The sequence below is a fragment of the Pseudomonadota bacterium genome, from assembly GCA_039193195.1.
Lineage (GTDB): Bacteria > Pseudomonadota > Gammaproteobacteria > Steroidobacterales > JBCBZW01 > JBCBZW01.
In genome coordinates this window covers 57,672-100,467 of the sequence record JBCCWS010000019.1, presented here as the reverse complement: position 1 = coordinate 100,467, position 42,796 = coordinate 57,672, and the positions used below count along the sequence as shown (strand labels likewise).

Genomic DNA, 42,796 nt, shown 5'->3' with positions numbered 1-42,796 from the left:
CTGTTCAGACACTGACGCACCTCGCGAGCTTCAGGTCTTCACACCATCGACGAACGCGGGCTACGGCCGGTGACGCCACGAGGGCGTAAGCACTCAGGTTACTGTCCACCAATCGCTTGGCTTAGCTCGCCTGCCTCGAGGGCGGTCCAACCAAAGCGCTAACCTGCGCAAGGGCGACAGGGCAAGCCTCAGCCACAGGCGATGCCGACGCTTGGTGAAGTCACGATTGAACGGGCACACGCGCATGCAGATGGCGCAGTCCGACGCGAGCTGGGTCCAGAACCCGAAGCACTTCTCGGCATCAGACGTCCACTTGCGAACGCCTTTGATCGCTGAGGGCTGCGTGGAGAGCGCCGGGGATCCGTAGGGTAGTGCCTTGACCGGGCAGGCATCGGCGCACTTTGTGCAGATATCACAGAACGCCGCGACGCCCAGCTTGCGCGGTGTGTCGTGCTGCAGCGGCAGAGATGTGTAGATCTTCGAGAAGCGCAGGCGCGGCCCAAACTCGCGCGTGATCACCAGCTGATTGCGCGCATACTCCCCGAGCCCTGCCTGAAGCGCGTAGGGAATGACCAGCCCCGTGTCGTTCATGGAGGCCACGGCCTCATAGCCGAGATTTCGAATGTACGCCGCCAGCTGCATGACGATGGACGCTTCGTGCGAGTACTCACGGCCGGTTGCTGCCCCCGCTAGCGCGGAGGGATACGTGCTCACCAAACGCTCGTCCATCTCGTGTCCTAGGACGATTACGTGGGTAACACCACAGGGCAAAGCGTTCTCTTCGCCACTCATGTCGCGAGTGTCCACCCGTGAGGCGTATTGCCAACGTGAATCGAGGCGGGTGATGCCGCAAAGGTCCGCCCCGAAGAACCCTGCGATGCGCTTGATCTCGCGGCTCATGGCTGCCGGGTCATCCACTTCGACCGTCTCGGTAGCGACGGGCGTATCGTTCTCGATCGGTGCCTGAAAACCCTCCCGCTTGCCTTGCTCGGCGCGTCGGTTCGAGATCAGGTCCGACATCAACCAACTTGCGTTGCGCAAGGCGAAATCGCGCTGCGTGAAGCCATCGCCACGGCGCGGGATCGCTTCCATGCGGTATGAGGCGAAAAAGGCATCGGACCTGGCGCTGCGGACCGTGGAGTCCCAGAACGCGCGGGAGAAGATATCGTCGCGCTGGTGGAAGGGCGCGAAGTCGTCCGTGACCTCGATCCCCGCTGTGGCATCGTCTGGTGCAGCGCATTTGCTTGCCATGCGCTCCATTGGAGCAGATGGCGGGGCGGGGATGCCAGGGGTCAGCGCCTGCCCAGAGGCGCTACCACGGTCGACTGAGGAGTGCGCAGAGGTTGCTGGCGTCGTGCTCGGCCACTTGGATCTCGCCTTCGCAGTCGATCGTCGCGTCGTTGCGACCGCTCGAATCGTCGCCCCAGTAGCAGGTGTCGGTCTCCTGGCCACCGTCTAGCACATCGCTGACCTCGTCGTCCTGGAAGCACTCGCCGCCATCGAGGACATCGTTGCCCCGTTGGCCGTAGAGCTCATCGTCCGCGCCGCCGCCACACAACGTGTCGTTGTCGGCCTGCCCCTTGAGGATGTCGTGGTCATCGCCGCCGCATAGCAGGTCGTTGTCGTCGCCGCCCCAGAGCTTGTCCTGTCCATCGCGACCGTACAGATCGTCGTGGCCGTCTTCGCCGTGGAGGTTGTCGCGGTCGAGATCGCCCCAGAGCACGTCGTCGCCGTCGCCGCCCCAGATCTCATCATCACCCCAGCCGCCGTCGATGTAGTCATCGCCACCATTGCCGTAGATGGTGTCGTTGTCGCCGTTGCCGTAGAGGTAGTCGGTGTGGCTGCCGCCGCGGATGACGTCGTTGCCTTCGCCGCCCTTGATCTCATCGCCGCCGCCACCGCCGCAGATCACATCGTTGCCGCCCTTGCCTTTGATGATGTCATCGCCGCCACCGCCGTGGATGATGTCGCGCCCTGACGTACCGTTGATCACATCGGCGTTGTCAGTGCCGGAAATAGTCACCGCGTGGCCGTCACAGGTGGTGGGCACGGAAGCGCTAGCAACGATACCCCAGGTGCTGAGGAGGGTGGCCAACACCGCTACGGTCGCGTGCTTCACTCGAGTGGTCATCGGGAACTCCTAGTGGTTCAACGTTGGGTTGCGATACTGGAGTTCGCCGTTTGCGCGCGGCATCTGACACGGGGCGACAACGATGTGAGTGCGATCCGCGGCGGAGGAGTGTCACCGCCCGCCTGTGGTTGACCATACGGTGCGCACTCACAAATGCCCAACGCCTCTCCATCGGTTGTGACAACACCACCCGCGCGGGCACAGTAGTCGACTCATGAACAATCCAGGCTTGGCCCGTACGTTCCGGGCTGACATCCAGAGCCACTGGCTCGCTTGATGATGCCGCTAACCTATGTTGGAGCCCGCTATGGTGCGCCTGCTTCTGCTCGCCCTGCTTGTGACCGGCTCAGCCATCGCCCAACCCAGGCTTGTCGAACTCGTGGACGGTACGGATCTGACGGCGCCACTCGCCGGCCTCCAAGTGAGCCTGATGGAGAACGGGCGTGCCGCTGAGGGCTGGGCCTTAGGCTTCGCATCGCTCGGCCCGATGGGCACCGATCCCATGCGCCGCGATCACAAGATCCGCGTGGCATCGATTTCCAAACTGGTCGTGGCGATCGGCCTGATGAAGTTGGTGGAAGCTGGCAAGCTGGATCTCGACGCCGACGTCAGCGAGTACCTGGGCTGGCGCCTGCGAAATCCTGCCTTTGCGGATGCGCCGATCACGACCCGCCAGCTGCTCACGCACACCTCGTCCCTGCGCGACGGGACGGCCTATTCCATTCCCGCCGGCCAGGGCGCACTACGCGATTTCTTCACTGAAGGCTCCGCACATTGGGAAGAAGGCGCCCACTTCGCGGCGGGCGCAGGACGCGAACCCGGCGCCTACTTCACCTACTCGAACCTGGCCTTTGGCGTGCTCGGCTCGGTCATCGAACGACAAAGCGCCGAGCGATTCGATCGGTACATGGCCCGCGCGGTGCTCGATCCCCTCGGCATAAGTGCGCGCTTCAACGCCTGCGCCATCGCGCCCGGGCAGCGCGCGGCAGGCTTTCGCAAGCGCCCTCAGGAGGGCGATTGGAACCCGGCAGGTCCCTGGGTCGCCCAGGTGGACGATGGCCCGCCGCATTGCTTTTACGGGGGCAGCGATCCGACGTTCGTCAAGTCCTTCCTGCAGGACTACGAACTCGGCAGCAACGGCACGCTATTCTCCCCCCAAGGCGGCTTGCGAGCGAGCGCAGACGACCTGCTCGTGGTCCTGCGCATGCTCGCCGGTCGCGGCATGATCGACGGTCGCCGCATCCTCTCCGCCGGCACCGTCGAGACGATGCTCGCGCCGAGCTGGACGCTGAACGAGACAGGTAGCAACGGGCTCTCGGCAGGCGAAGTCGCCCCCGGCGGCCCGACCGATGGCCTCATGACCAGCTACGGCCTGTCTGTGCATCGTGTCGACATGCGCAGATGGGGCTTTGAGGCCGGCCCGCGCCTGCTCGTCGGCCACCTCGGTGAAGCTTACGGTGTCCTTAGCCACGCGCTGTTTGACCCGCAAAGCGGCGACGGCATCGTCACCATCATCTCCGGCACGGCGGATGACCCCGCGGCAGCGACGCCCGGCACGAGTCCGCTGTACCGCGTGGAGGAGGAGGTGTTGCGGTGGTGGCTGAGGAGGTAAGCCCGTGGCGGCGCCGAGGGCGCGTCAACTTGTCGCGCCCCACTACCCGGTGAGCGCTTTGATTTGGGCCGCAGTCCCAACGGATGACCCATGGACCGATCTACTCGCGGGCGCGCACGCCCCCTTCGAGCTCGACTTGATGGGTAGCACCGTCAGCGATGCCTTGCGCCGCTGGTTCTGCGCCATCAAGGTGCGCGTCCCCTTGCCGAGCACGCTCTCCCTGAGCAGCGAGACCGTCACGTGCTTCAGCGCGCCCCAACCAGCCGCCGGAGGCTTGTAGCCGTGGATCTTCTCTCTTTGCATCGCGGGGACACCGATGCGTCGGGGGTAGGAGGTTCCTGACTTTCAGGACGGCCGAGAGCCTGAGTCACACACGACGCGCGGTCCAACGGATTACCTCGATCGCCTAATTGGTACGCTCTATTGCGCCGCGGCTGACGTGAACTGACTCACAGGCACAATTGCCACCAGGGCCCCCATAGTGTGCTGCCCCGGGGGCGTGCTCATCGCGCCAACAGCGATATGGCCAGAAGCAGCGCGCCAAGTCCGCTGGCCACCGTGCGCAAGGTATTCAGTCGAGTCCAACGGTTCAGATAGTGCTCCCACACGGGCAGCGCCTGCGGGGACGAGGCATCAACCGCAGCGAGTGCGTTATTCAGCGGCACATTCCCCGCGCCTGTGACCAGGAAACAACCGAGCAGGTAGAGCAGGCCGCCAGTCGCCGCCCACGAGACGCCGGGACTACCCCAGGTCATGGCGGCCCGCACCGCCACGATCAGCGAACACACCGCCGTTCCCATGAAAATCCCTAAGAACACGGGATTGAGAATCAACGCGTTGATCGACTGCATGGCGGCGATGCCAGCTGGAGCCTGGAGACGCGCCAGCACCTCCATTACCGTGTTGGAGAAGATGAAGAACAGGCCCGCCATCATCGCCGAACCAATCAGCGCAGCGATCACGAAGGCATTGGTCAGTGCGCTCATTCACTGGCGCTCCACACGCCAGTGGCAGCCATCTCGCGCGCGTAGGCAGCAAAGTCCTTGGGCGGGCGGCCAAGGGCACGCTGGATGCCGTCGGTAAGGTAGGCGTTACGCCCGTCCAACACCGTGGCGAAGAGATAGTCGAGCATCCACACGACGTCCTGGGGAGCGCCCGACTCCCTCACGCCGTTGACGAAGGCCTCGTGGGGCACGGGCACATAGTCGATGATGCGGCCGGTTGCTTCGGACAAAGCCTGCGCAACCTCATTCAGCGTGAGCATACGAGGACCCGTCACCTCGTGGACCTCGCCGCGGTGACCGGGCTGGGTCAAGGCAGTGACCACCACCTCGGCGATGTCATCCACGTCGACGAAGGGTTCGGGCGTGTCGACATCGGGCAGCGTAACCCTCCCGGCCCGGACCATGTCGAGGAAGGCTCCCTCGGAGAAGTTCTGGTTGAACCAGCTAGCGCGGACGATGGTCCAGTCGATGCCACATGCCTGAACGATGGCTTCGCAGGCCTGGGCTTCCTCCTCGCCGCGACCGGAAAGCAGCACTAGGTGCTCAACACCGTGGTGCGTGGCTCTGGCCACCAGAGCGGTGATAGCGTCGGTGGCGCCCGGCATGGCCAAGTCTGGCGCGTAGTTGATGTAGACCGCCCGAGCGCCCTGCAGACAGGTCTCCCAGGTCGACTCCTGACCCCAATCGAAGCTCGGTACGGCCGAACGCGAACCTAGGCGCACGGGGATGTCGGCAGCGCGCAGCCCTTCGGCGATGCGGCGGCCGGTCTTACCGGTGGCGCCTAGGACCAGTACCGGGCGGCGATCGGTTGCGTCGGAGGGTGCTTGGGTGTTCATGGCGGGCTCCATTGCTGAGGTGACTGTGCTGCCAAATGATCGCCAGACGGTCGCGGGGACTCTTGACCGCACACGCCTCGGCATTGACCGCGGGCGCCAACCAGATGCCAGACGCGCCTCACACCCTTCGTGCTACCGTGGACAGCCAGGGCCAAGCCCCACGGCCCGCGTGAGGCAAGCGCCGTGAGCGGTGACGGGGCGCATGCACCCACGGACCGGCGACATGCTGACTGACCAAGAGATCGAAGCGTTCTACACCGTCGGCTGGTTGCTCAAGCCCGAGCTCTTCAACGCTGCAGAAGTCGACGCCATGCGCGCCTGCTTCTCAAACCTGGAGCGACTGGCCAGCGATATGCCACGTGCCGGGTTACGCGAGGGTTCGCAGTTCGTGCTCGGCGAGCGCGGCGGGGCGCAGGTCATTGAGCGAGTCGTCTGGGCTGGCAGCTCTCAGCCGTACCTCCTCGAGATCGGCAGCGATGCGCGCCTAACGGTGCCGGCCGCGCAGCTGCTCGGCAGCCTCGCCGTCGACCAGTTGCTCAGCCAAGCGCACTTCAAGCGACCCCACGACGGCGTCGTATTCGGCTGGCATCAGGACATTCGACACCGGGACAAGGGTGGCGACACCTGGCGCGACGCCAACGGCCGCGGCAGCTTCGTACAGGCCATCATAGTCCTCGACGCCATGACGCCCGACAGCGGCCCCTTGCAGTTCATCGCCGGAAGTTCGCGCTGGGGTCAGGTGGATTTCACCGAGCACGACTACAACGATCCAAACTGCACCCTGCGGCGAGGACTTTCGATGGTCGTCTCGTGGCGCGCGCCGGGGCGATTGACACCAACGCCCTCGACACCGCCCCCCAGCCCCTCACAGGCCCGCCGCCGCCTGAGCTGCACGGTGTTGTGCTCACACCCATCGGCCCCTGGCCGGCTGCAGCTCTTCCAGCGACGCACGCTCCTTCTCCCCGCGGCTGACGGCCTTGGCCCGAGCGCAAGCCGCCGGCGCCAGTGCTGGCAGACTTGCCCCCTATCCACTGGCCCGGGAACGAACCCGGTGGACCCAGCGCAGTGAACTCTCTAGACCATATGGTGGTGGTCGCCTATCTCGGCGCCTTGCTCTTCCTCGGTTACCGCTTGCGGGAACAGAAGGTGGAGCAGGACTACTACCTCGGCGGTCGGCGCATCGGCTGGTTCCCACTCACCCTCTCCACCATGGCCACCCAGCTCTCGGCCATCAGCTTCATCTCCGCCCCGGCCTTCGTCGGCCTGCGCGAGGGTGGTGGGCTCAAGTGGCTCACCTATGAACTAGGTTTGCCGATCGCCATGGCCCTGATCATGTTCGTCATCGCCCCGGCCTTGTACCACTCGGGCGTGGTGAGCATCTACGACTACCTAGAGAAGCGCTTCGCTCGCTCCACACGTGTAATGATCAGCATCGCCTTTCAGGTCGTGCGCGCTTTCTCCACAGGCATCATGGTGTACGCCATGAGCATCATCCTGCAGGCGGTGTTGGGCATGCCTCAGTGGCAGTCGATCCTCGCTGTAGGCGTGATCACGATGGTCTACTCCGCCAGCGGCGGCATGCGTGCGGTGGTGTACGGCGACGCCCTGCAGATGGGGCTGATCGTGGTCGGCCTGATCGCCGTCGGTCTCTACGCGCTGCTCGCCCTGGGGGATTCAGGCGTCGACTCGTTCTGGTCAAGCGTCGAACCCGCTCGCCTGGTCACGGCGGATTTCAGCGCCTTCGGCTTCGAGGGCGATCAGTTCGGCTTCTGGCCCATGCTGCTTGGCGGCATCGTGCTGTACGCGTCCTACTACGGCTGCGATCAAACCGAAGCTCAACGGCTGCTTTCGGCGCGCAGCCTCGCCGACACGCGGCGGGTACTCTTAATGAACAGCTTGCTGCGCTTCCCGCTGGTGGTGCTGTACTGCCTCGTAGGGCTCGCCGTGGGCCTAGTGATACAGAGCGATCCAAACCTCCTCGCCCAGGTGCCTGCCGACAGGCCGGACTTCATGATGCCGATCTTCATCCTCGAGTTTCTGCCCCACGGCATGATCGGCATGCTGCTTGTGGCCGTGCTGGCGGCAGCCATGTCATCGCTGAGCTCCGCAGTCAATTCGCTGTCGGCCGTCAGCCTGAAGGATCTGGACGCCCTGGGCATTCGCCCCCGCGACGAGCAGCACACGGTGCGATGGGCGCGGACTGTCTCTGTGGTCTGGGGTTTGATGATCTTGGCGTTATCGCTGTTCGCAGGCGCCATCGCCCCGACGGTCATCGAGGCGATCAACAAGGTCGGGTCCGCCTTATTCGGGCCTATCCTCGCGGTGTTTCTGCTAGCCATCCTGAGGCGTCAGCGAAGCCCGATCGGCGCCAACGTGGGACTGCTGGTAGGTGTTGGGGTCAACCTCTATCTGTGGCGGGGCCATCCAGAGATATTCTGGATGTGGTGGAACGTGATCGGCTTCACCGTCACGCTCACGGTGGCAGCGAGCATTCGCGCGCTGACATCGCCTGCGTTTCTCAACACGGAAAAGGCCGTGGGTTCCCTGTACCGCCCCCCCCTGGTGTGGCGTGCCTACGCGAGCGCACTCGTCGTTTGGTTTGCGCTGATCGTTGTATTCATCGTCGCCGTCGCGCCGAATCTGCGCGGCGCCGAGGCACCTGCTCCGGTGACTCACGTGCGTGCCCCTGAGGTACTTGCGGGGTAATCGTCTTTATCCGCCCGCCGCAGGGCCGACTCGAAACGAACAATCGCCAATGCCCAATACGCTCAGCCTAATGTTCGTCTGCACCCACAACCGCTGCCGGAGCATTCTGTGCGAGGCGCTGGCGCGGAGCCTGAGCGAGGGTCGCATCACGGCGACTAGCGCGGGCAGCAGTCCGAGCGGCGAGGTACATCCGGATACGCTCGCCACGCTGCAAGCACTCGGCATCGACACCACCGGCTTGCGCAGCAAGTCCTGGGACCACTGCGACGGCAAGCACCTGGACGCCGTAATCACCGTATGCGACAGCGCTGCAGGCGAATCCTGCCCCCTGTGGCTAAGCAACACGGTCATCGCCCACTGGGGCCTGCCAGACCCGTCGAAGGTGGAGGGTGCGTCTGCGCGGGCTGCTGCCTTCGACGCTGTGATCGGCGTCATCGAGCGTCGCGTACGGCGCCTGCTTGCACACGACTTTGCCGTACTAGAGGGCGAGCGCTTGCGCGATGCTCTCGAGGGGATCGCAAAGACGCCCACCTGAGCAGGACTCTGCGGCGCCGACAAAGCCACTCGCCCCTAGCGGTAACGCTCCCCTCGATGCTCCACCCAGCCGCCGGCGATGTCTCCATCCGGATCGTGGTGGGTCCAGTGCACCACCCCGCCCCGATCGGTCCACTCGTACTCGCCGTAGACGCGGATCGGATCGTCCTCGCGGATGTCCGCTACGCGCGGCGCCAGATCGATGTTGTGCGCTACCAAGACCGTGTGGCCTGAAGAGGTGCGCATGATGAAGCGCTGATGGCGAGACCCGTCATTATCGTCCGCGAGGATGCGATCGATGCGCCCGTCGACGGTTAGCCAGGTGTCGCTGCGCCGCGCGGCGAAGAGGGATTCAACCGTGGGCCCACCCGCGCTCTCGCTGTTACCCATTGATAAACCACCGTTTTCCAGGACAGCAAGCACTGCGCCGGCGATCAGCAGCAGGGTCCCGATGACAGTTTTTGGCATCCGCACCAATCAGCCTCCCGAACAAAACAGCTCATCTGCTGTTGTGGGTGAAACCTTTTCGCGGGAGCTGACAACTCCCCATCAAGGTCGGGCGGTTTGGCGCTGAAGTGCCACCCCTCCCATGACGGCGCCCCCCCCAATCGCCGCCGTGGCCCGGTGCTTCGAGCCGACCCGTCCAACCGCTTCCCTGTGTGAGCTTACGCCCCGGTCTTCGGACCGGGGCGCTTTTTTTTGGGTGGCCCGTTTTCGGCTCGCGTGTGCTGCGTGCGGAAGGGCTTGCCCGATCCTGCGGCGGCTTTGGTGGGCGCGGCACTGCGCTTGCGACGGCGTCCCTCCGGCACCGCCCCCGTGCCAGCCGGCTGATAGCGCGGAATCAGATGGCGCTTACCGTTACCGATGAGATCTGCCCGCCCCATGCGGCGCAGGGCGTCACGCAGGAGCGGCCAGTTCTCCGCGTCGTGGTAGCGCAGGAAGGCCTTGTGCAGGCGGCGCTGACGCAAGCCCTTCGGCACCACCACGCCCTCGCTCTGCTCAGTGACCTTACGCAGGGGGTTCTTGCCCGAGTGGTACATCGCCGTCGCCGTGGCCATAGGCCCCGGCAAGAAGGCCTGCACCTGGTCGGCCCGAAACCCGTTCGCCTTCAGCCATAGGGCGAGCTCCAGCATGTCCTCATCGGTGGTGCCTGGGTGTGCCGCGATGAAGTATGGGATTAGGTACTGCTCCTTACCCGCTGCCTTCGAGTAGCGGTCGAACAGTTCCTTGAAGCGATAGTAGGTGCCCACGCCCGGCTTCATCATCGCCTTCAGCGGACCCTCGCCGATCGCCTCGGGGGCGATCTTGAGGTAACCGCCCACGTGGTGGCTAGCGAGCTCCTTGACGTACTCGGGGGACTCGATCGCGAGATCGTAGCGCACGCCGGAAGCGATCAGTATCTTCTTGATACCGGGAATCGCGCGCGCCTTGCGGTATAGGCTGATCAGCGGTGCGTGATCCGTGTTTAGGTTCGGACAGATCCCCGGGTAAACGCACGATGGGCGACGGCATGCCGCCTCGATCTTCGGGTCCTTGCAAGCCAGGCGATACATGTTGGCCGTAGGACCACCGAGATCGGAGAGAACCCCAGTGAAGCCCGGCACCTCATCGCGGATCGCCTCCACCTCCTTCAGGATGGACCTCTCCGAGCGATTCTGAATAATGCGTCCCTCGTGCTCGGTGATCGAGCAGAAGGTGCAGCCGCCGAAGCACCCGCGCTGGATGGTCACGGAGAAGCGAATCATCTCGTAAGCCGGAATCCTCTCCTCGCCATACTTCGGGTGCGCCACGCGTGCATACGGCAGCTCGTACACCGCATCCATCTCATTCGTGTGCAGCGGCAGCGGTGGCGGGTTCAGCCAAACATCCTTGTCGCCGTGGCGCTGGACGAGAGCGCGAGCGTTGCCAGGGTTCGATTCGAGGTGCAGGATGCGCGACGCATGGGCGTAGAGCACGGCGTCATCGACCACCTGCTCGTAGGCGGGCAGGCGAATGTAGCTCTTCGCCCGGTCGGCACGCGGGACGCGGCGTTGAAAGCGCACGACGTGCTCCTTCGGCGCTGCCGTCGGTTCGACCGGCGTGGGCGCGCCGGTGTCGCAGCCGCTGCCCGTACCCGCATCGACGTTGCCCATCTTCATCTCGTAGGGATCGGGATGGGCATCGATGCGGCCAGGTGTGTCGAGGTGGGTTGAGTCGATCTCAGTCCAACCCTCGGGCAGCTGGGGTCTTAGATAGGCCGTGCCGCGCACGTCCTTCAGCTCGGCGATGTCCTCGCCCGCCCCGAGGCGGTGGGCGATCTCGACGATGGCGCGCTCGCCGTTGCCGTAGACAAGGAGGTCTGCGCGCGCGTCCAGCAAGACGGAGCGGCGGATCTTCTCCTGCCAGTAGTCGTAGTGTGCGATACGGCGGAGGCTCGCCTCGATGCCACCGATCACCAGAGGCACGCCAGCGAAGGCCTCGCGCAGGCGCTGGCTGTAGACGACGACGGCCCGATCGGGGCGGGCGCCGCCGGCACCGCCCGGCGTGTAGGCGTCGTCGGAGCGGCGCTTACGATCCGAGGTGTAGCGGTTCACCATCGAGTCCATGTTGCCCGCGGTGATGCCGAAAAAGAGGTTCGGCCGGCCTAAGGCCTGGAAATCCTTGGTCGACTGCCAGTCCGGCTGCGCGATGATGCCGACGCGGAAGCCCTGGGCTTCCAGCAGACGGCCGACGATGGCCATACCGAAGCTCGGATGATCAACATACGCATCGCCTGTCACGACGATGATATCGCAACTATCCCAACCTAAGACATCTATCTCCTCGCGGGACGTGGGCAGGAAGGGGGCGACGCCGAATCGGTGCGCCCAGTAGGGGCGATAGCCGAATAGCGGTGGCGCCTCGGGCATGGCGGTGGCGTGTTGCATCGCCGAATTGTAGCACTGAGGCATGGGCCGAACGGACGCCGTCGAACCGATACGGTGGCATCCGCGCCTCCCTCCCTCACGCAGGGACTCGCACGGTCCGCCGCGCCTAGGGCGATGTCAACCCCGCCGCGTCCGTATATGCGTTGGCAAAGGTACGGCGAACATCCGCGGGCAACAGCAGATCCCTCGCCGAACGCCAGCGCGCAACGACGTCCCCATAGCTCCTTTGGAGCGTGGCAGGCGTCATGCGGTTGATCTTTCCCCAGTGATGGGTGTGGGGAATGTCGCTAGCTTCCAGGGCACCCCAGGCAGCGCTTAAGAACTCCCTAGTACGCCTTGAATCAACCCCATCGAGCTCGATCACACAGGTGCGATCGTAACGGGTGAAAGCGAGATGTCCCAGGGAGCCTTGCACGAAGCGCAACGCGAAGATAAGGCCAGGTCTAACCTCCCGATGCACATCGAGCAATAGCTCGTAGGCGTCCCACAAGCGCTCTAGCGGCACAGCGATAGCGCTTGCGCTGGCACCAGCCCGTGGACGGGAGGTGCCAAAGGTCTCGCCCCAAGTGCCTAGTTGTCCTGAGTTAGAAGTTCGTTGATGAATTCGCACGCGAGTTGTTGTCCCTGAGCGCGGCGCGAGGACGAGCGTGGCAGGTCCCACGGGAGGAGGAGCAACGTGTTCAGGGGCGAAAACGTGCCGCGAATTCATCAACGAACTGCTAACTCAGGACACTAGCTCTGTTCGGTCGAACTCGGGCAGCTCCTGGTCGAAGAGCAATCCCACCAGCAGCTTCGCGCTAGGCGCGATGAGCTCTGTTAGCGCTGCGGCCTTGCTCAGCATGTCGTAGCCGATGCCGGTGCGGTCGCTGATCGTGTAGTCCGGCGTGTGGTCCGCGGGCATCGCTCGCTCGTGCATGAAGGTCAGCGAGACCTCCCGCGTGTCGTAGGGGTTGATGACGACCAGCGCGAAGTAGGGATCGCTGTCGAGGTTCGCCACCCCAACGGCCGGGAAGTCCAGCGCCTCGACGGCCACGCGAAACTGATCGTCGAAGGGCACATTTCGCCGCCGCGCTTCCAGCAGGAAGCTATCGCGAGCCTCCACTAGGGTTGCGTTGACCAAGCCACACGCACCCAAGTGCACGAGAGCCGCCTCGAATAGGCTGTCATCTTTGACGTGTTCGTCGATCCCGAGCATGCCAATGAAGCTGTCCGACACGACGGGCCGGGATGCCCGCTCGACCCACAGCGATCGGTCAGTCACCACCAGCAGTTGCAGGCCAACGACGTGTCCCTGGATGGCGCCATAGCCGATGGCGGAGCTGTAGGTGCCGGTGGCGATGGCACCTGGAATGGTCTGCCCATTGCTTGCCCCCGAGGTGGCAAGAGCACGGCCACTGCGTTCCAAGTGCCGATTGAGCTCTGAGATCGAGACCCCGATCTGACACAAGGTGAGCCGAGTCGGGTCGCCGTCGAAGTCGGCGCGGACCCGACCGGGCGATAGGTCGAAGATCCAGTTCATGGGTGCGCTGTTGAGCTGAAAACCATCGGTGACAGCCACCGGTGAGAAGGACCACTGGCCGCCGAGCGTGCGCAGTAAATGGCCCGCGTCGCGGGCTTCGCCGATGATGTCCTGAGCGACGCGGGTAGTCGCGAGGAGCCCGGAGACATTCGGCGGCCCTTGCGGGTTGGCTAAATCGATCTGTTCGGCAACACGCTGAGAAATATTTTCGTGCCAGTTCTTCTACACCTTCGATCCGTAGCGGAACTCGCGAGCGTTAGGCATCATCTTATCCTCCGCGGCTATCAGCACGCCCACCAAGGCTAGCGCTAAGTCGGTCTATGCCTCTAGAGCTCGCCTGACTGCGGCAGCTTGCGGCACTTCCACAGGCACCACGATGCCAAGGCAAATGACCGTGACGAGCGCATAGGCGGGGTTGGTGCGAACGCGCACCTCATCGAGGGCGTGATCGAGGCAGTTCCCGGCAACTTCTTCGCGCTCGACAATGCCCCAGAAATAGGCAGTGAGCGTCGCATTCTCGTAGCCAGTCGCGGGGTTCGGTTGGTCGACCACGAGGCGATGGCTGGCGCAACCCGCCATGCGGAACAAGAGGGGCACGAGCAAAGTCACTGGTACCAGGAATCGACCTGTTGGCGTCATCACGGATCTCCCGAACAGCCTTCCTCAAGATCAGCTCACGGATCGATTCTTTGCAACACCTATCTACAACGTTAGCTGTTCAGCCAAAAGCTCGTGCGCCGCACGGACGAACTCTCCTACTTCTGCTGGCCCCTAAAGGGCAAAGTACTCAGCACCCGTAGAGCCATCCAGCACCTTGCGGCGCGCTTATCGTGCTCAGCGGACGATCGTCACCTCAAGCACAGCGGAGTCGTCGTCGGTCTCCACCGCCATTACCACATCGCGAGGCACGCTCCAGTAGTCGCCCTCCTGGCGAAGGACGCGCTCATCACCAATCACGGTGATCAACTGCCCACCGCGCAGATGAATCACCAGGAACGCATCACCATCGATAGGCAAGCGATCGAGTGACAGGCCACCACCGAGCATCCAGCGCTCGATCGCGACGCCCACGGTGCGACCGCTAAGCAGCGCGAGCTGCCCGCTGCCAAGCTCGTCGCGCTTCACACGCTCGATGCGGTCCGCCCCCTCTTCTTGGCCAGTGCCTACAACGGGCAAGAGACCTAGGGTGATGATGATCATCGCCAGCGTCCATTCCGTGCGTCGTCGTATTCCAAGCGTACTCATGATTCCGGCTCCAGCATGTAGAGCGCTCCGCCGCTGTTACAGCTGCGGCCTGAGGCGACGAACACCCGACCGCCCGCGAGCGCTGGTTCGCCAAGGATGGCGACACTCCCCAGATCAATGGTCCGCAACACGTGCGGTCGGGGTACGACGTTAAAACCATTGGCCGCGCAGTCCGCGAGGGCGATCGCCGGGTTGCTGCACAGCGACGACGTCGAGGGCCAGGCGCTGGGGTCAGCAATCGCGACCAACCCACCCGATCCGGTGCCGACGTACACGATGCCGTGAGTGACCGATGGCGACCCGAGCTGGTATTGGTCACCTTGCACCGCTCCGGGGATATCAGCGATCCATCGCACTCGCCCGCCCGCACCGCCGCAGGCGTTGAAGGCGTGGAGCCGCCCAAAACCGGTGTCTGTAGTGTTCACGATATCCTCGCCGCCCGCCTCGCTGATGTAGGTGTCATCCCAGGCGGCGCCCGGGTAGAGGTAGCGGGAATCCCCGTGCGCTGTGCCCCACGCTGGATCGAATTCATAGCCGGGCGCACTGCCCGTAGGGGGGAATTGCCAGCGCGGTGAGTAGGCCGCGCCGGGATCGACTGCGTAGGTCCAACCGTCCTTCATACGCGACAGCACTAGATCGCCGCAGCTCGAGCGAAGCAAGCTCGGACCCGCCGACCAGTCCGGATCTCCATCCAACTCAAACGGCACGGGCTGCAGCTTCCAGTCGACGGCACCGCTAGAGGCGTTCAGGCGCAGCATGCTAAGACCGTGATTCGGTGAGGGCTCCGGCTGACAGCCACCGTTCCAGCACCTGCTGTTCCCGGTGGTGATGAAAATACCGTCCCGCCCGAAGCCGCCGGCGATAGGGCTCCACACGCCGCCACCGCGCGTAGAGGTCGCCTTAAAGTCAAACCCAGGGACGGGGTTGCCGGTGCTTAGTTCTACGGCGACCACGCGACCGTTCTGGATCGGGTTGTCTGCGTGGTTGGCGATCCCGATGTAGACACGATCGCCAAAGACCAGCGGTGGTGCGTACCCAGTCTGTTCGTGTAGTTCACCCTCGTCGCGTCGGGTCAGGCCGTTCAGCACCGCGATCTCGGGCGATTTCCAGACCTCGGCACCCGTCTGCACATCCAGAGCGAATAACCGTCCGCTGCCGAGGCCTGCACCAATGGACGGGTCGGGGGCAGCGAAGATCACGACATCCACCTCACCCTGCACGCGTCCGATCACGGCGCTCGCAGCGATGCCGCAGCTCGACGGATTGCTCTCGAACTGCGTACGCAGATCCGGCGACCCCGGCGGCGGGTATTCCCATTGGACTGCACCCGTGGCGGCGTCGAGGGCGTAGAAGCGGCCGTTGCCGTTGCCGATGAACACTCTGTCTTCGTGAACTACCGGCGAAGCGCGGAAGGCACGAGTCCCAGGCGGATCGAACTCCCAACCTACCTGGAGCCGCTTCACCTCGTACGGGTCGGCTAGCGCTGAGAGCTGGGTTTGGTTGGCGGAGCGCAGGGCGTTGTGGCGAAAGGCAGGCCAATCGCCAGAACAGGCACGATCATCACCCCCCAGATTCTCGCACTGGACATCGATCTCGTACACCCAAGCGCTCTCGCAGCTGCCGAGGCGTTGCACTACCGTGAGTGTCTGGCCATTGCCGAGCGGTGTGCTTAAGTTGATTACGTCCGGGCCGGAGTGACCGATCTCCGCACCATCGGCAAACACCAAAATCTCCGCACCCTCGACGTAGTCCGTGAGCACGACCTTGGAGTCCCCGGGCAGGGGCGGCTTGATGATCGGCGGGGGCAGGTCTTCACACGGGGTCGGGGTAACGGGCACCGACGGATCGCTGCTCGTGCAAAGCGATTGGGTCGCCGTGTAGCTAGCGGACGATACCTCGGGGTTGACGAGAATGATGTGTCCAGCCCCGCCCGGAGTGACCGTCGCCCCGACGCTCGTGCCAGCCTCGAAAACGTCGACAAACGCCCCGGTGGTTAGGGCGCCATGATCGGGTGCCGCCCCCCTTGCGATGACCCGATCATTACCCTCGTACACGTCGTGCACCGTCGGGACCTCGATCGTAGGCGGCTCCGCGCGCACAGTTTGCTCTGCGCTGGTTGCGGATTGCTCACAGAGCGAGGCGACTGCCCAGGTACGTGCATCTAGATTGAAAGCGGGAGTCACGCCGGTCCAGTTCAGGCCCCACTCGGGGGTGGCGTTGAAGGCACCGACGACATTGCCGCCCGCTGCGCCAGCATCGCGTGCGAGTACTTCCACGCGAGCCCCGGGCACGACATCGCTGACCCCGAGTGCCCGCCCACACTCCCACACGGGCGGCGCGTTGATGCGGGGCTGAGGGAGCCCTGCGGGATAGTCCTCCAGATGGGAAGTCACCGTCACCGCATTGGAGGGTGCACTAGTGAATCCGTTCACCGTCTGCGTCACCGTCAGTACCTGACCCACCTCGAACACCAGACCCGTATCGATGTTGACGCCCAGGGCGGGAAACTCGCCCGTGGCGGAGGCGATCGGCGTCGGATCTGCGTCGAGGTATACCTCGATCAAAGCACCTTTAATGAAGTGCTTTACCGCGACGTTCGTGGCGCAAGCGTAGATCGGGTGCAGCAGCGTCGGCGCGGAGATAAAGGCGCGGTCTTCGTCGTACTCGCCCTGGTTAGGTCTTACGTTCGGGTCGTCACTCGACGGGGGAGTGTCAGCGCTATCGCACCCTAGCAGCAGGAGCGAGGACAGCAGGAGCGCGGTCACCGAGCCCAGCGCCCGACCTGCGAGCCGTTCGGGCCTCGTGTTCTTGTCCCTACGTGAGGTGATCATCACTGCTGCCCATCCGTAACGATAACGGCATGCGCCGCCAGCGGCTTGTCCTTGGCGGGATTGGTAAGGGAGACTTCAACCCCCTCAGGCACGCTCAAGGACATGCCCATTCGCAACGCCTGCTCTTTACCATCCAGCGAAATTTCCCCATCACCTGAGCGAACGAAGATGAACGCTGCACCCTCAAGCACGGCGGGCGCACTGCGCATACCAGGACCTACCAAGAGATCCCATAGCTGCGTACTCACGCCTTCGTCGCCTGCAGAGCGATAACTGCGACGCACGAGCAGCCCAGGCACATACTCCCTAAACTCATTCCGCTTCGTGCCTGGTATCTGTTCCTCAACCCGAGCAGGAGCAACCTCGACCGGCCCGGGAGCCACTGCATCCTGCGCATTCACTGCGCCGACAGAGGACGCTATCACCGCCAGGGCGATCGCAGACTTTAGGGCTGCTGGCGTGCGCGAGGTCATTGCGGGTACTGAGCAATTCCGCCCATCATTAGATCGGCTCTCGGGAGAGTTCATAATCGTGTTGCGCCTTGGGTCGATCGTTGATAAGTCACTACTCTTGACCTGGATCGAAGAAGCAGCGAAGCCTGCAGCTGCGCGCAGTGGACTTAATCCAGAAGGCTACCCTTGTGCGTGGCTGCCTATAGACCTCAGCGACAGCTCGGCCGAAATCCTTGCATCGGCTGGAGGTAGCGATCGACTCACGCTAGCCGCTTACGGGGCGCCTACGCAGCCTTAGGTGCACTTATCGCCAGCGCCGGCACTAACCAGAGCAACGATGAACATCAAGACCATAACCGTCACTATCGAACGTGAAGGCAACCTGAGTGCTATCCCGATACCCTTTGACCCGAAAGCGGTGTTCGGCAAGGTGCGTGCGTCCGTGCGCGTCACGCTGAACGGCTACACTTATCGAAGCACCATCTCGCGAATGAGAGGCAAGACATTTATCCCGCTGCGAAAGAGTCATCGCGAAGCGGCGGACGTGGAGGGAGGAGACGAGGTGACCGTGCAGATCGCCGCGGACGAGGATGCCAGGGTGGTCGAGATTCCCACGCCGCTGGCCGATATGCTTGCGCAGGACGCTACCCTACGCAAGCGGTGGGACGGGTTGTCCTACACCAACCGCCGCGAATACGCGGAGGCGATAACCGACGCCAAACGACCCGAGACGCGTGAACGGCGGCTTGCCAAGACAACTGGAGTTACTTCGGCGCTAAGGCTGAGTGGCAAGGCGATGACCGGCGCCGCCCTGGCGCATAGTTCAGGCGCGAGAATGAGGGCACGGGCGACACTGCACCTTCGCGAGCGCGCTTCGATCGGGAAGCGCGTCTAGCGGCTACCGGCGTCAGCCAACGCCGGTAGCCGCGCGTAAGTTCCTTAGGCGGCAGACGTACGGCGACGACGCACCGAGAAACCGAGCAGTCCAAGCGCCCCGCCCATCAGCGGCAGTGCCGCCGGCACCGGCACCGCGGCCACCTCGAACGAGATCAGGTACACATCGCTGCTGGCCGTGAGCTGGCTGTCGAAGATGTAGCCTGCTCCAGTCTCCAGACCGTTGAACGCCGCCAGCTCGGCGAAGTTAAACGCCACGACGGAGTTTTGCGGTGTGCGCGCGTCGTTGTCACCACCCACCACGAAGGCAGCCGCACTGGGATCGAAGATCTCCGAGCCGGCATCCCAGATGTCGGCAGCGCCGACCAGGATCTCTGAGAGCAGCAGATTGCCGCTGCCATCGAACAGCTGGTACTGCGTGGGACTATCGTTGCCGATGAAGAAGTCGTTGCTCGGCACGACCATTGACGCGAAGGTGAAGTACTGGTTGACGTCCGTATCCACCGTGAAAGTGGCGACCGCAGTGGCGCCGGGCACCAGCGGGCCGGCTGGATCTGGCACGACGCTGCCGAGCGTGGCCGTGGGGTCCGCCGCCTCGAAGGCCGGGAACCAGGCATCGCCCGAGCCACCCTCGGCCACCGAGATGATGGCATCACCGGCCACTTCGCCGATGTTGAAGGCGTCGAAAGTGCCGTTGTGGAAGCCAACACGCAGGGGCGCGAAGGCCACGCTGTTCTCCGGCGTGAGGTTCTCGACCGTCACCGTGATCTGCACGGTGGCAGCGGACGCGCCGAAAGAGGCTAGGGCAATCGCCGTCGTGCCGATTGCCGCGAGGCTGAATTTCATTTGTTGGTATCTCCCTAATGAGCGGATGGGCTCGGCGCGCACAGCGCGCAAGCGACCATAACCACTACGCAGCCGCCGCCGAATTCGATACATCGGCAATCGTCTTTTTCTGTGGCAGAGACGTTAGGGTCGCGGAATGCCTCGTCGGCCGGGGGGTTGTAGCACCAAAAACCCGATCACTGCCCCGATCGGCCCCAACGCGAGGCCTGGCAAGAGGTGATGGGTCAGGATATGCCAGGGTTCGTGCATACAGGCGATCTGCATCAGCATCGCTGGTAGCGCGCCCGCCGCCAGCCCGAGCGCGGCGCCAGAGAAGGCGCCCCTCGGCCACCAGCGGCGCAGCACCATGGCGCCGGCCGCGAGCACGGGGATCCCGAAGGTAAACACCTGCCACTCGCAGTGCTCGCGTTTGCCGTGCATCGACGGGGCGAAGGTGGGGTCGATGAAGCCGTATAGGTGTAGCCCCACCCACAGGACTAGCAAGACAAGCGCGGGCAGAGCGCTGAGAACCAGGGAGTGGCTGCCGGGGAGGGCAGAGCGAAACGCTAGATGAGCGAACGCGATGGTAGTGCCAAGACCGAGCGCTAGCTCGGTCACCAGCCTCGGACTTGACGTCAACTGATCCATCACGCCGGGTCGTAGATCTCCGAGCAGGTGCGTCAGCGACACCACCCACACGGCCGACAGCACCACCCACAACATGCTCTCCAGATGCGTGCGCGCACCGTTGGGCACGGGACGCTCAGCATCGGCCACCAGATCGTTGATCAACGCTTCGCGAGTGGGACGGTTCATCTGCCGGCGCTCCCTTCTCGATTGAGTTCGGCAAACACTGCTTCGAGCCCTCGCCGCAGGCGCCCCTTGAGGGCGCTCTCGCGAATGCCGAGGCGCGACGCCGCTTCCTTGGCCGTAAGCCCCTCGTACTTAACGAGAATCACGGCCTTGCGTAGGTCCTCGGGGATTCTCGCCAGAGCGTGAGCCCCGTCGATGAGGCGATTGAGGGCCTCCGAAGTGGTGGATGCGCTCGGCAAGGGCTGTCGCTGCAGGCGATGCCAGCTACTGCCGCGGCGGAGCAGATCGATGGTCCGATGACGCACGAGGGTGAACAGCCAGGGTCGAAACGCGCGCGCCGGGTCGTAGGTGTGGCGCGCCTGATGCACGCTCACCAGACACTCCTGCACGCAATCCTCGAGCATCTCAATCTGGCCGAAGCGGTGGCGGACGAAGTCTTCGATGGTAATCGATATCTCCTCGAGCAGCTGCGCGTAGGCCGCCTGGTCGCCCGCCTGGGCCTGGGACATCAGACGAGCCCAGCGACGCTCATCCTCATCGTAGCGATTACTATCGATCTCCACTCTCGGCTGTTTCACCTTGTCAATACGTAGACGTGGACGATTTCGATACATCGGCGTGGGCGCGGCGGCAGAATACCGCAATGGAAGGGTGAGGCAAGAAGGCCGAAGGTCGACGGTCTGCTCAGCCAGAGTAGGATTATGTTTAAAATCTGCCTTGCCAGCCCGTGTCGCGACACGTGCTCGAGCCAACACCCACGTTCTCAACGCGACTCTCAGCTATCATAATCGATAGCTAAATGGGCTTCTCAGAGTGGGGCTAGGCAAAGGACAACAAGTCGACGCGGAAGGTGCGATCGAGCGCTATAGGGAGCCGCTAGTGAGATTCGGTGCCTGGGGTCAGCACCGCAAGTCGATCAGTAGGGCCTTTGGGGAAGTTGAATCAGCGAAGACTACGAGCGCGAATCACTCGCTAACGTAGAACGGCAGGTTATGAGCCACAGCGCCACCGCGACCGTCGTAGGCGCTCACGAATAGGCGATAGGCACCCGGTCGATCTGGGGTCGTGAACTCGATACGGTGCGTTCCCTGGCCTTGACCGATGACGTTGGGCACCGTGGGCGGTACAGCCTCGGCATCTCCGCCAACCCTTCGATCGGTACTTTCTGCCCGAATCTCCCACTCGTAGCGAAGGGGATCACCCTCTCGGTCTAGACAGTCGACCTGAGCGTGGGATGAGGCGCCCGGTCTCACTGCCTTCAGCGCTACCGGTGTCTCTAAGGACAACAGCTTCGGGGCACGGTTCGACGGCCAGCGGCCAGACCACGCGTAGGCCATCGCATCGACGCGCGGAAGCTTCTCTCCGCTCGGCAGGAACATGCCAAACCAGGTGTACGTCGCTTCCTGTTTGCTACCCCACAGAAACACGTAAGACCCGAGGGAACGGCCAACGTTGTCATCTCGATCCCGCGTGTAGGCCGTGTAGCTCTCACTAGCCTTTTGGCTCGGCTCCGGTTCGATCGGTGCATTCCAGCTGGTCGTGGGCACTTCCCACGTACCGGTCACACCAAACTCGGTCAACATGTAGGGCCCGTCCCAACCGGAGGCACGCAAGCGCTGCCCAGCACCCACGGCGCCCGCGTAGGCGTTGATACCGAGAATATCGAGCGCGGGGTAATGCGCCTTGATCGCTTCGATCTTGGTCGACGGCGTCCCGTCCACTACCGTCATCACCGGATGGTGTGGGTCGAGCGTCTTGATTATACCCGCCAAGAAATTCAGTTCGCTCCAGATACGCGCATCGCTGAGCTCCGTCTCACCGCCGTCCCAGACCTTTTCCATCTCGTTGCCGAGCCCCCAGATCAGCAGGGCCGGATGGTCTCGGTACTTGAGCACAGCCTGGCGCAGCTTCTCGCGCTGCTCGGCCACCCTGGTCGCATCGCCGTAGTCGAAGCCGTGGCGGACGTGTCCAACCCAAAAGCCGACGGTGACCGAGATGCCGAGCTCGTGCGCTCGGTCGAGCAAGGGCTTGCCATCGATCCTCTGCTCTAACTGCTCCACGCCCCAAGTGCGAATGGAGTTACCCCCCGCTTGCGCCAACACGTCCAGCGCGCCGCTCCGTGCACCCTCGTCACTGCCGAACCCCGCTCCCTTCACTTGGTAGGGCTCGCCGTTGCGCAACAGCGTGAAGCTGCCGTCGCCTCGCTCCAGTACGCGCACTTGCGCACGATCGCCTGGCAGCGATTGAGCGTTCAACATACCTGACCAGATTAGCGCTACTACCAGCGCGCATCGCCGCTGCGACGACATGCCTAGAAGTCTCCCGTCAATAGTTCCACCCGCGCGTAGGCCGCCTCAGCGGGTGACCAGAACCAGCCCTTCGGATCCCAGGTTTGGGCGTAGTACAGCTCGTCTCTCACCACCTTGAACGCTGCCACCGCCTCGGTCCGTCTGCCCAACTTGGTCAGGGCCTCGCCCATGATGAAATAGCTTGTGCCCACATCGTTGAGGGCCCAGTAGTCAAACACCTTGTCGATGTGTGCCTTGGCAGTGAGCGAGCCTTGCATCTCTCTGGCCTTCTCCTCGTACAGATCAGCACACTTGCTCGTGTACTCGATGGCGTGTGCATAGTTGCCAGCGGTAAGCGCAACCCACGCGTTGGTGGTGAGCGTCTCGGACGAGTAATCACCGTAGTCGACCAGCTCAGATGACGCGGGAGACTGGGTGGTGGTGGTGCTGCAGCCGACGAGCAGAAGGCTCGCCAGGAGAAGTGGAAACGGTCTGTTCATGACTCGGCCGGCCGATTTGTACACCCGCCTACGCTAGCAACTTCGCGCCCGGCGAAAGTACCGAGAACATAGCTTTTTCATAGGGTTTACCTAGGAGCTCGGCGCTTTGTGCCACCATGTGTGAAGATCGATATTGCGAAGGGTTGGGTACCCGATGATCTTCCAGTGCGCGGGGATGGAACTGGATACGGCGCGTTTCGCCCTGACCAAAGACGGCGAGCCCGTCCCGATCGCGCCGAAGGTGTTCGATCTGTTGATCTACCTGATTCAGCATCGAGACGAGCTCGTGACGCGCGCACAGTTAGTCGAGGCAGTCTGGAGGGGAAGGCTTATCGCCGAAGGCACGCTCAGCAACGAGATCAAGCTCGCACGCGCCGCGCTCGGCGATGACGGCGTGCAGCAAAAGTTCATACGGACCATCCGCGGCCGAGGCTATCGGTTCGTTGGCACGGTCCGAGAAATCTCCCATGCCTCAAGGGCCACCCTACAGGCCTCCGCGCAGACAACTCCTCCCCAGACCCGCCACCAACGCCCCACCCATCGGCCTCGGCAGAATGCCTCGATCGCCGTACTGCCCTTCGAGAACCGGAGCGTGCAGACCCAGGATGCCTACTTTACCGACGGCTTCCACGATGAACTCATCACGCACATCTCGAAGATCAGGCAGCTGGCAACGATCTCCCGCACCTCGGTGATGGCTTACCGCCAGAGCGAGAAGAGCGTAGGCACGATCGCGCAGGAGTTGAATTGCACCAGCGTGGTCGAAGGCGGCGTACAGCGTGCGGGGGATCAGATCCGTATCAACGTGCAGCTCATCGATGCCGTAAGAGATGAGCATATCTGGGCGGACACCTACACGCGCACGCTCACCGCAGAGAACGTCTTCGCCATCCAGAGCGAGATCGCCCTTTCCGTCGCGACGCAGCTGCGCGCGGTGCTGTCAGCCGATGAACAGCGACACCTGAGCGAACCACCTACCCAGCACATGGCGGCCCTGGAGGCCTACTTTCGCGGGCGCGTGAGCTACGGCCTAGCAAGCTGCGAGGGTTTCAGCGCCGCGATCCAGCACTTTCGCCAGGCGATCGAACTAGACCCCAACTTCGCAGCGGCCCATGCACAGCTGGCGATGTCGCTGCTCGAAAGAGTTCATTTTGGTGGGCTGGACGTTGCGCAGCAGAACCGCCTAGCCGAGCCCGTCATCAGCAGAGCGCTGTTGCTCAATCCCGAGCTCAGCGAGGCCTACGAGGCCCAGGGCTTCCTCGAACGACATCGCGGTGCCTTTTCCGAGTCGCAAGCCGCCTACGAAAAGTCGATCGAGCTAAACCCCAACAACACCAGCGCCCTGCGCATGTTCGGGTACTTCAAGAGTTGGGACTGCGGACAGCCTGAGCAGGCGATGGAATACTTTCACCGGGCCCGGCTGCTCGATCCGCAAAGCCATCACACTCTGTCGTTGATGGGCCAAGCCTTGATGGATCTAGAGCGCCTCGACGAATCTCGCGCGGTCATCCTCTGCGCCATCGAGACGGCGCCGCGGGCCGTACCGCCCCACCAGATGCTGGGCCAGCTCTACGCCTGGAAGCTATACCGGCACGATGAGGCCATCAAAGCCTTCCAACGCGCCTTCCAGTTAGATCCCGGCGTACCCTGGACCACCTTCTTCCTCGCCGTCGCCTACGAGGAGCTGGGGTTGACCAAACGGGCAGAGTTTTTCTTCGACTGGTGCCTGCAACTCGTACCGGACACCGGATTCTCGTGGATCGCCCGTCTGAAGCTGCACCGACTCCGTCAGGAGCACGAGCAGGAAAGGCAGCTCCTGCAAGAGATCATCGACGGTCAGGCGACGATTGAACCCTGGCACGACCTGCTCTACCTGAATGGGCTGGACATTCGCTACGACCACCCCGAGCTGGCCATGGAGCTGTTCGAAACGACCTACCCTGCACTGCTGCGACCCGACCTCGACATAGAGGCAGACAGCAATCTGCTCAAGCTAGCGCTCGCTTACAGCACGGTGTTGCACCTCATAGGCGAACAAGGCAGGGCCGGCCACCTGATGGAGAGGCTGATCGAGATCGTTCCGTCACGCAGTCGCCACCCTTGGCGCGGCATCGACCTCATGGACGCCTGGTGGTACGCCGCCATGGGCGATTCCGACAAGGCCCTAGGGGCACTTGATGACTGGCGTAAGGCTGGCGGCTGCAGAGACCTGACCCGATCCTCGCTCGCCTCTAGAACACTGCACGACAAGGCCGCTTATCGGTTGTTGAGCGACGAGATGCTGACGCGGATCGACCAGCAGCGAGCCAATCTCGCTCGCATGGAGGAGGACGGGGAACTTGCGTCGATCGACGAGCTGCCCATCCTGCCGCGCCAATGACCATCCAGGCACACCACCAACGAGCAATAGAACGTCTGACGGACACTTATCGCGACGATTCACGCTACCTAGCGCTGATCATCGGGGGCTCGGTTGCCAAGGGGTATGCGCGCGCAGACTCGGACGTGGACTTTCTCATCGTCGCCACGGACGAGGCCTTCCAGCGGCACCTTAAAGAGCGGGATCTCTTCATCAACCGACGAGATCTCTGTGACTACGAAGGCGGCTACGTCGATGGTAAGATCATCGACTGCACCTACCTAGAGGGCGTCGCAGCACGAGGTAACGAACCCTCACGGGCCGCCTTTGAAGGCGCCTTCGCCACCTACTCACACCTCCCCGATATCGGCGATCTGCTGCGACGCATTCCGATCTACCAGGAGGACGGACACGCCAAACGCTTACGCGCATTTTACAGCATGGCGTTCATTCAGCACTGGCTGATGAACGAGGCGGAACGCCACGAAAATCGCTACACGCAGCTCCGCGCTGCGAGCCAGCTAGCGTTGTTTGTCGGCAGAACCATCCTCGCCCACAACCGCCGCTTGTTCCCCTACCACAAATGGCTACTCCGAGCCCTCGAAGCGGTCCCCGATAAGCCGCCAGGGCTCATGGGGTGCATGCGGGCCCTCATTGATCAACCGGACGCTCAGCGAGCCACGGCGTTGTTCGGGTTGATGCGTGATTTCAGAGAGTGGGGCGTGAGTGACCTCGATGCCTATCGCTGGTTCATGACCGAGGTGGAGTGGAGTTGGATGGGGAGCAACACGCCACTCGAAGACTGGTAGCTATCCGGTCAATCCTATGGGCGCATTCGGGCTAGAACGGGGAACGACGCGCCTTAGGGTCAGGGATTGGCACTGCCGCTAGCAGCGATTGCGTGTACGGATGGCTGGGGTTGGTGAACAGTGTTTCAGCATCCTTGTGCTCGACGATCTCTCCGCGGTACATGACGGCCACCTCATGAGCCAGCTGACGCACCACCGCCAGGTCGTGGGAAATGAACAGGTAGCTTAGGCCTAGCTCGCGCTGCAGACGCACCATCAGCTCGAGGATCTGCGCCTGCACGCGCACGTCGAGCGCCGACACCGGCTCGTCTGCGATCACCAGCTTTGGCGCGAGTGCCAGCGCCCGGGCAATGCCGATGCGCTGACGCTGACCACCGGAGAAGGCGTGGGGGTAGCGGCTGCCCGCATCCTCTGGCAAACCGACCACCCGCAACAGCTCACGTACCCGTTCAGTGCGCTCAGCGCGCGATCCCACCTGGTGGATGTCTAGGCCCTCGCGGATCGACGCCTCTACCGTACGCCGTGGGTTCAGCGAGCCCCAGGGGTCTTGAAACACCATCTGCATATCGCGCCGCCGCCGCAGCAACTCGCGGGGACCGAGCTGTGCCAGATCCTCACCGTCGAGCAGCACGCGTCCGCGGGTCGGCTCGTGTAAACGCAGCACCGTACGCGCGAGCGTGGACTTGCCACTGCCCGATTCCCCCACCAACCCCAAGGTACGACCCGCGGCGAGCGAAAAGCTCACGCCGTCGACCGCGCGGACGGGATCACCTCGGCGCAGTCCCAAGGGCCCGGTTCTGGGCCCACTGAAGTGGCGCGCCAGATCGATGACTTCCAGCACCGGAGGCGCGGCAGAAGAGCGCTGTTGTTCCATCACCTGATCACTCGGCAGCCGCGATGGTCGGTCGATCGATCCGCGGCGTCGCCTCGATCAGCGATTTCGTATACGCATGCTCGGGGCGCTCGAAGAGCGCTTCGACCGTCTGGCTCTCGAGGATCCGGCCCTCGTACATCACCAGCACCCGATCGCAAAGCTGGGCCACCACCCCTAAGTCGTGGGTGATCAGCAACAAGCCTAGCCCGTCGTCGCGCTGGAGTTCGCGCAGCTGCGCCAGTACCTGAGCTTGGGTAGTCACGTCCAGCGCCGTGGTGGGCTCGTCCGCCACCAGCAGTCGCGGTCGGCACGCGAGCGCCATAGCGATCATGACCCGCTGGCGCATCCCCCCTGACATCTCGTGGGGGTACTGCTTCAAGCTCGCCTTCGGATCGGGCAGCCCCGTGCGCGCCAGCACCTCCTGGGCGAGCTGGGTCGCCTCCTTGCCGCGCAGGCCACGGTGCCGTCGAATCACCGTTCGAAGTTGGCTGGCGATCGTAAAAACAGGGTTAAGCGCCGTCATGGGCTCCTGAAACACCATCGCGATCTCGCCCCCGCGCAGGGGACGCAGCTCCTTCTCGCTGGCGCCGACGAGCTCGCGGCCGTCGTAGCGAATGCTGCCACTGACCGTGCAACCCCGCTGGGGCAACAAGCCCAGGAGCGCGAGTGACGTGACCGACTTCCCACTTCCCGATTCGCCGACCAGACCGACCACCTCGCCCGGACGCAGGGCGAAGGAGACCTCATCGACCGCCCGCACTCCCTGGTCGAAGGTGACCGAGAGGTCGCTCACCAGCAGTTCGCCACCGCCCGGCGTTACCACGCTGCCGCTCCCACCCGCTGCTTCACCCGCTTATCCACGCGACCGATGCCATCGCCGAGACTAGGCGAGGAGCGTAGAGGGGGAGCCTACAGATGTCCAACCAAGGGTCGCATGGGCGCCAAAGGCACACTGTTGAAGAACGCATCACCTTGCACCTAGTAATACTAATAGTGTAGGTCCAGCTGTCTCGAGAGCTGTTGCATCGACTTACCGATGCAAGCACCCTCGAAGTCACTGCGGCCCTGGTCACGCTACTCCGCAGGCGGGAGCGTCTTGCGCCGGGCGCGACTCGCCCGCAGGGAGAACTGGATCGCCGCCAGCAGGTCGAGGGGAATCTGGCGGCGTATACGCCCGGTGAGCGATCTTCGTATCTGGCGCTTGGACACCTTGTGTGCCCAATCATCCAGCGCCGCGAACTCTCGCGCCCGCTGCTGCGCAAGGGGCATCAAGCCGTCGACATCCGCCACCTCATCGAAGAACCCAGCCTGGTGGGCGGATTCGACGTCAAAGTGGTGTGCCAAGGTCACCGCCCGCTGATAGGCGGCAGGCGCTAACCGGTGCTCGAGCACGCTGGCGGCAGCGCGGGGCATCGGCATGCCAATGGCCACTTCATTGGCGGAGATCTTGAATTCCCCGCGCGTGCCGATCCTATGGTCGGCACACAGCAACAGGAATACGCCCATAGCCATCGCATGCCCGCCGCAGGCAACGATCACCGGATGGGGGTACTCGAGCACGCGCGCAGTGAGCGAGTACCCCGCGCGCAGCATGCCGATCGCTCGCGCGCCCCCTCGCCCCATGACTTTCAGATCGAAGCCTGCGGAGAACACGGACTCACGGCCTGTCAGAATCACCGTGGCACCCTCGGCCTCGGCGCGGTCGAGAGCGGCGTTGAGGCCGGCGAGCACCTCTGGCGAGAGCGCGTTGCGCTTGCCGTCGTCGATGCGGATGACCGCGATGCGGTCTGCGGACTCGTAGGCGACGGACTCGGTCACGGGCTCACCAGCTCCCTACACGGACAGAGCGCTAGCCTACCAGACGGTGATAGGGGGTTTCGCCGCCCGCACAGGGCATCACGTGCCGCCGCCTCGTTGCGTATCACCTGTCTGCGTGCCGGTGGCCAGCCAAGCCGCGTCTTTCGTGCTCCGCTCCACAAGCACCTCGCCGTGGTCGCGCCGCGACGACGGCAGCGGTGCGACTACCCCCCATTCAACGCGTTGGACCCCGCAGCCAAGCGACGCCTCGCACCGTTCGCTGCCCGTCGCGTCGCTTGATCAGTACCACCGTGAGCACGACCGAAAGCACGATCACGAGGAGTCGCACAAGATTCGCCCCCATCGGTCCGAGCGCCGAGTCGGACACCGCAAAGAGCTCCCACCAAGCGTTCATCAGCATATGAAATCCTGTGGGTACCCAGATGTTGAAGTCCCACTCAGTGTATAGCCAGGCGAACCAGACGGCTCCCATCCCCGTAATCGCGAAGATGCCCAGCGCTTCACTGGCGCTACTGCTCTGATACAAGTGAGCCGCACCGAACAACCCGGCGACGAGCAGCGCGGCGGGCAGAAATCCCCAGCGGGCAAAACGAAACAGAAATCCGAAGAGAAAGGCGCGGTAGAAGAGCTCCTCGCCGAAGCCTGGAAGCACCGCACCGCGCACTAGCGTCTGCACTGGCTCATCCGGAATCGCGAGCGGCGAGGTCAGGGCAAAGTAGGCAAGCATCACGCTGGTAACAGCGAAGGCGAAGCCAAAGCCGACCAGAACGTCTCCCTCTAAACCGAGCGCACGGGGGATACGCTTGGGGCCAAAAAGCCATGCGGCGACCAGCGCCGGGATCAGGGTCATGGAACCGTAGATCACCGCGGCCAGGGTAAGGAGCTGGGGCAAACCCTCGCTTTCTCCGCGCACCAGGCGGTAGAGGGGGCCGTTGCTTTGATCGACGGCGATGAACACCGCAATGGTGACGACGCTGATCCAGAACGGTGACCGATCGATCCGGACTTCACCGCGATGATGCAAGGTGCGACTCTCCCCAGTTGAGCAAAGCCCTTAGTCTATGCGAGAGCAGCACTGGGTTCAGCAGGCGCCAGAGAGAGAGGCTGCAAAACCCAAGCCGGCGCCTGAGTCTCTCACCGACGTCCTGCAACCTCATGAGAGTCAACCGCATGACGGCGTGTCAATCTATTGACTACTTATCGATATTGATTGCTCCTTTACGCAGCGCTGTGTAAATTCGGCAGCCCCGTCGAGGAGCGAGCCCGCCAGGCCCTTAGGGAAGTTTGCAGGCGTCATCGCCCTCGGACAGCCTCGCCACTGGAGACTCCGCTATGCTTACGCCTGCCACCACCGGAAGATACGCCCGAGGCCTTGCCCTGCTTCTGTGTGCGGCCGCTGCGCCAAATTCGGCTGGCGCCCAACCGTTTCCCACCCTCGTCGAGCTCATTGACCTGCGCGCAGATAACGGCAACGACGGCAGCCGCGGCGTAGCGCTGCGGGGAATAACCTTGGGCGACACCGCCGGGTGGTCAGCCAGCGGCGCTGGCGACATCAACGGCGACGGCATCGATGATGTGATCATCGGTTCACTCACCTCGGACCGCGATGGATTCACCCAATCAGGCGAGGCCTACGCCGTGTTTGGCCGATCGGTTTGGGCGCCAGAACAGCCTCTGGCCCTTCTCGACGGCCGCAATGGCTTTGCCATGCGCAGCACCAGCAGCGGCGCTGATCTCGGCGAGGCGCTCGCCATGCTGGGGGACTTCAACGGGGACGGTCTCGATGATTTCGCCGTCACGGCAAGCGGGCAGGACAGCTCCAACGGCCGAGTCTATGTGGTGTTTGGACGCGCTCAGGGATTCCCATCCGTCTTGGACCTCTCTGCCCTGGACGGCAGCGATGGTTTCGTCTTCCTCCCGCCGGCCGGCTCGCTCGGCGCCCGGCTTGGGCGCGCCGTCGCGGCAGCAGGCGATTTCAACGGCGATGGTCTCGCCGATATTGTGATGACGGCACGCGCCGTACCGAGCCAAGGGGGTGGTGCGCACGGCGAAGCCTTCCTAGTGTTTGGCTCCGACCAGGGATCCACACCCACCTTCGCCCTCGATACGCTCGATGGGCGCAACGGCGTGCGCCTACGCGGCGCACAGGGCGGCTTTGGTAGCGGCGCGCAGGTGAGCGGCGGCGCGGACCTCAACAACGATGGGTTCGACGACATCATCGTTAGCGCCAACCTCGGCGGCGCTGCGCGTACACAAGCAGCCCACGTCGTGTATGGGACAGACCGCGCCCTACCTCGTCGTATCGTGCTCGCCACCCTGCAGCCTCCCACAGGATTCGTCTTCACCGACTGCGTGGACGGACCGCTACCCTGCGACCCGAGCACCGGCAACGCTGTGGGCAGCGGGGACTTCAATGGCGATGGCATCGCCGATGCTATCATCGCCGATAGCCTACAGGGCGAAGCGTTCGTTCTCTACGGACCGCTACCCGACGCGCAAAGCCCCTTCAATGCGGCGGATATCGACGGCCAAAATGGATTCGTGCTGATCACGCCAGATCCCACCCAGGGCAACACGATCAGCGCTGGCGACATCAATGGCGATGGCATCGAAGACATCGCCGTGAGCACGCCGGGCGCCACGGGAATCGAGGAGTTCGAGATCGGCGCGGGGAGGATCTACGTGCTGTACGGCCGTTCCGAAGGATTTCCTCGCATCGTGCCGACGACGGCACTCAATGGTCGCAACGGGTTCACCCTGGTCGGGGAAGATATCAGCTCTGCCGGTCAAGGCCTCGGCGCCGCCGGCGACGTGAACGGCGACGGCGTCACCGATCTCATCGTCGGTGCGCCCTTCGTCGGCATTGAGGGCGAGGCCTACATCGTGTTTGGGCGCAGACCCCGCCCGTAGTCGGCGCCAGCGACGGGCCCAGACGGCAACGCCGCCCGGCGCTGGCAGCGTACTCGAACAGCGCTGACCCCGGTCTTCCCCGATATCCCAGGCGGCGGGACGTGCTTTCGGTTACCGTACGCACACCCACGGAGCACTGACCCAGGAGTACACCCGAGAACCGCCGGGCGAACGGACCATGACCACCAACGAACTTCCCGAGACCAATTTCATCCGAGACATCATCGACGGAGACTTCGAGAGCGGGAAGCACTCGAGCGTCGTGACGCGCTTCCCTCCGGAGCCCAACGGCTTCCTGCACATCGGTCACGCCACATCGATTTGCCTGAACTTCGGCCTCGCCCGCGACTACCCCGGCCGCTGCCACCTGCGCTTCGACGATACGAACCCCCTCAAGGAAGAGTCCCTGTTCGCGGAGTCCATCATCGAGGACGTGCGCTGGCTCGGCTTCGACTGGGGTGATCACCTCTACCATGCCTCCGGGTACTTCGACCAACTGTACGAGTGGGCCCTGCAGCTGATCCGCGACGGCAAGGCCTACGTGGACGAACTCTCGGCTGAGCAGATACGCGAGTACCGGGGCACGCTGACAGAGCCCGGAAAGAACAGCCCTTATCGCGATCGCCCCGTCGAGGAGAACCTCGACCTGATCGAGCGAATGAAGAACGGCGAGTTCGACGAGGGGACCTACGTGGTCCGCGCCAAGATCGACATGGCCTCGCCCAACCCTGTCATGCGCGATCCCACCATGTACCGGATCCGCAAGGCCGAGCATCACCGCACGGGCGCGAAGTGGTGCATCTACCCAATGTACGACTACGCCCACGGCCTGTCGGACGCGATCGAGGGCGTCACCCACTCGCTGTGTACCCTCGAGTTCGAGAACAACCGCCCTCTCTACGACTGGTTCATCGCCAACCTGCCCACGCCGGCCACCCCACGGCAGATCGAGTTTGCCGGGCTGAACCTCGGCTACACGGTGCTGAGCAAGCGCGTGCTGCGCGGGCTGGTCGAGGATGGTCTGGTGTCCGGCTGGGATGATCCGCGTATGCCTACGCTGCGCGGATTGCGCCGTCGCGGCTACACGCCCGCCTCGATCCGCACCTTCTGCCGGCGCATCGGCCTTGCCCGGCGCCACGCGGTGAGTGAGATCTCCCTGCTCGAGAGCGGCCTGCGCGAGGAGCTGAACTTGTCGGCGCCGCGGGCCATGGCCGTACTACGCCCGATCAAGCTCGTCATCACCAACTACCCTGAGGGCCAGAAGGAACTTCTCGACGCGGTGAACAACCCGGAGGACGAGTCGGCCGGCGTGCGCCAGGTTCCGTTTTCCCGGGAACTGTACATAGAGGATGCAGATTTTCGAGAGGAAGCGCCTAAGAAATACTTTCGCCTAACGCCAGGTCGCGAGGTGCGCCTTCGGTGGGCCTACTTCGTAACCTGCACAGGCGCGGTCAAGGACCCGGACACCGGCGAGGTCATCGAGGTCCATTGCACCTACGACCCGAAAACTCGCGGTGGCGATGCCCCGGACGGCCGTAAGGTGAAAGGAACGATTCACTGGGTGTCGGCAGCACACGCCATCGACGCGCAGGTAAGGCTCTACGATCGACTGTTCTGCGTCGAGCGTCCCGGCGCCGGCGTGGACGATGTTCGCGAGCATCTAAATCCTGATTCGATCGAAGTGCTGCGCGATTGTAAGCTCGAGCCGAGCCTGCGTGAGGCGCGGGTGGGCGAACCTCTGCAGTTCGAACGCATGGGGTACTTCTGCGTGGACTCTGTGGACTCGAGCCCGCAGTCGCTGGTGTTCAACCGCACGGTAGCGCTTCGCGACGCCTGGGCGAAGATCGATAAGGCGGCCAAGGCGAAGGGCGGATGAGACTTCCCGCCTTCGCGGCGCTTTATGGCTAACCATGGCTTATCTCCTGTCGCCCAAAATCGTACGCCTGCGCTCTCGCCTACCTACCGTCCTGTTCGCCCCGACTCTGCTGACTGAGTGACGCCAACGGCGCGCCTTACCGCAAGACGAGCCAAGGCGCCTATCCACTCGAGACCGGACACTGACTTCTCGATCGTAGGACGTAAGGCATTCTTGGCAAGCCTTCACCCGGACTTGGTTGGATCTCCGGCGGAGACTGACTGCCCCGAGAGGTGCCCGCGCATCAGCCCTGCGGCACCTCGACAGACGGCGACAACCCGTGAATCGCCTGGATTGTCGTGTACTCATGAAGGCCCTCCTCCCCGAATTCCACCCCGATCCCAGAGCTCTTTACCCCACCGAACGGTACATGGGGCGCAATCATGCCGTGCGCGTTGATCCAGACCGAGCCACACTCCAACTGCGTGGCGACGTGTCGCGCCGCGTCGCCATCGTTGGTCCAGACCGACCCGCCAAGTCCCGTCTCGCTGTCGTTGGCGAGCGCAATGCCCTCCTCGACGGAGCTAATTTTTATGATAGGAAGCGCCGGTCCGAACTGTTCTTCCTGAACAATGCGCATGCCCTGGTCGACGTTCCCTAGCAGCGTGGGGGCGTAGAAGTAGCCGATGTCACCGAGCGTTTGGCCTCCGGTCAGCACCCGTGCCCCATTGGCCTTGGCATCGTCCACCAGTTCGATCACCTTGCGAAACTGCATCTCGTTCTGCAGGGGGCCGAGCACGTTGGCCTCATCGAGTCCATTGCCCACGGGGATCTGCGAGGCAATCCCGGCGAGCGCCGTGCACACCCCCTCGAACACTTCCTCGTGCACGTACAGACGCTTCAGGGCGGCGCAGGTCTGCCCGTTGTTGATAAAGGCACCCCAGAAAAGGCCCTCGGCGATCGCGCTGGGGTCGCAGTCCGGCAGCACGATGCCCGCATCGTTGCCGCCGAGCTCCAACGTAAGGCGCTTCAGCGTGGGGGCGGCAGCGCCCATGATGCGCCGGCCCGTAGGGATCGAGCCCGTGAACACGATCTTCTGGATATCCTCGTGCTCGGTCATCCAGGCACCGAGCTGATCGTCGCCGCTGACGATGTTGACGACGCCCTTCGGCAGCACGCCGGCGATGAGTTGGCCGATGTACAGGGTGGAGAGCGGGGTGTAAGGGGAAGGTTTCATCACCAACGTACAGCCCGAACGGATAGCCGGCAGCATGTGCCACACGGCGATCAGCAGGGGCCAGTTCCAGGGCGTTATCGATCCGACCACGCCTACCGGCTTGCGCAGCATCTCCACCCGACCCTCGTGGTTGTTCTGCAGCACCTTGATAGGCATGGGTAGGTCCGCGGTGTGTCGCGCCCACGCGGCGCAGCCGCCCACCTCGAAGCGAGAGCCGATGCCCACGAGCGTCTTGCCCTGCTCCTGGGTGATGAGGCGCGCGATGTCCTCGGCGTGGTCCTCGAACAGCTGCGCCACCCGGTGGCACGCCGCCTGGCGCTCCTCATCGGCCGTGTCGCGCCACTGGGGGAACGCGGTCTTCGCGGCGGCCACCGCGCGCTCCAGGTCATCGCGAGTGGCGATCGGGCATTGACCGAGGGGCTGACCGGTCGCGGGATTATGAATGCCGCTATGCCTGTCGGCGGCGACGAGATCGCCGTCGATCAAGAACTGATATTGATGGTCCATGGCTCTCTCCAAGTAGCGCCCGCTGCGGCGCTTAGGTTCCCTATCTCATCGCGATGATCGCAGCGCGACCCTCCCGCTGCCTCCAATTCGGTACGACCCGGTCGCAGCGCGCCAATACCCTGGCGGCGAAGGTCAGACCTCGGCGCGGGGCCAAGCGTTAGGCGTATCGCTCCAGGCCAAGACCGCACTGATACAAGCCGTGCTCGCCGGTCTCCTTCGCGATCGCGTCGAGCGCCGCGATCGCGGCATCGACGCCGTGCACGCGCACCCAGGTCAACGGCCCCACTGGGTAGTTGACGCCGTGGAGCATCGCCGCATCGACGTCCGGCGAGCTCGCAACGCCGTCGCGAACCGCATCAGCTGCCGCGTTGGCCAACTGCAGGAGGGTTCGGTAGACCACGCCGCCCGGTCGGTCTTCGATGCGCACGGCTGACTTGCCGAGGGCACTGATGAGCGCCCTGGCGGCTTGGTCCGCATCGTCGTCACTCACCGAGTAGGCCAGACACTCGCTGGCGCTCAGGTCGAGCGCGTGATCGAGTACCGCGGTGGGCCTTGCATGATCACGCGCCAACGCCATCGCCGAGCGTCCATCGGAGAAGCGCAGCAGGACGCCGTCAACGGCATAGCACCCCGCGGGCAGCGTCGGGTCGGCCTCGGCGTGGTCCGGCGCGAGCCCCCTGTCGATATCCGCAGCGACCAGGATCGTGTCCGCCCGTGCTGGCTCGCCGTAGGGCACTGCCGGCTTGGGCGCATCGTCGGCGTAGTCGTAAACGCCACGGCCAGTCTTGCGCCCGAGGCGACCCGCCTGCGCGTACTGCGCCTGCAAGACGGACGGGTGAAAGCGCGTGCGCCCGAAGTAGCTGGAATAGAGCGTGTGGGCCGCCGTGCTGTTCACGTCGTGACCGATGAGGTCGCCGAGTTCCAAGGGGCCCATCCGAAAGCGCCCCAGACTGCGGTACAGGTGGTCGAGGGTGGCCGCCGGGGCCACGCCCTCTTCGAAGGCCTTCCAGCCCTCCGCGTAGAACGGCCGGGCGACGCGATTGACGATGAAGCCGGGCACGTCCTTGGCCACCACCGGCGTCTTGCCCCAGCGCCGCATCAGATCGACGGCGGTCTCGACCAAGTTAGCGTTGGTATCAGGTGAAGGCACCACCTCGACCAGGCGCATCACCGGTGCCGGATTGAAGAAGTGCAGGCCGAGAACGCGCTGGCGATGGGTGAACCGCGCGGCCAGCGTCGACACGGGAATGGACGATGTGTTGGTGGCGATCACCGCGCTCGGCGCTACCGCGTCCTCGAGGCGTGCGGCGAGCGCCGCCTTGGCCTCCAGGTCTTCGATGATCGCCTCGATCACCAGCGCGCACGGCGCCAGGGGCTCCAAGTCTTCGCACCACGCGATACGCGCGAGAATAGCCTGCGCCTCGTCGGCGGTGATGCGCTGCTTCTTCACGCTCGACGCCAGCACCTGCTCCGTCCGCTCGCGGCCCCGCTCGAGCGCGCCCACGAAGGTATCCACCACTATCACTTGATGGCCCGCGCGTGCTGCGACCAGGGCGATCCCAGCGCCCATGGCCCCCGCACCACAGACGCCTACGCAGGCATCTGCATCGAGGCTAGTCGCTGTCACGATCGTCGAAACTGATGGTCAGCTCGTCGCTGAGCGCGAGCGCCTGGCAGGTCAGGACCAGGCCCCGATCCACCTCGTAGTCTTCGAGGGCGTAGTTCGTCTGCATCTCCACCTCCCCCGTGACCACGCGCGCGCAGCAGGTGGAACACACGCCGCCACGGCAAGAGAAGGGCAATTCGACGTCAGCCTTGAGGGCGGCGTCGAGGAAGGTCTCGCCCCGACGCATGGGAAAGGAGCGCGTTTGCCCATCGAGGATGACGCTAGCCTTCACCCGATGCGCCTCCGCGTCCTCGTCGGCCACCGGCATCGGCCGCTTGGCCGGCGTGCTGGCGAACAGTTCGAAGCGAATCCTGCTGCGCTCCATGCCGGCCGCTTCGAGCCGCTCGGTGATCACCTCCATCAGTGGCTGGGGGCCGCAGATGTAGGCCAGGTCGGCGGCGCGCGGGTCCATCCACTGGCGGAACAGGGCGTCGAGCTTGTCGGCATCGATCCGACCGTTCAGTAGATCGATATCGCCCGCATCGTTCTTCAGCACGTGGAGCACCGTGAGCCGATCGAGGTACAGATCCTTAAGGTCGCTCAGCGCCTCGCGGAACATGATTGTGTTGAAGGCGCGGTTGGCGTAGGTGAGGATGATGCGCGAGTGCGGCTCCGTTTCGAGGATACTCTTCGCCACGGAGAGGATGGGCGTGATGCCGCTGCCGATCGCGAACAGTAGGTAGTTGCGCGCTTCGGTGGCGTCGAGGGGCGCGCAGAAGCGACCCGCGGGCGGCATGGCCTCGATGCGCTCGCCAGGCGCGAGGCTTTCGTTCGCCCAGCTTGAGAACCATCCCCCGCGCACGCGCTTGATACCCACCCGCAGCGCCTTGTCCTTGGCGCTGGCACATATCGAGTAGGAGCGGCGCAGCTCGTTGCCGTCGAAGGTCTTGCGCAGGGTCAGATACTGGCCCGGCGAGTACGCAAAGTGCTGCGCATCGTGCTCGTCGGGCGTCAAGGTCACGACGACCGCATCGCGCGTATCTCGTTGAACGTCCGTCACGGTGAGCGGATAGAACTGGGCCACGGACTGCTCAGAACGGCTTGAAGTAGTCGAAGGGCTCAAGGCAGGTCCGGCACTGATAGCTCGCCTTGCACGGCGTCGAGCCGAAGCGGCTGACTTCCTGCGTGTCATCCGATCCGCAGCGTGGGCAGGTCACGCGCGCGGGCGTCTTGGCGCGCATCAAGGCGCCGATGCACTGCACGCTACCCTGCGGTGGCGCGATGCCGTAGCGCTTCAGCTTCTGTCGCCCGGCCTCGGTGATCCAGTCGGTGGTCCACGGCGGCGCGATCACGCGCTGCACCTTGGCGTTTGAGAAACCGCCCTCACGCAGGGCCTGCTCCACGTCCAACATGATCCGTGAGGTGGCCGGACAGCCCGAGTAGGTGGGCGTGATCGACACCACGAGCTCATCGCCCTGCGCGCACACATCGCGAACGATGCCGAGCTCGACGATCGAGACCACGGGAATCTCCGGGTCTGGCACTTGCGAAAGGCATGCCCACACGGGAGCCAGCGGGTCCGCTGCGGACTCGATCGACACCGCCCTCACCACGACTGCCCCGGGTATGCGCGCTGCAGAAACTGCATCTGCGCGAGCAGCGGACCCATGTGCTCCGAGTGCAGCCCGGCCTTGCCGCCCGAACTCATGCCCTCGCCCGCGGGCATCGCCAAGCCGGCCGCCGCCAGGCTCGAGGACAGCTCCGCCCGGTACGCGCTGGCGACCTCCTCGAGCGCCGCGCCGACCCCCGCGCTGGCCATGGCTGCGTCCACCGCATCCGCGGCACACAGCTCACCGGTAAAGCGCCATAGGTCATCGAAGGCGGCCTGCATGCGCCCGTGACTCTCCTGCGTACCTCGCCCGAGGGCGATCACCAACTCCCGGCTGCGCTCGAGGTGGTAGTGCACCTCCTTGCGCGCTTTGGCCGCGATTGCCGCGACGGTCTCATCTGTCGAGTGCATCAGCTGACCTAACAGCGGCAAATGCCAGGCATCGAACAGGTACTGACGCACGAGGGTCTTGCCGTAGTCGCCGTTGGGCTGCTCCACCAGCAGGACGTTGCGGAAGTCGCGTTCGTCGCGCAGGAAGGCAAGCGCATCGGCCGTGTGCTCGCCCTCCATCAGCTGCGCCGCGTACTCCAGCCACAGGGTCGCCTGACCGATCAGGTCGAGGGAAACGTTGGCGAGGGCGATATCCTCCTCCAGCACCGGCGCGTGGCCGCACCAGGCCGACGCCTGCTGCCCGAGGATGAGGGCGTTATCGCCGAGGCGAAGGACGTACGCCTGGAGGGGATCGGTTGGTGGCTTGCTCACATGTTCCCCACGTCGTCTGGGATCTTGAAGAATGTTGGGTGCCGGTAGACCTTGTCATTCGAGGGTTCGAACATGGGGCCCTTTAGCGAGGGCGTACTGGCGGTGATCGCCGTGGACGGCACCACCCAGATGGACAGGCCTTCGTTGCGACGGGTGTACACATCGCGAGCGTTCTTCATCGCCGCCGACGCGTCCGGTGCGTGCAGTGATCCCACGTGGCGATGGGCGAGCCCGTGCTGCCCGCGCACGAAGATCTCCCACAGGGGCCATTCGCGCTTGGCGCTCATGCGGCGCCCGGTGCCGCTGCGGCATCGTCCGCGTCGCGCTCGGCGTTCACCAGGAGGGCTTCCCGGAACCACGCGCCGTCATCCCAGGCCTTGCGTCGAGCCGCGAGGCGCTCGACGTTGCACGGCCCGTTGCCACCGATCACCCGGAAGAACTCCTCCCAGTCGATCGCACCGAAGTCGTGGGCGCCGCGTTCCTCGTTCCACTTGAGGTTAGGGTCGGGGATCTGCAGGCCGAGGTACTTCGCCTGAGGTACCGTGGCATCGACGAACTTTTGCCGTAGGTCGTCGTTGCTGTCCTGCTTGATGTTCCAGGCCATCGACTGCGCGGAATGCACGGAGTCCTCATCGGAGGGGCCGAACATCATCAGCGACGGCCACCACCATCGATCGAGGGCGTCCTGCGCCATGGCCTTTTGCTCGGCGGAGCCCTGGCAGAGCTTTATCAGGATGTCGTAGCCCTGGCGCTGATGGAAACTCTCTTCCTTGCAGATGCGGATCATGGCGCGCGCGTACGGCCCGTAGGAGCACTTTTGCAGCGGGACCTGATTCATGATGGCCGCGCCGTCGACCAGCCAGCCGATGGCACCGATGTCGGCCCAGCTGAGCGTGGGGTAGTTGAAGATCGACGAGTACTTCGCCCGACCGGACAGCAGCTGCTCGGTCATCTCGTCGCGTGAGGTGCCGAGGGTCTCGGCCGCACAGTACAAGTACAGGCCGTGGCCGGCCTCGTCCTGCACCTTGGCGATCAGGATCGCCTTGCGCTCGAGGGTGGGCGCGCGGGTGATCCAGTTGCCCTCGGGCAGCTGGCCCACGATCTCCGAGTGCGCGTGCTGCGAAATCTGCCGTACCAGGGTCTTGCGGTAGCCGTCCGGCATCCAGTCCTTGGGCTCGATTTTTGCTCCCCGATCAATGCGTTGCTGGAAGTCACGCTCGTCGGGCAACATCTCCTCCAGGGACCGGACTTTGGCGCCGGTGGACTTTACCAATTGGGCGTACATGAGACTCTCCTGGATCGTTGTCCCAGATCATATAAATAAACCGACCAATCGGTCAATGAATCGCCCTACACCTTGGCGTAGAGGGACGCGATGCCCTGCCCGACCCCAATACACATCGCCGTTAGCGCCAGCTCGCCGCCCACGCTGTGCAGCTCCTCGACCGCCGACATCACGAGCCGGGTGCCGGACATGCCGAGGGGATGCCCGAGGGCGATCGCACCGCCGTTGGGATTGACCTGCGGTGCGTCATCGGCGAGCCCCAGCAGGCGCAGGGTGGCGAGGGACTGGGAGGCGAACGCTTCATTGATCTCGATCACGTCCACATCCTCGATCACCTTGCCGGCTTTGGCCAGGACACGCTGGGACGCTGGTGCGGGACCGATACCCATAACCCGCGGCGCCACCCCCACCGTAGCGCCCGCCACAAAGCGGGCCCGCGGGGTCAGCCCATGCCGCTTCACGCCCGCCTCGGAGGCGACGATGAGCGCGGCGGCGCCGTCGTTAACGCCGGAGGCGTTGCCCGCCGTCACGGTGCCGTCGCTGCGCACGATCGGCCGCAAGGCGGCAAGCTTCTCCAGGGACGTGCTGCGCGGATGCTCGTCGCGATCGACGATCAGCGCCTCCTGCTTACGCCGGGCAATGCTCACGGGCACGATCTCTTTCGCTAGCCGACCGGAGTCGATCGCGCGCTGCGCCTTGTCCTGGCTGCGCAGGGCGAACAGGTCCTGATCCTCGCGGCTAATCTTGCAATCGCGCGCCACATGCTCCGCCGTCGCGGGCATCGGATCGGCCCCGTAGGCTGCCTCGAGGGCGGGGTTGGTGAAGCGCCAGCCGATGGAGGTGTCGTGGATCTCCGCGTGGCGCGAGAACGCGGTCTCGGCCTTGGGCAGGACGAAGGGCGCTCGGGTCATGCTCTCCACGCCGCCGGCGATGACCATGTCGGCCTCGCCCGCCATGATCGCGCGCGCTGCCATCATCACAGCGTCCATCCCGGAGCCGCAGAGGCGATTGACCGTCGTGCCCGACACCGCCTCCCCGTAATCGGCCAACAACGCCGCCATGCGCGCCACGTTGCGGTTGTCCTCGCCGGCCTGATTGGCGCAGCCGAGGATCACATCGTCAACGCCCTCCCAATCAATCTGCGCGTTGCGCGCTTTGAGCGTGCGCAAGGGGACGGCGGCGAGATCGTCCGCCCGCAGGGTGGCCAAGCTGCCGCCGAAGCGCCCCACCGGGGTGCGGATCGCGTCGCAAATATAGGCTGTATGTGTGCTCATGAGTCCTCCAGCGTGTGGCCGCGAACCGTGCGGGACAATCCGGTGAAGCGGGCGATGTCTCGACCGTCCGCCGTGCGCACCGATACGTCGTAGACGCCCGATCGGCCGCTGCACGCCTGCTCCCGCGCCTCCGCCACGAGGGTCTCACCGACCGACGCGGCTCCCAAAAAGACGATCGACGCCTGCTGCGAGACCGTCTTGTCGTTCCTCGAGTTGGCGGCGTACGCGAAGGCCGAATCGGCTAACGAGAAGATCAAGCCTCCATGGATCGTGCCGTGACCGTTCAGCATCTGCGACGTCACCTCGAAGCAGACCTTGGCATAGCCAACCCCGCCATCGAGGTGCTCGAGGCGCCACTGCGGTGCAGTTCCCTCGGCCGCCATCATGTGTCGGGCGATCGCCCGCGCACGCTCATCTTCGTCCGCCATTGCTCGCCTTTAATTAACCGTCTGTTCGGTTTATTATAAGTCGATAAAGGTCTCTCGCCGCAACACAGTAGGGCGTCCATGTCAGCACCGAGCACGATCACACTCGAGATCCAGGACGGGGTCGCGCTGCTCACCCTAAACCGTCCCGATCGCCTCAACAGCTTCACCGCCGAGATGCACGAGGCGTTACGCGAGGCACTGAACACCATCCAGGCGGACGATGCGATTCGCGCCGTCCTCCTCACCGGCGCCGGACGCGGGTTCTGCGCGGGGCAGGATCTGAACGACCGCGCGGTCTCCCCAGGCGGCACCGCCACGGATCTCGGTCATGCCTGCGATACCTACTGGAATCCCTTGGTACTCAGCC

41 protein-coding genes (1 of these 41 running past the window's edge) are annotated in these 42,796 nt (G+C 64.1%); 11 read left to right on the top strand and 30 right to left on the bottom strand.

The features are described 5' to 3' along the window. Nucleotides 1–93 precede the first annotated feature (93 nt). On the bottom strand, nt 94–1,260 hold the full coding sequence (locus AAGA68_15745; GenBank protein ID MEM9386510.1) for a reductive dehalogenase domain-containing protein: 1,167 nt from the start codon (nt 1,258–1,260) through the stop codon (nt 94–96). A 52-nt stretch (nt 1,261–1,312) separates the two neighbouring features. Beyond that, the gene (locus AAGA68_15740) at nt 1,313–2,131 is read right to left on the bottom strand and encodes a calcium-binding protein (GenBank protein ID MEM9386509.1); all 819 of its coding nucleotides are present in this window, start codon (nt 2,129–2,131) and stop codon (nt 1,313–1,315) included. 307 nt (nt 2,132–2,438) lie between these two features. Here AAGA68_15740 and AAGA68_15735 point away from each other — a divergent pair, with 307 nt between their 5' ends. Both AAGA68_15735 and AAGA68_15730 read left to right on the top strand, forming a co-directional pair. After that, on the top strand, nt 2,439–3,743 hold the full coding sequence (locus AAGA68_15735; GenBank protein ID MEM9386508.1) for a serine hydrolase domain-containing protein: 1,305 nt from the start codon (nt 2,439–2,441) through the stop codon (nt 3,741–3,743). A gap of 4 nt (nt 3,744–3,747) precedes the next feature. Continuing rightward, nucleotides 3,748–4,023 (top strand): hypothetical protein, encoded by a 276-nt coding sequence (locus AAGA68_15730; protein MEM9386507.1) that lies wholly within the window; start codon nt 3,748–3,750, stop codon nt 4,021–4,023. 223 nt (nt 4,024–4,246) lie between these two features. Here AAGA68_15730 and AAGA68_15725 read toward each other — a convergent pair whose 3' ends face one another. After that, nucleotides 4,247–4,729: an anthrone oxygenase family protein gene (locus AAGA68_15725; protein MEM9386506.1), complete on the bottom strand. Its 483-nt coding sequence runs from the start codon at nt 4,727–4,729 to the stop codon at nt 4,247–4,249. After that, on the bottom strand, nt 4,726–5,583 hold the full coding sequence (locus AAGA68_15720) for an NAD(P)H-binding protein (GenBank protein ID MEM9386505.1): 858 nt from the start codon (nt 5,581–5,583) through the stop codon (nt 4,726–4,728). The genes AAGA68_15725 and AAGA68_15720 overlap by 4 nt, the downstream gene beginning before the upstream one ends. Nucleotides 5,584–5,806: 223 nt before the next feature. On the opposite strand from AAGA68_15720, the gene AAGA68_15715 reads away from it, so the two are divergent. From AAGA68_15715 to AAGA68_15705, 3 genes are read left to right on the top strand one after another with little or no spacing between them, the layout of a single operon-like run. After that, a complete protein-coding gene (locus tag AAGA68_15715) occupies nt 5,807–6,652 on the top strand; it encodes a phytanoyl-CoA dioxygenase family protein (GenBank protein ID MEM9386504.1) in 846 nt (281 codons plus the stop codon). After that, nucleotides 6,649–8,289, top strand: coding sequence for a sodium/solute symporter (locus AAGA68_15710; protein ID MEM9386503.1), 1,641 nt, complete (start codon nt 6,649–6,651; stop codon nt 8,287–8,289). Before AAGA68_15715 ends, AAGA68_15710 begins: the two co-directional genes overlap by 4 nt. Nucleotides 8,290–8,338: 49 nt before the next feature. Next, the gene (locus AAGA68_15705) at nt 8,339–8,824 is read left to right on the top strand and encodes an arsenate reductase ArsC (GenBank protein MEM9386502.1); all 486 of its coding nucleotides are present in this window, start codon (nt 8,339–8,341) and stop codon (nt 8,822–8,824) included. 35 nt (nt 8,825–8,859) lie between these two features. Here the strand turns inward: AAGA68_15705 and AAGA68_15700 are convergent, their stop codons facing one another. The 8 genes from AAGA68_15700 to AAGA68_15665 all read right to left on the bottom strand — a co-directional run bounded on the left by AAGA68_15700 (nt 8,860) and on the right by AAGA68_15665 (nt 17,572). Continuing rightward, a complete protein-coding gene (locus AAGA68_15700) occupies nt 8,860–9,291 on the bottom strand; it encodes a DUF3465 domain-containing protein (GenBank protein ID MEM9386501.1) in 432 nt (143 codons plus the stop codon). Nucleotides 9,292–9,488: 197 nt separating this feature from the next. Next, nucleotides 9,489–11,729: a YgiQ family radical SAM protein gene (locus AAGA68_15695; GenBank protein MEM9386500.1), complete on the bottom strand. Its 2,241-nt coding sequence runs from the start codon at nt 11,727–11,729 to the stop codon at nt 9,489–9,491. Between the two features lie 106 nt (nt 11,730–11,835). Beyond that, nucleotides 11,836–12,339: a hypothetical protein gene (locus tag AAGA68_15690; protein MEM9386499.1), complete on the bottom strand. Its 504-nt coding sequence runs from the start codon at nt 12,337–12,339 to the stop codon at nt 11,836–11,838. 114 nt (nt 12,340–12,453) lie between these two features. Then, complete coding sequence (locus AAGA68_15685) at nt 12,454–13,356, bottom strand: FAD-binding protein (GenBank protein ID MEM9386498.1); 903 nt, start codon at nt 13,354–13,356, stop codon at nt 12,454–12,456. 210 nt (nt 13,357–13,566) lie between these two features. Then, nucleotides 13,567–13,887, bottom strand: a complete 321-nt coding sequence (locus AAGA68_15680) for a hypothetical protein (protein ID MEM9386497.1) — start codon at nt 13,885–13,887, stop codon at nt 13,567–13,569. 195 nt (nt 13,888–14,082) lie between these two features. Further along, the gene (locus tag AAGA68_15675) at nt 14,083–14,493 is read right to left on the bottom strand and encodes a hypothetical protein (protein MEM9386496.1); all 411 of its coding nucleotides are present in this window, start codon (nt 14,491–14,493) and stop codon (nt 14,083–14,085) included. Beyond that, nucleotides 14,490–17,324: a PQQ-binding-like beta-propeller repeat protein gene (locus AAGA68_15670; protein ID MEM9386495.1), complete on the bottom strand. Its 2,835-nt coding sequence runs from the start codon at nt 17,322–17,324 to the stop codon at nt 14,490–14,492. The genes AAGA68_15675 and AAGA68_15670 overlap by 4 nt, the downstream gene beginning before the upstream one ends. Beyond that, the gene (locus tag AAGA68_15665) at nt 17,324–17,572 is read right to left on the bottom strand and encodes a cupin domain-containing protein (GenBank protein MEM9386494.1); all 249 of its coding nucleotides are present in this window, start codon (nt 17,570–17,572) and stop codon (nt 17,324–17,326) included. Before AAGA68_15665 ends, AAGA68_15670 begins: the two co-directional genes overlap by 1 nt. 541 nt (nt 17,573–18,113) lie before the next feature. On the opposite strand from AAGA68_15665, the gene AAGA68_15660 reads away from it, so the two are divergent. Continuing rightward, nucleotides 18,114–18,671 (top strand): YdeI/OmpD-associated family protein, encoded by a 558-nt coding sequence (locus tag AAGA68_15660; GenBank protein ID MEM9386493.1) that lies wholly within the window; start codon nt 18,114–18,116, stop codon nt 18,669–18,671. Nucleotides 18,672–18,715: 44 nt separating this feature from the next. Here the strand turns inward: AAGA68_15660 and AAGA68_15655 are convergent, their stop codons facing one another. The 5 genes from AAGA68_15655 to AAGA68_15635 all read right to left on the bottom strand — a co-directional run bounded on the left by AAGA68_15655 (nt 18,716) and on the right by AAGA68_15635 (nt 23,096). Continuing rightward, nucleotides 18,716–19,516: a spondin domain-containing protein gene (locus AAGA68_15655; protein ID MEM9386492.1), complete on the bottom strand. Its 801-nt coding sequence runs from the start codon at nt 19,514–19,516 to the stop codon at nt 18,716–18,718. Nucleotides 19,517–19,639: 123 nt separating this feature from the next. Continuing rightward, on the bottom strand, nt 19,640–20,311 hold the full coding sequence (locus AAGA68_15650; GenBank protein MEM9386491.1) for an NrsF family protein: 672 nt from the start codon (nt 20,309–20,311) through the stop codon (nt 19,640–19,642). After that, the gene (locus AAGA68_15645; GenBank protein ID MEM9386490.1) at nt 20,308–20,886 is read right to left on the bottom strand and encodes an RNA polymerase sigma factor; all 579 of its coding nucleotides are present in this window, start codon (nt 20,884–20,886) and stop codon (nt 20,308–20,310) included. Before AAGA68_15645 ends, AAGA68_15650 begins: the two co-directional genes overlap by 4 nt. Before the next feature lie 387 nt (nt 20,887–21,273). Beyond that, complete coding sequence (locus tag AAGA68_15640; protein MEM9386489.1) at nt 21,274–22,617, bottom strand: hypothetical protein; 1,344 nt, start codon at nt 22,615–22,617, stop codon at nt 21,274–21,276. A gap of 2 nt (nt 22,618–22,619) precedes the next feature. Further along, nucleotides 22,620–23,096 (bottom strand): beta-glucanase precursor, encoded by a 477-nt coding sequence (locus AAGA68_15635; GenBank protein ID MEM9386488.1) that lies wholly within the window; start codon nt 23,094–23,096, stop codon nt 22,620–22,622. A 154-nt stretch (nt 23,097–23,250) separates the two neighbouring features. On the opposite strand from AAGA68_15635, the gene AAGA68_15630 reads away from it, so the two are divergent. Next, a complete protein-coding gene (locus AAGA68_15630) occupies nt 23,251–25,476 on the top strand; it encodes a winged helix-turn-helix domain-containing protein (protein MEM9386487.1) in 2,226 nt (741 codons plus the stop codon). After that, nucleotides 25,473–26,264, top strand: coding sequence for a nucleotidyltransferase domain-containing protein (locus AAGA68_15625; GenBank protein MEM9386486.1), 792 nt, complete (start codon nt 25,473–25,475; stop codon nt 26,262–26,264). Before AAGA68_15630 ends, AAGA68_15625 begins: the two co-directional genes overlap by 4 nt. Before the next feature lie 31 nt (nt 26,265–26,295). Here the strand turns inward: AAGA68_15625 and AAGA68_15620 are convergent, their stop codons facing one another. The 4 genes from AAGA68_15620 to AAGA68_15605 form a co-directional block, all read right to left on the bottom strand. After that, nucleotides 26,296–27,138, bottom strand: coding sequence for an ATP-binding cassette domain-containing protein (locus AAGA68_15620; GenBank protein MEM9386485.1), 843 nt, complete (start codon nt 27,136–27,138; stop codon nt 26,296–26,298). A 7-nt stretch (nt 27,139–27,145) separates the two neighbouring features. Further along, the gene (locus AAGA68_15615) at nt 27,146–27,961 is read right to left on the bottom strand and encodes an ABC transporter ATP-binding protein (protein ID MEM9386484.1); all 816 of its coding nucleotides are present in this window, start codon (nt 27,959–27,961) and stop codon (nt 27,146–27,148) included. 251 nt (nt 27,962–28,212) lie between these two features. Continuing rightward, a complete protein-coding gene (locus AAGA68_15610; protein ID MEM9386483.1) occupies nt 28,213–28,956 on the bottom strand; it encodes a crotonase/enoyl-CoA hydratase family protein in 744 nt (247 codons plus the stop codon). A gap of 214 nt (nt 28,957–29,170) precedes the next feature. Beyond that, nucleotides 29,171–29,980 carry a type II CAAX endopeptidase family protein gene (locus tag AAGA68_15605; GenBank protein MEM9386482.1) on the bottom strand — a complete coding sequence of 270 codons (810 nt, stop codon included), beginning with the start codon at nt 29,978–29,980 and terminating at the stop codon, nt 29,171–29,173. 308 nt (nt 29,981–30,288) lie between these two features. Between AAGA68_15605 and AAGA68_15600 the strand changes: the two genes are divergently transcribed. Further along, complete coding sequence (locus tag AAGA68_15600) at nt 30,289–31,866, top strand: hypothetical protein (protein MEM9386481.1); 1,578 nt, start codon at nt 30,289–30,291, stop codon at nt 31,864–31,866. A 178-nt stretch (nt 31,867–32,044) separates the two neighbouring features. After that, nucleotides 32,045–33,742 carry a glutamine--tRNA ligase/YqeY domain fusion protein gene (locus AAGA68_15595; protein MEM9386480.1) on the top strand — a complete coding sequence of 566 codons (1,698 nt, stop codon included), beginning with the start codon at nt 32,045–32,047 and terminating at the stop codon, nt 33,740–33,742. 283 nt (nt 33,743–34,025) lie between these two features. On the opposite strand, the gene AAGA68_15590 is transcribed toward AAGA68_15595, so the two are convergent. The 9 genes from AAGA68_15590 to paaI form a co-directional block, all read right to left on the bottom strand. Then, nucleotides 34,026–35,465, bottom strand: coding sequence for an aldehyde dehydrogenase family protein (locus AAGA68_15590; protein ID MEM9386479.1), 1,440 nt, complete (start codon nt 35,463–35,465; stop codon nt 34,026–34,028). A 157-nt stretch (nt 35,466–35,622) separates the two neighbouring features. Next, nucleotides 35,623–37,092, bottom strand: a complete 1,470-nt coding sequence (locus AAGA68_15585) for a 3-hydroxyacyl-CoA dehydrogenase NAD-binding domain-containing protein (protein MEM9386478.1) — start codon at nt 37,090–37,092, stop codon at nt 35,623–35,625. Continuing rightward, nucleotides 37,079–38,155, bottom strand: a complete 1,077-nt coding sequence (locus tag AAGA68_15580; GenBank protein MEM9386477.1) for a 2Fe-2S iron-sulfur cluster-binding protein — start codon at nt 38,153–38,155, stop codon at nt 37,079–37,081. The genes AAGA68_15585 and AAGA68_15580 overlap by 14 nt, the downstream gene beginning before the upstream one ends. Nucleotides 38,156–38,162: 7 nt before the next feature. After that, nucleotides 38,163–38,672: a 1,2-phenylacetyl-CoA epoxidase subunit PaaD gene (paaD, locus tag AAGA68_15575; GenBank protein MEM9386476.1), complete on the bottom strand. Its 510-nt coding sequence runs from the start codon at nt 38,670–38,672 to the stop codon at nt 38,163–38,165. 5 nt (nt 38,673–38,677) lie between these two features. Further along, nucleotides 38,678–39,442: a 1,2-phenylacetyl-CoA epoxidase subunit PaaC gene (gene paaC, locus AAGA68_15570; GenBank protein ID MEM9386475.1), complete on the bottom strand. Its 765-nt coding sequence runs from the start codon at nt 39,440–39,442 to the stop codon at nt 38,678–38,680. Further along, nucleotides 39,439–39,729 (bottom strand): 1,2-phenylacetyl-CoA epoxidase subunit PaaB, encoded by a 291-nt coding sequence (gene paaB / locus AAGA68_15565; GenBank protein MEM9386474.1) that lies wholly within the window; start codon nt 39,727–39,729, stop codon nt 39,439–39,441. The genes paaC and paaB overlap by 4 nt, the downstream gene beginning before the upstream one ends. Continuing rightward, nucleotides 39,726–40,727 (bottom strand): 1,2-phenylacetyl-CoA epoxidase subunit PaaA, encoded by a 1,002-nt coding sequence (paaA, locus tag AAGA68_15560; GenBank protein MEM9386473.1) that lies wholly within the window; start codon nt 40,725–40,727, stop codon nt 39,726–39,728. Before paaA ends, paaB begins: the two co-directional genes overlap by 4 nt. A gap of 65 nt (nt 40,728–40,792) precedes the next feature. Then, nucleotides 40,793–42,001, bottom strand: coding sequence for a 3-oxoadipyl-CoA thiolase (gene pcaF / locus AAGA68_15555; protein ID MEM9386472.1), 1,209 nt, complete (start codon nt 41,999–42,001; stop codon nt 40,793–40,795). Then, a complete protein-coding gene (gene paaI / locus AAGA68_15550; protein ID MEM9386471.1) occupies nt 41,998–42,429 on the bottom strand; it encodes a hydroxyphenylacetyl-CoA thioesterase PaaI in 432 nt (143 codons plus the stop codon). The genes pcaF and paaI overlap by 4 nt, the downstream gene beginning before the upstream one ends. 78 nt (nt 42,430–42,507) lie before the next feature. Between paaI and paaG the strand changes: the two genes are divergently transcribed. Next, a protein-coding gene (gene paaG, locus AAGA68_15545; GenBank protein ID MEM9386470.1) for a 2-(1,2-epoxy-1,2-dihydrophenyl)acetyl-CoA isomerase PaaG crosses the window boundary here: on the top strand, nt 42,508–42,796 show its start. The gene runs 506 nt beyond the window's last position; 289 of the gene's 795 nt are visible here — the first part of the coding sequence; the start codon lies at nt 42,508–42,510; its stop codon lies beyond the right edge, outside the window.

Coding starts and splice junctions, on each gene's coding strand:
- AAGA68_15745 (MEM9386510.1), bottom strand. CDS start 1,260: ATGGAGCGCATGGCAAGCAAATGCGCTGCACCAGACGATGCCACAGCG.
- AAGA68_15740 (MEM9386509.1), bottom strand. CDS start 2,131: ATGACCACTCGAGTGAAGCACGCGACCGTAGCGGTGTTGGCCACCCTC.
- AAGA68_15735 (MEM9386508.1), top strand. CDS start 2,439: ATGGTGCGCCTGCTTCTGCTCGCCCTGCTTGTGACCGGCTCAGCCATC.
- AAGA68_15725 (MEM9386506.1), bottom strand. CDS start 4,729: ATGAGCGCACTGACCAATGCCTTCGTGATCGCTGCGCTGATTGGTTCG.
- AAGA68_15720 (MEM9386505.1), bottom strand. CDS start 5,583: ATGAACACCCAAGCACCCTCCGACGCAACCGATCGCCGCCCGGTACTG.
- AAGA68_15715 (MEM9386504.1), top strand. CDS start 5,807: ATGCTGACTGACCAAGAGATCGAAGCGTTCTACACCGTCGGCTGGTTG.
- AAGA68_15705 (MEM9386502.1), top strand. CDS start 8,339: ATGCCCAATACGCTCAGCCTAATGTTCGTCTGCACCCACAACCGCTGC.
- AAGA68_15700 (MEM9386501.1), bottom strand. CDS start 9,291: ATGCCAAAAACTGTCATCGGGACCCTGCTGCTGATCGCCGGCGCAGTG.
- AAGA68_15695 (MEM9386500.1), bottom strand. CDS start 11,729: ATGCAACACGCCACCGCCATGCCCGAGGCGCCACCGCTATTCGGCTAT.
- AAGA68_15680 (MEM9386497.1), bottom strand. CDS start 13,887: ATGACGCCAACAGGTCGATTCCTGGTACCAGTGACTTTGCTCGTGCCC.
- AAGA68_15675 (MEM9386496.1), bottom strand. CDS start 14,493: ATGAGTACGCTTGGAATACGACGACGCACGGAATGGACGCTGGCGATG.
- AAGA68_15670 (MEM9386495.1), bottom strand. CDS start 17,324: ATGATCACCTCACGTAGGGACAAGAACACGAGGCCCGAACGGCTCGCA.
- AAGA68_15660 (MEM9386493.1), top strand. CDS start 18,114: ATGAACATCAAGACCATAACCGTCACTATCGAACGTGAAGGCAACCTG.
- AAGA68_15655 (MEM9386492.1), bottom strand. CDS start 19,516: ATGAAATTCAGCCTCGCGGCAATCGGCACGACGGCGATTGCCCTAGCC.
- AAGA68_15650 (MEM9386491.1), bottom strand. CDS start 20,311: ATGAACCGTCCCACTCGCGAAGCGTTGATCAACGATCTGGTGGCCGAT.
- AAGA68_15640 (MEM9386489.1), bottom strand. CDS start 22,617: ATGTCGTCGCAGCGGCGATGCGCGCTGGTAGTAGCGCTAATCTGGTCA.
- AAGA68_15635 (MEM9386488.1), bottom strand. CDS start 23,096: ATGAACAGACCGTTTCCACTTCTCCTGGCGAGCCTTCTGCTCGTCGGC.
- AAGA68_15630 (MEM9386487.1), top strand. CDS start 23,251: ATGATCTTCCAGTGCGCGGGGATGGAACTGGATACGGCGCGTTTCGCC.
- AAGA68_15625 (MEM9386486.1), top strand. CDS start 25,473: ATGACCATCCAGGCACACCACCAACGAGCAATAGAACGTCTGACGGAC.
- AAGA68_15620 (MEM9386485.1), bottom strand. CDS start 27,138: ATGGAACAACAGCGCTCTTCTGCCGCGCCTCCGGTGCTGGAAGTCATC.
- AAGA68_15600 (MEM9386481.1), top strand. CDS start 30,289: ATGCTTACGCCTGCCACCACCGGAAGATACGCCCGAGGCCTTGCCCTG.
- AAGA68_15595 (MEM9386480.1), top strand. CDS start 32,045: ATGACCACCAACGAACTTCCCGAGACCAATTTCATCCGAGACATCATC.
- AAGA68_15590 (MEM9386479.1), bottom strand. CDS start 35,465: ATGGACCATCAATATCAGTTCTTGATCGACGGCGATCTCGTCGCCGCC.
- paaB (MEM9386474.1), bottom strand. CDS start 39,729: ATGAGCGCCAAGCGCGAATGGCCCCTGTGGGAGATCTTCGTGCGCGGG.
- paaA (MEM9386473.1), bottom strand. CDS start 40,727: ATGTACGCCCAATTGGTAAAGTCCACCGGCGCCAAAGTCCGGTCCCTG.
- pcaF (MEM9386472.1), bottom strand. CDS start 42,001: ATGAGCACACATACAGCCTATATTTGCGACGCGATCCGCACCCCGGTG.
- paaI (MEM9386471.1), bottom strand. CDS start 42,429: ATGGCGGACGAAGATGAGCGTGCGCGGGCGATCGCCCGACACATGATG.